This window comes from Yersinia mollaretii ATCC 43969, assembly GCF_013282725.1.
GTDB classification, from domain to species: domain Bacteria; phylum Pseudomonadota; class Gammaproteobacteria; order Enterobacterales; family Enterobacteriaceae; genus Yersinia; species Yersinia mollaretii.
In genome coordinates, this window is sequence record NZ_CP054043.1 from 1,845,488 (window position 1) to 1,903,158 (window position 57,671).

Genomic DNA, 57,671 nt, shown 5'->3' on the forward strand with positions numbered 1-57,671 from the left:
ATATGGCCCCACAGCAGGCGTAACCCCTTGATACCCATCATCTCTGCCGCCGCCAGATAGTCACTTTGGCGCAATAGTTGAATCTCGGCGCGCGCTTGACGGGCATAGGCTGGCCATGTGGTCAGTGCCAATGCCAATGCGCCATTAATTAAACCGGGGCCGAGCATCGCCACAAAAGCAAAGGCCAGAATCAGCCGTGGCATCGACATCACTACATCCGTGACGCGCATCAGAATACGTTCGAGCCAGCCGCCGTAATAGCCGGAAAGCACCCCAACCAGCAGCCCGAGCGGCAGTGTGATCACTGTGACCAACAGCACCAAACCCAGTGTTGGCCGGGTGCCATAAATCAGGCGCGACAGCATATCGCGGCCATAGCTGTCAGTCCCCAGCCAGTGCCCAGCGGCACCGGGCGGCAACAATCGGTCAGCGGCGTTTTGCCAGTTAGGATCTTGGGGGGCAAGCCACGGCGCGAAAATCGCAATAATCACCAGCAAGGAGAGAATAAATAGCCCAATGCTGGTGGAGGGGGAGCGCTTTAGCGCGTGGCGGATTTTTGTTAGAGGCATAATAAGTGTTATCGACATATCAGCGCGTTCTCGGGTCCAGCAAGCGGACCAGCAGATCCGTTACATTGTTAATCAAAATAAAGCACATGCCGAGCAGCAAGGTTCCCCCCATAATGGCGGTAGTGTCTCCGGCAAACAGGGCGCTGGTCAGGTAGCGGCCAATCCCCGGCCAGGCAAAGACTGTTTCGGTTAACACCGCGCCCTCTAACATGCTGGTGTAGGCCAGCGCAATCACAGTGAGCAGGGTGCCACGGATATTCGGCAGCACATGCATCAGTAGAATGCGCATCTCACCCGCACCTTTGGCTCTCGCCAGTGTGATGTACTCTTTATTCAGTTCACTCAAGCAGGCCGAACGGGTCAGGCGGGTGATGCTGGCTAGCGCATAGTAAGAGAGTAGGGCAACTGGCAAAATCAAGTGGGCGAGGGCATTGCCAAAAGCTCCGCTATCGCCAGAACGCCAAGTGTCGATCAGGGCAAAACCGGTTTTCGCTTCCACGGTATATTGATAAATATCATCGAGGCGACCGGGGCCGGGGCTCCATTGCAGCCGGGCATAAAACAGCAATAGCATCAGCAAGCCAAGCCAGAAGATAGGCACCGAGTTACCCAGCAAGGTGATAAAGCGAATCGTGGCATCCAGCTTGCTGCCTGCCCAGCGGGCGCACAATAAGCCGAGGATAACCCCGAGGGTGGCACCAATAATTAGCGATAGTGTCGCCAGTTCCAGTGTCGCGGGGAAAACGGTGAGCAAATCTTGCAGTACCGGCTGACCGCTGGCGCTGGCAAGCCCCAAATCGCCATGGGCTAACTGCACCAAATAGTGCCAGAACTGCACCGCTAATGGTTGATCCAGCCCGAGCTGGTGCTTTACCTGCTGATAAGTGGCTTCACTGGCGTGGTCGCCGACGATTTGCAGCACCCGATCCACGGGCGACATGGCCGACAGGAAGAAGGTGATCACCAGTAGACCGAATAGGGTTAGGGCCAGAGTCAATAATCCCTGTAAAAACCCCCAAAGACGACGCCGGGATAGGGTTCCCGGCGTTTGATTTAGTGCGACAGACATCGACTACCAACCTACTTATATTTCATAAAACTTTATTGATAAGTCAGCGAGGCTATATCCAAAGTTATTGGTGTTGCAGGTGCGCGTAACTCACACCCCTGCAACTTCAAGCACGCAGGGAATACCTTATTTACTGACACGGTCATAGTAGACCATATCTGCATTCAGCCCCTGTTGATAGCCCTTAACATTATCTCGCAGCACAACTTGTGCTTTGGCTTGATCAATAAAGATGTAAGGCGAGTTCTGTTGCAGCTCTTGTTGCAACTGGGTGTAGAGCGCGGTGCGCTTCGCCGGGTCCGCTTCCGCCACGGCGGCCAATGTCTGCTTATTCAGCTCAGGAATGACCCAGCCATTTAAGCCCGCCACGGTGCTGCTCTTACCATCATTATAGGCAAAGGCGCTGGCATTGGAGTGCGCATCAAAGTAATCCGGAATCCATAAGCGGATAGCGGACTGATGTTGTTTGGCACGGACTCGGCCATAGACCTGACTGCCCGCGGCAGGCAGTAACACCAGTTTCACGCCACCTTGGGCAAAGCTGGCCTGTAGTGATTGGGCGATGGTGATAAACGGCGGTTTGTTCTCAACATCCAGCGTCAAAGTCGCATCTTTAATGCCCGCTTTGGTCAGAATCTCTTTGGCTTTAGCGGGATCAAAGGTAAACGGATTGCTCTCTAGCGCGCCCGGTAAACCGACTGGCAGGAAGCTTTGATGCACGAAATATTGGCCTTTCAGCAGATCTTTGGTAATGCCCTGATAATCAACCAAATAGCGTGCAGCCTGCCAGAATTCGGGTTTGCTCAGCAGCGGGTTGGCTGGGTTTGCGGTGTTAAAGACCAAGTAGTTTTGCTCCGCAGAGGGGATCTCAACCACTTTGACGCCCGCTTCTGTTTTCAGCGCGGCAGTCTGGTCTGGCCCTAACTCACGGGCGATATCGGCATCACCTTGCTGGATCAGTAGGCGGCGAGCGCTTGGATCCGGCACGTTTTTGATAATGATATTTTTAATCAGCGGCTTATCACCCGGCGATGTTGGGTTGGCATCCAACACGATGGCCTGATGCGGCTGATAAACACGCATTTTAAATGGGCCGCTGCCCGCTGAATGCATTTTCAGCCAAGCATTGCCGTAATCGTTCTCTTTCACATTCGCGGTCACCGCTTTTTTATCCACAATGGAGGCGATTGGCGTTGATAAGATATTCAGGGCAACGGCGGGGCTGACATCGGCGCTCCAGCTCAGTTGCACGGTATTTTTGTCGATCTTTTTCAGGTGTTGATCGATATTGCTCGCATCCCAACCCAGCACGTTAAGAATAAAGGCCGGTGAGCGGTTCATTTTGATGGCGCGAGTGAAGGAGAAAATTACGTCATCGGCTTGTACCGGATTGCCGGATGAAAACACAGCGTCTGGGCGCAATTTCACGGTGAGGGTTTTGGCAGCGGCGTCGCCTTGCCAGCTCTCAGCCAGAATCGGCACAATTTTTTCCGGGTTATCACGATCGGCTTGTATCAGGCGTTGATAGAGACTTGGCACGGTCTGAATGCTAGACAGCTCATTACTTTCTGCTGGGTCCAGACTGACGATATCATCCAGGGATTGCACGACAACCAGCGTATCCGGCGGCGTTGCTGCTAGTGCGCTGCCAGATAGTGCTGTCAAAACCAATAATGACAGAATTTTAGCTTTCATTGAGACTCCCTGAAATGGATTCGGCCACCCATGCTTTTCGCATTGATGGCAAGTAGATACCGTTAACATTGCTAGGAAATTATTGTTTTTTCGACTATTTCATCGCAGTTTCTCACGATAGTGGCTTTGCTGTCTGTGGTCAAAGTCTCAACAGTTATTTGTTATAACAATAAGTGATAAAGAAGTATTACAGAAACGTAATAATTATGAGGGCATTTTGGATTGGGAGTCGAAACCGGCTATTTTTTTGGCGAAATCTTTCCACGCCTTGAACAGTGAAATGGTTATAATGGAACGTTATTTCATTTTACTGACACGAAAGGGAAAGCCATGATTACCGGAAATATTCATCATTTGGAATTGTTGCCTTATTTGCCTACGCAATTGAAAGACGCCATTGAATATGTGAAAAGCCATATCACCGCAGAAACCCCTTTGGGTAAGCATGATATTGATGGCAATAATCTGTTCGTGCTGATTTCCAATGACAGCACGGATTATCTGGAGAATCGTCGAGCGGAATATCATGCCAAGTATCTGGATATCCAGATTATTTTGGCTGGTATTGAGGGGATGACCTTCAGTAATCAGCCTGCGGGCAAGCCCGATACTGACTGGTTGGCGGACAAAGATATTGCTTTTTTACCAGCGGGTGTCGATGAGAAGCAAATTGTACTGCAAGCTGGTGATTTTGTGGTGTTCTATCCCGGTGAAGTGCATAAACCATTGTGTGCCGTTGGTGAGCCGGCACATGTGCGTAAGGCCGTCGTTAAGGTGTTTGTTAAATAGGCTATTTTACTTGCTATTTTGGACGCAAGCAGTGCTCGAAATACTCACGTACTACGTGTACGCTCCGTTTTCTCCGCGCTGGTTGCGTCCAAACTATCTGCGCCAATAACGCCTATCGATTGGGTGGGAAAGGATTAAGGGCCAATAATGAATCGGCCCTTGGGTCATGCAAAAAATCGCGTATTTTTATGCTTGGCTGAGGGTGGCAACCATTACCGCTTTGATGGTGTGTAGGCGGTTTTCGGCCTGATCAAACACGATGCTGTGAGCGGATTCAAACACTTCGTTGGTGACTTCCATCCCGTCCGGTAAGTTGTACTGCTCTGCCATCTGTTTACCCAGCAGAGTTTGGTCATCGTGGAATGCGGGCAGGCAGTGCAGGAACTTGACCTGCGGGTTGCCCGTTAGCTTCACCACATTCATATTGACCTGATAAGGTTTTAGCAGTGCCACGCGTTCGTGCCAGACGGTTTTTGGCTCCCCCATCGAGACCCAAACGTCGGTGTAGAGGAAATCAGCGCCTTTCACGCCTTCGGCAATATCTTCTGTCAGGGTGATTTTTCCGCCCGTTTTTTTCGCCTGCGCCTGACAATCTGCCACCAGTTGGGCCTCCGGCCAGCACGCTTTTGGTGCGACCAGACGTAAATCCATCCCCACCAGTGCGGCGGCTTCTAACATACTGTTACCCATGTTGTTGCGTGCATCGCCGAGATAGGCAAATTTCATTTCACTCAACGGCTTACTCGGCAGGTGCTCCTGCATGGTTAATAAATCCGCCAGTAGCTGAGTCGGGTGGAATTCATTGGTCAGTCCATTCCACACTGGCACCCCCGCATATTCAGCCAATGTTTCAACCACTTGCTGGCCGTGACCCCGATACTGGATACCGTCATACATGCGACCTAATACACGGGCGGTATCCTTAATTGACTCTTTATGCCCAATTTGGCTCCCTCCTGGGCCGAGGTAAGTCACGCGCGCACCTTGATCATATGCGGCAACTTCGAAAGAGCATCGAGTACGGGTCGAGTCTTTTTCGAAGATGAGCGCGATATTCTTACCTACCAGTTTTTGCTGCTCACAGCCGGATTTCTTGGCTTGCTTTAGCTCAGCCGCCAAATCCAGCAGGGCCGTAATCTCGGTGGGGGTAAAATCTAGTAACCTTAGAAAGTGACGTTTGTAGAACTGACTCATAGTGCTCATAGCTTGCATCCTGAATAGTCTAATTGAATTTAAATTCAATTTATACGTATAAATATGCAAACACAACCCCCATCAATAAATCTTTCTCGTTTATAGTGGAGGCAACCGCGTGGGTGTGGGAAAATAGCGCCATACTAAGCCCATTGACTGAGGATAAAGGCATGGCAAACCGCGAAATGCTAGACGAACAACGTGACGAGACCCGCCTAATCATCGAAGAACTGCTGGACGATGGTAGCGATCCCGATGCGCTGTACACGATTGAACACCACCTTTCTGCTGAAAAGTTCGAAGTGTTGGAAAAGGCCGCTGTTGAAGCCTTCAAGCTAGGTTACGAAGTGACCGATGCAGAAGAGCTGGAAGTGGAAGATGGCTCTCTGGTGATGTGCTGTGATGTGATCAGTGAAGTGGCTCTGAATGCTGAAATCATTGATGCGCAGGTTGAGCAGCTTATTGCACTGGCTGAAACCTGTGGCGTAAATTACGACGGCTGGGGTACTTACTACGAAGATCCTAACGCAGAAGATGATGAAGACGGCGAGTTCGACGACGAAGAGTTGGTTGATGAAGACGACGACGGTAAGCGCCACTAATATCCCCGTCGTCCTTGACGCTACAGCTGTGTTAGCGGCACTCGCTTACCCGAATCACTGACTTGAGTCAGCTCATCGGGATTTACTCGTTTGCTGCCTTGCTGTAACACCAATGACTTTGGGGAATTTATTAGGGAGTAATGCAGCTCAGACTGCTGACAAAACCCGAGAACTCGATCTGGAGTGAAGAGGATAGGCAGAAGAGTAAAGCGTCCGCGCCAAGGATGGCGCGGCTCGAGCCATCAGGGACGATTTTACGGCGTCTTTACGATCTGGCTGTTCTCTCCGCTATGGGCACATTGTCATTAACTTCAGGGTGCAGAGACTAAAGCGCTTTCAGCATCGTGACTTCACAATCCACATGACCGGTGTTGCCCATCGGCCCGTCGATATGCTCAAAACCCAATCTTTCATATAAGCCCACAGCGCTGGTTAGGCTGGCGGTGGTTTCCAGATAGCAGCGGCCAAAGCCCTGCTGGCGAGCAAACTCTAGCGCCTGTAATGCCAATTGCTTCGCTAAACCTTTACCGCGCAAGATTGGCAAGAAGTACATCTTTTGCAACTCACACAGATCGGTTTCACCACCCGATAAGGGGGCAACACCACCACCACCGGCAATATTACCGTCGATTTCAATCACCCAGTAAGCGCTACGCGGCTGGCTATACAGCTCATATAAGTGATCCAGATTCGGGTCAGACACGGTATAGCCCTTATCTGCGCTCAGGCCAAACTCAGCCGAGACGTCGCGGATAACATTGGCGATAGCGAGATTGTCTGCTGCGGTGATAGGGCGCACCAGCAGACGGATAGGTGTGGCTATAGTCATGCTCTATAAACCCAAAGGTAATATCTTAGTAATAATCTGTAATACCATCTATACCCGTCATACTTCAAGCTGTATGTGCGATGGTTGCACTCACTCGCCAGAATATGACACTGAATTAAGGCCATAAAAAACTGGGGGCCAGATTGTCATGGCCCCCAGTGAGTGCTTACTTCATGTCAGATTGAATTACAGTGCGGCGATAGTCGCTTGCTGCTCAATTAACTTCTGTTTGGCTTCAGCACAGGCGGCCATTCTCTCGCGCTCTTTGGCAACCACGGCTTCTGGCGCGCGCGCCACAAAACCTTCGTTACTCAATTTGCTTTCGATGCGCTCAATTTCCGCTTCCAGCTTCGCCACTTCTTTTGCCAGACGATCCAACTCGGTGGCTTTATCAATTAAGCCAGCCATTGGGATCAGCACCTCTGCACCTTCAACCAGCTTGGTCACTGAGACTGGGCCTTTATCACCTTCAGCTAACAGGCTGAGAGAGGACAAACGAGCCAGCGACTGAATGAAGCTCTGGTTTTCCAGCACACGGCGTTGAGCTTCAGCACTCGCGCCACGCAGCATCACATCCAGCGGTTTACCCGGCGCGATGTTCATTTCTGCGCGGATATTACGCACGGCAATAATCGTCTGCTTGATCCACTCCAGATCACTCAGGGCTTTTTCATCAACCTGACTGGCATCGTATTCAGGGAAAGGCTGCAACATAATGGTGTCTGCAGTAATGCCTTTCAGGGTCTTAACCCGCTGCCAGATAGTTTCAGTGATGTAAGGCATGATAGGGTGCGCCAGACGTAGCAGCGCTTCCAGTACCTCAATCAGCGTATGGCGAGTGCCGCGCAGTTCAGCTTCTGAACCACTGTTCATGACCGGTTTGGTCAGCTCCAGATACCAGTCACAGAACTGGTTCCAAGTGAACTCATACAGAATACCGGCCGCCAGATCGAAGCGGTAAGTGTCCATCGCTTCGCGGTAGGCTTTGATGGTCTGATTGAATTCAGCCAGAATCCAGCGATCAGCCAGTGACAGCACCATTTCGCCGCCATTCTGCCCACAATCTTGCCCTTCGGTGTTCATCAGCACGAAACGGCTGGCGTTCCACAGCTTGTTACAGAAGTTGCGATATCCTTCCAGACGCTTCATGTCCCAGTTGATATCGCGGCCGGTGGAGGCCAGCGCTGCCAGCGTGAAGCGCAGGGCATCAGTACCGTGTGGCTCAATGCCGTTCGGGAACTGCTTCTCGGTGCGCTTACGGATTTTCTCCGCCAACTGCGGCTGCATCATGTTACCAGTACGTTTCTCCAGCAACGCCTCCAGTGAGATACCGTCAACCATATCCAGTGGGTCGATGACGTTACCTTTAGACTTAGACATTTTCTGCCCTTCGTCATCGCGGATCAGGCCCGTCATGTACACGGTTTTGAATGGCACCTGCGGCTTACCATTTTCATCTTTCATAAAGTGCATGGTCATCATGATCATGCGGGCAATCCAGAAGAAAATAATGTCAAAACCACTGACCACGACACTGGTCGGATGGAAAGTTTTCAGCGCTTCGGTCTGCTCAGGCCAGCCCAAAGTGGAGAAGGTCCACAGGCCAGATGAGAACCAAGTATCCAGCACATCTTCGTCTTGGCGTAAGGCGACTTCAGGGCCGAGGTTGTTTTCACGGCGAACTTCAGCTTCATCGCGGCCAACGTACACTTTACCCTGCTCGTCATACCAAGCGGGGATACGGTGGCCCCACCACAACTGACGGGAGATACACCAGTCCTGAATGTCGCGCATCCATGAGTAATACATGTTTTCGTACTGCTTGGGCACGAATTGGATCTCGCCATTTTCCACTGCTTCAATCGCCACTTTCGCTAGCGGGGCAGTGCGGACATACCATTGGTCGGTCAGCATCGGCTCAATCACCACGCCACCACGGTCGCCATAAGGCACCGTCAGGTCGTGTGGTTTAACCTCTTCCAGTAGGCCGAGCTTATCGAATTCTGCCACCACCGCTTTACGGGCAGCAAAGCGCTCAAGGCCTTGGAACTGCTCTGGAATAGCACCACTGCATGCATCGGTTGCTTCGCCATTTGTATCAAACACTTCTGCTTCTGCGCGGATATCACCGTCGAAAGTCAGAATGTTAATCATCGGCAGGGCGTGGCGCTTACCAACTTCATAGTCATTAAAGTCGTGGGCTGGCGTAATTTTCACGCAGCCAGTGCCTTTTTCCATATCGGCGTGTTCGTCACCGAGGATCGGAATGCGGCGGCCAACCAGTGGCAGGATCACTTCTTTACCGATCAGATCCTTATAACGCGGATCTTCTGGATTCACGGCAACACCGGTGTCGCCCAGCACGGTCTCCGGACGGGTGGTAGCCACGACCAGATAATCTTTGCCTTCAGCGGTTTTGGCTCCATCGGCCAGCGGGTAACGCAGATGCCACATCGAGCCTTTGGATTCGCGGTTTTCTACTTCCAGATCAGAGATCGCCGTGCGCAGTTTCGGGTCCCAGTTCACCAGACGTTTGCCACGGTAAATCAGGTCCTCTTTATGTAGACGGACAAACACTTCTTTCACTGCATTGGACAGGCCATCATCCATGGTGAAACGTTCGCGTTCCCAATCCACGGAGTTGCCTAAACGGCGCATCTGACGAGTGATAGTGCCGCCCGATTCGCCTTTCCACTGCCAGATTTTATCGATAAAAGCTTCACGGCCATAATCGTGGCGAGTCTTGCCTTCTTCGGCAGCAATTTTGCGCTCAACGACCATTTGGGTTGCGATACCGGCGTGGTCAGTCCCCGCTTGCCATAGGGTATTTTTCCCCTGCATCCGCTGGTAGCGAATCAAGGTATCCATGATGGTCTGCTGGAAAGCATGGCCCATATGCAGGCTACCGGTCACATTCGGCGGCGGGATCATGATGCAGTAGCTTTCTTTGCTGGTATCGCCGTTCGGCTTGAAATAACCCTGTTTTTCCCAGTGTTCATACAGCGGCTGTTCAATCTCTTGCGGGCTGTATGTCTTATCGAGGGACGGCTCAGTTTTGTCGATGCTAGAAGGTGTGTTTTCCATTTTCTTTTTATTTCAATGAGTTGGCGGCGTTGCCGTGGTCAAGTGGAAGCCGACGCTGCGATAAGACTTATATCGGTCGCGCGCCAACTGTTTCAAATTTTCTTCGTAAGGCACGAAGTCTACCACTTCATGGAAAGCGGTGGCAAAACCTGCGAACTCTGGCAGCAGGCTGATAAGCAGGTCGCGAGGGGAATTCCCACGCCGTTCTGGCCAAGCCAATTCAACGGGTGCGCCATATTTTGGCCCTTCACCGGCCAGATTGTGCGGCACAAATTGGTCAGGTGTGCGCTGCCACAGGGCTTCATCAAGCCGCTGGGCCTGCTCCTCACTCTCACAGGCGATCAGCACCCGTTTTCCCGCCCGCCAACGTTCAGCCGCAACTTCGCAGGCCAAGGCTTCATGAGCGCGCAGCTCACCGGCAGGCGTGTCGTGTTCGAGCAAATAAAAAGTGGCGTTTTTCATAGGTTCTCTACGACGTAAAAGGGCACAAAAGTGTGCCCTTAGAATAGCATGATGTATATCAAACGATTAATCGTCGCCGTTTAGCCCTGCGCGGTTAAGCAGGAACTGAGACAACAATGCGACCGGACGGCCTGTTGCGCCTTTGTTCTTGCCTGAGCGCCACGCCGTCCCAGCGATATCCAAGTGCGCCCAGCTATATTTACGGGTAAAGCGCGACAAGAAACAGCCCGCAGTAATGGCCCCACCGGCACGGCCACCAATATTGGCCATATCAGCAAAATTGGAGTCCAGTTGCTCGGCGTATTCATCGCCTAATGGCAAGCGCCATGCACGGTCACCCGCCTGCTCTGATGCCCCAATCAGCTCGTGAGCCAATGGGTTATGGTTCGACATCAGCCCGGTGATGTGATGGCCTAACGCCACTACGCACGCGCCGGTCAGTGTCGCGATATCAATCACCAGTTCAGGGTCGAAGCGCTCAACGTAGGTCAGTGCGTCACACAGCACCAGACGGCCTTCCGCATCAGTATTCAGCACTTCCACGGTCTGGCCAGACATGGTGGTCAGAACATCACCCGGGCGATAAGCGCGGCCACCCGGCATGTTTTCACAGCCCGCCAGCACGCCAATCACATTCAATGGCAGTTGCAACTCAGCCACGACGCGCATCACGCCATAGACTGTCGCCGCACCGCACATATCATATTTCATCTCATCCATGCCTTCGGCAGGTTTGATGGAGATACCACCGGAGTCGAAGGTCAGCCCTTTGCCGACCAGCACAATTGGCTTAGCGTCAGGGTTCGGATTACCCTTATATTCTATCACCGACATCAATGATTCGTTCTGCGAACCATGGCCAACCGCCAGATAAGAGTGCATACCCAGCTCTTTCATCTGCTGTTCGCCAATGACGCGAGTGACGATATTGGTGCTGAACGCATCGGCCAGTTGACGCGCCTGTGACGCCAAATACGCGGCGTTACAGATATTGGGCGGCATATTGCCCAAGTCTTTGGCGGCTTTGATCCCGGATGCTACTGCCAGACCATGCTGGATGGCGCGCTCACCGCTGGTCAGTTCGCGGCGTGTTGGCACATTGAACACCATTTTACGCAGCGGACGGCGAGGTTCAGTTTTATTACTTTTAAGCTGATCGAAGGTGTAAAGCGTCTCTTTAGCGGTTTCTATCGCTTGACGTACCTTCCAGTAAGTATTGCGGCCTTTGACATGCAGCTCAGTCAAGAAGCAGACCGCTTCCATTGAGCCGGTATCATTAAGGGTATTGATGGTCTTCTGGATCACTTGCTTGTACTGGCGTTCATCAAGCTCGCGCTCTTTGCCACAGCCAATTAACAAGATGCGCTCGGAGAGAATATTCGGCACATGGTGCAGTAACAGCGTCTGCCCGACTTTGCCTTCAAGTTCACCACGGCGCAATAAAGCGCTGATGTAGCCATCACTAATTTTGTCGAGTTGTTCGGCAATGGGAGATAGACGACGTGGTTCGAAAACGCCGACTACAATACAGGCACTGCGCTGTTTTTCCGGGCTGCCGCTCTTTACACTGAACTCCATGTACTCTCCTGAATCTTAAAGACAAAGGCGGGTGCACTCGCTAGAATGTAGCGCTCCGCAACGATCTCTACTCCGTTGTGTTAACGACGTGTGTTAACCTTAACGGTATAAGTTGTTTTGTTTTGGCGACTATAAGCATGTTCCTATAGGACACCTAAACGCTAGATGCTGTAATACTATTTTAGCCGTGAAGGTTGCCATATGATGAGAATAAATGGCGGATTAACGATGAAACTATCGATTTTCCTGCAAAAAGACAAGTTTTCACAGGCGTATTAGCGTGATCATCATTAGATATCTGGTACGGGAAACACTTAAGAGCCAAATTGCGATTCTGTTCATCCTGCTATTAATCTTCTTTAGCCAGAAGTTAGTACGGATATTAGGCGCTGCGGTTGACGGTGAAATCCCAACAAATCTGGTTTTATCCCTTTTGGGGCTCGGTGTGCCGGAAATGGCACAACTTATCTTGCCATTAAGCCTATTCCTTGGCTTGTTGATGACTTTGGGCAAATTGTATACGGAGAGTGAAATCACCGTGATGCACGCCTGCGGCATGGGCAAAAAATCCCTGATTATGGCGGCCTTGATTCTGGCACTAGGGACCTCGGCACTGGCGGCGGTCAATACCATCTGGCTTGGTCCTTGGTCGTCCAAACATCAAGACGAAGTGCTGAATGACGCCAGAGCTAACCCTAGCCTCGCCGCATTGGCAGGCGGGCAGTTTAAATCCTCAACCGATGGCAATTCAGCCTTATTTATCGGTAATGTGACGGGCAAAGAGTTCAACCGCGTGTTTTTAGCACAATTGCGGCCAAACGGTAATCAACGCCCTTCCGTGGTCGTGGCCGACAGCGGCCACATGACCGAGCGGCCTGACGGTTCGCAAGTGGTTATCCTAAACAAAGGCACTCGCTATGAGGGTACCGCGCTGCTGCGCGATTTCCGCATCACCGATTTTGTCGACTATCAGGCCATTATTGGGCATCAGGAAGTGCAGCAAAACAGCAATGTGGCTGAGCAGATGACCATGAAACAACTGTGGCGCTCGAATGAAGCAGACGCCCGCGCAGAGTTTCACTGGCGTCTGACACTGATTGTGTCGGTGGTTATCATGGCGCTGCTGGTCGTGCCGCTAAGTGCGGTCAACCCGCGCCAAGGCCGCGTCCTGAGTATGCTGCCCGCGATGTTGCTCTATTTAATTTTCTTCCTATTGCAAAGCTCCCTGCGCTCAAATGCAGGTAACGGCAAGCTAGACCCGCTACTCTGGATGTGGACCGTGAACGGTACTTATTTGGCGATTGCGGTGATATTGAACCTGTGGGATGGCCTGCCGGCTCGTAAGTTACGTGCTCGATTGAGAGGTGCTGCCTGATGTTTGGTGTATTAGACCGTTATATCGGACGGACTATCCTCAATACCATCCTGATGACACTATTCATGCTGGTATCGTTGTCCGGCATCATCAAGTTTGTCGATCAGTTACGTAAAGTCGGGCAGGGCGATTACTCAGCGGCATCCGCTGGCATGTACACCTTGCTCAGTGTCCCTAAGGATATCGAGATATTCTTCCCGATGGCGGCGCTGTTAGGCGCATTGCTGGGTCTTGGTTCACTAGCGACGCGCAGTGAGCTGGTGGTCATGCAGGCATCAGGATTCACTCGTATGCAAATCGCTGCTTCAGTGATGAAAACCGCCATTCCATTGGTGTTGCTGACCATGGCAATTGGTGAGTGGGTAGCACCGCAAGGCGAGCAGATGGCACGTAACTTCCGCGCACAACAGATGTACGGGGGTTCATTGCTCTCGACGCAATCTGGCTTGTGGGCAAAAGATGGCTCTGATTTTATCTATATTCAGCGGGTGTCGGGTGACAACGAGCTGACGGGCGTCAATATCTATCACTTTGATAAACAAGATCGTCTGCTTTCGGTGCGGTATGCGGCGACGGCGACCTATGAAAAAGACAATAAAATCTGGCGCTTATCGCAGGTTGATGAATCTGATTTAAGCAACCCCATTCAGGTGACGGGTTCGCAGACGTTAACGGGTGAGTGGAAGACCAATCTGACGCCAGAGAAGCTGGGTGTGGTTGCCATGAATCCAGATTCACTCTCCATCAGCGGGCTGCATGATTACAGCAAATACCTGCGGCAAAGTGGTCAGGAGTCAAGCCGCTACGAACTGAACATGTGGGGTAAGATATTTGCACCATTCTCGGTGGCGGTGATGATGCTGATGGCGCTGTCATTTATTTTTGGCCCACTACGAAGTGTGGCGATGGGTGTCCGAGTCGTCACCGGCATCTTCTTTGGCTTCGTATTCTACGTTTTGGATCAAATTTTTGGCCCATTGAGCTTGGTCTACAACATCCCGCCCGTCATTGGTGCACTGTTGCCGAGTATACTTTTCCTCCTAATCAGTGTTTATTTGCTACTAAAACGGCGTTGATGGCGGTTTTTTCAACACTTAGACTAAACTTGATTGGATAACAGTTGCATGCGGATCATTGGTAGGTATAATTCACCTCGTTCTCCGCATACTACTTCAGTGCCGAAGTGGCGAAATCGGTAGACGCAGTTGATTCAAAATCAACCGCCGCGAGGCATGCCGGTTCGATTCCGGCCTTCGGCACCATTAGTATGAAAATTAAGTCACCGCAAGGTGGCTTTTTTTTTGCCTGTCGTTCAGTCAAGTCCATTATCTTCCGTAAAAATCCATATAAAACAGTATCTAACCTTCTGGTGATTTTTGCCACTTCTCCATTCTGGTATTTTTACGTCCACTGACAGCCAATACTCCTGGGGGTCAAATTGGGGGTCAGCTCGGTGTGGAAAAGTCGTGACCCCCAAATATGCGCTAAATGCAGGTGATATCTGCTTTCGCGAAGTTATTAGCAGAGTTAGGTTGTAGTATCGGGGGTTATCGCTGCACAAAGGACATTTTGGGGTGTCCTTTGTGCAGCGATAATTTGGCATTGGTGTTTACTGTAAAGTTACTGATTAACATCATAATATTGTGGGTGTTTTTGTTTAATCTCTCTCCTTATCATCCGTTGACAGCTATAACGCTCCAATAGCATAGTGAGCGCCTTCTGGGATCTATATGGATGTGACCCCCTATGGCGCTGACCGATATGGCAATTCGAAATGCCAAACCCCGTACCAAAGCTTATAAACTCACCGATGCTCAAGGACTCTATCTACAGATACAGCCCGGAGGTGGCAAGCTCTGGTATCTTAAATTTCGTGTTGATGGAAAAGAAAGTCGCATTGCTTTTGGTGGCTATCCTGCGGTTAGTTTAGGGCAGGCTCGTGCTGAGCGAGATAAAGCGAAAGCGCTTATTGCACAAGGGATCAGCCCAACAAATAGGCGCGAACAAGAAAAAGAAATTATACAAAACACGCATACCTTTGAGTTGGTTGCCCGCGACTGGCATGCCAGTAACAAAAAATGGTCTGTGCAACACTCTGAGCGTGTGCTGCGTTACTTCGAAATGTATTTGTTTCCGGCTATTGGTAAGCGAAATATCGATGAGCTGAAAATCCGCGACCTGCTTACTCCCTTAAGAGTGGTTGAGCAAACGGGAAAATTGGATGTGGCCGCACGGCTGCAACAACGAATTACCTGTGTGATGCGTTACGCGGTACAGAACGGTTTAATCGAATATAACCCCGCACAAGACCTTGCTGGCGCTTTAGTCACCCGCAAGGCAACTCATCGTGCGGCTCTCCCTCTAGAACGCCTCCCAGAGCTTTTACTGCGCATGGATGACTACTGTGGCAGACCATTGACTCGCATGGCGGTAAGGCTTTGTCTGCTGGTATTTATTCGCTCAAGTGAACTACGGTTTGCCAGATGGGATGAAATTGATTTGGATAGAGCCTTATGGACACTGCCGGCAGAGAGGGAAGTGATTGATAAGGTCAGGTATTCGCACCGAGGCTCGAAAATGAAAACCCCTCATCTGGTGCCATTATCCGGGCAAGCGATTACTGTGCTTGAGCAGATTAAAGCATTAACCCAAGATGATAATCTGGTTTTTCCAGGTGATCATCATCCCAACCGCCCGATGAGTGAAAATACGATTAATAATGCGTTACGCCGCATGGGATACGATACCAAAACAGAAATCTGTGGTCATGGTTTCAGAACAATGGCCTGTAGTGCTTTGGTTGAATCAGGTATGTGGTCGCGTGATGCAGTAGAACGGCAGATGAGCCATCAGGAACGCAACAATGTTCGTGCGGCCTATATTCATAAAGCCGAACATATGGATGAAAGAAGGCTCATGGTGCAATGGTGGGCTGATTATTTAGATAAGTGTCGGGATGGGTATGTGGTGCCTTATGGGTTTAAATAATAACATTACTTAATCTTATGACATTAATTGGTTGTGGCAGTACCATTTTAATTAATTATTATGATTAATACGGAGACTAATATGGGAAAAGTAAATGAGTTTGGGTCTATTGCAAATAACTTAAAAAAATATTTTTATTATGTATTAAAATTATCACCTTTGTGTGTTGTTTTTTCTGTTCTAGTTGTTTGGGGGTATTTAGGGCATTTTTCACGTCTAGACTTGTTAATGGGTTCTGTAGGTAATAATACGACTCTTCTTTCAATATTTTTTTCGTTTGTCTTTGTGTCGGTGTTTATTTCAATTATAATTATGCTCCCAAGCATTAACTTGATGTCACTTTCTTATTTTACTCATGAAAGCTATATAACTAGCACAAAAAGAATGCCACTAATCACATTGTTAACATCAATGTCAATGTTGGGTTTTATCTTTATTTTCTCTTCCGATTCATTCTCTTCTTTTTTAAGTAGACATAGTTATATAGACAGTGTTGTATCTTATATAGGAGAGCCGTTTCGCTCGTTGCTTTTGTCTTTCTTTGTTTCTGTGGTTATTACCTGTATTAGGTTGAAAGTAAAGAATAGCCATAATAACATACACACTGGTTTTATTAAAGTCGTAAAAGTAACAGGTTCCATTATTATTACCTCGTTTATATGTTTTGTTTCATCTCTCTCGATAATTATGTCTATATCTATTGTTATTATGAGTATTGATGGTCATACCCTTTCTTCTTTCATATATGCCTTTTTATTTCTATCTTTTTATTCATTACTTTCATTGTTTCCCGCTATGGTTTTTTATTCAAGAAATTACTCAACAAGTAGTAAGGGTCTTCTTGATGCTAAAAAATTAAAAGAATTTGTTTTTTCTGTTATGGTCTCACTGTTTTTTATTGTTTTAATTTGGCCTAATGGGTTTCTATTTATGGGTTCTAATGTTTTCAGTGCGATAGGGGTACTAGATAAAAGAGTCCATTATTATAATGTGACATCTGATAAGTATTATAAGGAGCTTTTTCCTCAATCAATATGGGATACCCGCTCTCTGAGTGGAAAGGAAGATTTTTTTATTAAGGCTGTTAATATGTTTTCACTTAATGGGGTAAATCTTATTTGCCCTACATATGTGGAAAATCTCAGAAAAAAAACATTAGTTTCAAGCTTTGATGAGTTCCCTCCAAAGCAGGATAAGTATCTTGTTGAGCATTTCAAATCTATGACTAAAGGTTGTGTAGTTCTCGGTAATGATGAATTCAAACAGTGGGATACAATTATGGATGCAAATGGTGATTTTAAAAGTAAATAATGCAGTGAGCCAGTTATAGTACCGGCTGATCCAAGCCCTTACACAAAAGGTAATCACTGCTCCCCCGAGAACAGGTCGCTAGCAGGACCTCAACTTTTTGCATCATGTCCGGCGAGCAGCAGAATCCCGTTTTTTCTCTGGCGGGAGCTGTTGGGGTTAAACCGATTAAGCGGGAAATCTCTCTGGCCGCCTGAATAATTCCGCATTGCCGTACACGGCTGACCAAATCCTCGTTGGCGGTGGTACTAAAAAAAGGGGGGACTACATGTCTGTTTGATTTTGCTACGTTGAATACGGGCTGAGTAAAAAATCCTATAAGGCACGTATCTTGCGCACCTTGTTTTTTAATATATTGTTTTAAAATGGGAATTATTCTTCCAGATATTAAAAATGCCATCATTATTAATGGTGGGAATCAAAGGGTGGATATACCAGCGGGATAATTTGTATGGTTCAGGTGCTGATGGATTGCTCATTTAAGAGAGATTATCCGTTATTTAATGCAAAAATTTTAACTGCGAGCTTGGTTCCAGTAATCAAGGGTTTTACACTGTGTCATCTTTAAAAAGCAGCAACCAAAAATTCATCCCCTAAGAAAGTAGGGTCCTTACTGTTATACCTAAGGCAGGAGCCATGACTAGTCGCCCGCAGATGATTATTAATGTTCTTCAGGCTAATCCTGATGAACAATTCACCGCTCGTCAGCTTGCTCAAAAGATCATAGATCACTATGGTGCAGAGCTTGCAGACAAGCGCCAAAACCCTCGTTTTGCCAGCGATGAAGATTTCTTGAGTCAAATAGCAGCTGAAGTCGGTGGGAGCAGAACTGTTCAGGCTAAAGCAATGTGTCTTCAGGTTATGACGCGTGACAAGCCTCGGCCTAGACTATTCTACTGGGGTAAGGAAATTGATGATGGTTTGCAACAAGAGTCATCTTTTGATATTGCACCGACTCCATCTGCTGAGACTGTAAGTTTTTCTGAGCATGCCCTTTACCCACTTTTGATTGATTACCTTTCTGAGGAAGAGGAATTGCTTTGCCGTCGTATCGATGAAAAGCGTTCAAGCAATAATAAAGGCCTTGGAGCAAACCACTGGCTTTAATGTCGCGAGAAAAGTCTTCACGAGAATCGATAAGATGTACCGTTAATCCTCGGGCGGTAAATTCATGATGTGCCTGTTGTAATAAATCCAGCCGATCGATAATAAAATAGAATTTGGGGATCACCTGTTTTTGTTGAAAATAATTCGTCAAGAAACTCACATTGTAATAGGCCAGTGCCGTTTTGCCGCTACCTTGAGTATGCCAAATGATCCCTTTTTTGATTCCTGCATCTAGTTTACGTGCTATTGCCTTTGTAGCAAACAACTGTGGGTAGCGCATGATGTGTTTTTCAAGCCCTAGAGACTCTGTAACATAAACCAGTGCATAACGCAGAATAAATGCCAAGCGGCCACGGCTCAGGAGTGAGGTACAAATACGATTAGTTGGTCGATTATGATCTTTGTTGGTCTGGAACTCAGGGCTGTTGCGAATCACTTCGAGGTTATTGTCTTTCAAAACAACCCGTTCAGTTTCTTCAGACAACGGATTTAACATTGCTGTCAGATCAAAAATCTCCTCTTCACGGAAATAGTTGAACATGGGCTTATGGTATGAACTGCTGGCGTAGAACGCTCCCTGAATCGGTTCCAGATCACTGTCGTCATACTCCATGTTGTTGGAGAAAATCATAAACTGGGTGATGTTGGCAAAACGCCTAAATTTCAGGTTTTGAAAACGTTCATTGATGCGATTTCGTTCATCAATAATGCCTTCCCGGTTATTTGGCTTTTTAACTTCGATGAAGACCAATGGCATGCCATTAATTAGCAAAGTGATATCAGGACGGAATTCTTCATCGCCATTGACACAAGTTAGCTCGGTAACAACATGGAAGCTATTATTATTGAAATTCTCAAAATCGATAAGTTTTATATTAGAACGGTCAGTGAGCTTTTCGAAAAATGCGCGTCCTAAATCTTCATTATCAAGTAAGAGTGTTATCTCTTTCAGAAAACGCTCGACATCATCTGGGGTTGTACTGGGATTGATCTTGGCAATAGCGGCTTTAAAGATTTCAGGGAAAATATTAGTTCCTTTGTCCCAATTTTGTCCTTTGAGTGATAGATAGGTATAACCCAATCTAATGAGGTGAAGAATCGTTGGAATCTTTACACGAGTATCTTCAGTAAATTTCCCTATTTTGTTAGTAGCTATCATTCCTCAGGTGTCCTCTCAAGCAATTTGCTTATGTCGTATTGGAAGAGAGCACAAAGTTTGTCTACCGCCTCCCAATCAACCTTCTGAACAGTTTCTTTGTATATCAGCGTTATTGCATTGCGGCTGATGCTAGTTTCTTTAACTACATTAGCGATGTGTATTTATGCTTACCCATTAGTCGGGCGAGATAGCCACGGATCATTATTGTCCTGCTATGCAAACGTGTTAATGGCTATCAGAACACTATACGGCTTTTTAGGCTTACCGAACATTTTTTCAGGTCAACTCAAAAATTTCGTGATTAGGTGAGTTTTTTAGTTCTCAAGGTAATAGTTAGCGTTCGTAACCTTGTGCCTAATGACTTGGTTTGCCAGCAATGAAGGCCATATTCAGGTGTTCAATGTTATTTCTCGCGCCATTGAGGATACTGTGCTGAGCCAGATAGAAAAGTAGATTCAGAAAGTTGATGAATCTCCAATATCTGAGTAATGGCATATTGCTTTATTGGGTATTTCCAGAAGGAGAATGACTGTAATTTTAATTGCTAACTCCGCTTGGTGTTTTTAACTCTTTTATGTGTTTTAATGTTTACTGTGAAAGCCATCAGGAGAACTGTGTCATGGTACAGAACAATATCAAGCAACTTCGCATACAGTTATCAATTACACAACGTGAACTAGCTGCAGCTGTGGGCACTAGCCAGCAACAAATTCAGCGTATCGAAACAGGGAAGGTTGCAGCAAGACTGGAAGTTGCGCAGGCGATCTGTTCAGTGTTAAAGAAACCTCTGAATGTTGTATTTCCCAATGGCGACCACATGCTGAGAAGGCTAAGTGATAAGCGAAGTAGCTGCGATGATGATCTTGGGGAAATGGCTAAGAATGGAATCGAAATGGATGGGTGTGCTTGGTCAGTAAAACTTTGGTTAAGAGGCCATCAGGACTACCTGTTACTCCCTATTTCACCAGCCGATCAAAGACGCTTTTATGCGTATTTTCAGGAAAAAGCTTCCCCAGATATTGAGCACTTCTTTGTCTTTGATTCAGATGAACACCGATATGCACTTAACTCACGTGAGGTTGCATTTCATCAATTCTTGTTTGAACCACTAGGACGCGTTTTTGTTGGCGAGAATCATAAGGAAGATGATGGTTTTACTGTCCATATTATACTTGAGAATGGTGGCCCAGCCATAGAACTGTGTTGTGAATCAGATGAACTGGAAGATGAAGAGTTCGGGGATATTGGTCAGTTAAATGGCTTTTTCGATATGCTTGAATCTGATCCAGAGACCACCGAACGCTACATGATAACGGACATGGATGGCGAGGATGCTTTTATTCGCATAGGCTCCATTGCGATGGTTCGAATCGCTCTCAATGTATTAGAGCCTGTCGAGGATGATGATCAGTGACAGGATTGCTATCTTGTCCAAGTTTTACTCGCGCAGGTTCGATGCCGGAAATAAATGAATTTATGTGTTGGTATAAATTGATTTTAAAATTTTAATCAATACAAATCATATTGTTAACCATGAAGAAAGTCCGGCCTTCGCACCATTAGCATGTAAAGAGACGTCTAAGGTCGTCTTTTTTATGCCTACAATCCAATCCCCGCAAGGCTTTTTCTCTCTTTTGAGTCAACCGACGTCAATCTGAGTTACCCCACTTCAAAACGCAAACAGTTACATTTGCTCCCCCAATTAAAAATTGAATAAATTTAATTAGTTACGGTGGTTCCTTCATCACTGTAGGAAGTGGCTGATTTATCCTTATAAAAAATGGGCTTACTCTCTTGCGCGAAATGGCAGTGACCCATTTGGGTTATTATTTGATAGGGATTTGAAATGAAAAGAAAATTATTACTGACAGCGATGTTGGCTGCCAGCTTTACTGCCAGTGCCGCAGAACATGCGCATTGGGGATATGAGGGACAGGAAGATCCGGCACATTGGGGCAAACTCTCGCCAGATTTCTCATTATGTGAAACCGGTAAAAATCAGTCTCCGGTCAATATTCAGGGCGCCCTGAAAACGCATCACGGGCAACTTGAGTTGGCCTTCCAGCCCGGTAAACAACAAATTGTGAATAATGGTCATACCATTCAGGTCAATGTCAGTGCGGGTAATACGCTGAAGTTGGATGACGATACCTTTACGTTGCAACAATTCCACTTCCACGCCCCAAGTGAAAATGAGATTGATGGCAAGCAGTTCCCGTTGGAAGCCCACTTTGTGTATAAAGATAAAGAGGGCGCGCTGGTCGTATTGGCGCTGATGTTCCAAGAAGGTAAAGCGGATGCTCAGTTGGCGAATGCTTGGCAGCAGATGCCCACTGCTGTTGATCAAATGGCGGTGTTGAATAAGCCGATTGACATTAAGGCATTGTTGCCAAAGCAGTTTAATTTTTACCGCTTCAGTGGCTCACTGACCACACCTCCTTGTTCTGAAGGGGTGAGCTGGTTGGTACTTGATCAACCGGTCAGTGCGTCCGCTGAACAAATCACTCAATTTCGTTCTGCTGTTCACCACACCAATAATCGCCCCGTGCAGCCACTCAATGGTCGCGTCATCGTTGATTGATAGGTGATTAGCGACTGCAATTACGAATCCAGTGAAGGTATTAACTGTAACCCTAAGCTGAATTATTCCGCTTCCTTATCACCTAGGGAAGCGGAATCCATCCACTCTAATTCACTTTGTCGGGCAATATTTTTTGTGGCTTTTGGGGTTTTAGATAGCGGGAAGGCCAGATCTCTGCGGGATCAAGTCCCAGCACTTCTGCAATCAATTTTTCACCTTTCGGCCAGTGGCGTTGCAGCGCGTTGGCTAGTGTTGAAGAAGCCAGCCCAGCCTTTCTGGAAACCGCCGACATGCTTGTGCCACGTTTTCTCAAGCCCGCCACAATGTCTGCCGGATGCCAATCGTGCTTATCCATACCCTTTACCTCTCCATGTGATGTATTCGTTTGATTATCCTATTTTGGGATAAAAAAGGAAATACCTGATATTCGATTTTAGGATATTAATCAAGGTTACTCAGATGGCTTCCATTTATTCCGAAGAATATCAGCAGGTGGTAAAAACACTTCGACAGGCCCGTATTGAGCAAGGAATCAGCCAGCAGCGCCTCGCCGAGGCACTAAATCGCCCTCAGTCATTTGTGGCTAAAGTCGAGAATGGCGAAAGGAGGTTAGATTTTGTGGAGCTTATTCATATTGCCCGCTTGCTCTCAATCGATGAGTCGCTATTAATTAGCAAAATTATTAGTTCAATAGTACCGATAAGGTAGGCAATATATGATTATCCTTTTTTGGGATAGTTGGAGTGGTGGCAGATATTCAATTCCAACGTTCTAAAAGGAATTGGACAGATGGTTTCTATTTATTCAGATGAATATCAATCGGTTATCAAAGCGTTACGCAAGCAGCGTATTGCTAAAGGTATCACTCAAGAGAGTCTCGCCACTGCGCTTGGTCGTCCCCAATCCTTTATTGCGAAAGTAGAAAATGGCGAAAGGCGCTTGGATGTTGTGGAGTTTGTGCATATAGCAAGATTATTGGGAGTTAGGCTGGAAGATGTCTTAGAGAAGATAGGCTAGGTTAATCATAACGATGCAGTGAGTTGAATGCGATATTGGCAACGGTTAATGCGGTGTCTGCATTGCTCCGACTTTCAAGATGCCACGCCGCTGACAGTCCCGCCCACGCGACGATCCACGAGATAAGGCGATGTCGGTCAAGGCCAGCAGATTCGGCAATGATATCTGCTTGTCGGGTCAGTCGCCCCGGTGATGTTGCTACAGTGAAATCAGGGTTACAAAAAATATTGGCAAAATCGAAGCCGCGTTCTCCTATCAGACCTTTTGGGTCAATGGCCAGCCAGTCTCCGGGGCCAGCATTAAGAATATTGCCATGATGAATATCACCATGGAGCAGAGTGATATCTTGTGGTTCGGCAAGTAATTTTGTTGCGATAGACGCGGCATCGACAAAAATTCCGCCATGCATTTTAGCGGCTAATTCAAGTGCGCCAAACTGGCTTGATAAGAGAGGGAGCTTGGGTGATTTTGGCTTGGAATGCCCATGAAGGCGGGCGACAACATGGCAAATTATCTGGCTGGCTTCGTCATCCTGACCATTGCGGGCCATCTCCGATAATGACTGTTGTCCCGCAATGCGTTCAAGCAGAATGGCATCTTCTTCCTGAGCTATCACTCGAGCCGCGCCATCGCCTTGCCACCACACCATCAGTTGTGCGCCCAGACACTCTTGGGCCGTCATCGCAATCTTTAGCATGGCGGGTTGCCCACGATGCTGTACGGGTTGCAGCCAACTTGATGCAGTATGAAATGCCGGGCCATCCCCAATGAGTTGCCAGCGTTCGAGATACAGATGCAGCTTCGCCAAACCTGCGATTATTGCCTGTTGCTGCATCGTCACGTCATGCTCCTTTTGAGTGGATATCTGTCTGAATTGGCTTATCTAATCTGCTACTTCAACAAGAATGACTGGCCCTGTTTTAGCACTAAGTCGCAGGCTTTGGTTTTGATTTTTTCGGTGATTTGCTCGCTACCCAAATCATTCAGGTTCAAGCTTTTGCCTTCGCCGGTTTTGAGCAAACCGCCCAATCCCTCTTGGTAATCCTGACTCTTGGCATTCTCGGTGCTGGTGATCCCCAATTTACTCATTAATTGGTCTTTCACGGCGGAGGTGCCATCGGCTGACAGCACATTATTTTGGACGCAATATTGCAGGATACCCGCCGCATTGGTCATGGTGCTAGCACTCAAACCTTTATCGCCTCCATTCAGTAAGCCAGTCAGCGACGACAATGAAGATGAGCTATCCCCTGATTTACTGTACTGGTCAGCGGCGCTTTTGACGGAGTCCAATAAGCTGTTCGCACTAGCCGCACCAGTCAGAAGTGGGGTGGAGAGAGCCAAAGCCAATACCAAGCGATGAGTGGTGTGCATAGAAACTCCTGTTTACAGTGTGGACACAGCAGATGAGGCGCGAGACGGCTAAAAGGCTGCCAATCATTTCTTCAGCGCTCATAATACCGCACTGTATACGTTTTGCTGATAGGTGTTGTCTGATTACGGAAGTTTTTATCGTCATAGGTCAGTTGGCATGAGATCTGAGTCGGTTCATTGTCATGGTTTCATATTATTGTTTTATTGGATTTATTTGAACGTACCGCTCTCGTGGATTTCACTAGTAAGTAAACAAAAGAATTTTTGTCGTGTCTCCGAATATAGAAAACAACTAAATATAACACTTAGTGCTATACTTTCGATGATAGGATATCAACCATAGTGAGAGCATTTAAAACTAAGTGGTTTAATAAGGCAGCAAAATCTCATGGTATTACGGATGCCGAGTTATGCTTGGCTATGCAGGCAGTAATGCAGGGGAAAGTAGAAGATCTCGGTGGTGGGGTTTACAAAAAACGGCTCAACCAAAATCGGGATCGCTCGATTATTCTAGCCAAAGGTGGAATGCGTTGGGTATATGCTTTCTTATTCGCTAAACAGGATATGAGCAATATTGATAGTTCTGAGTTAGCCAGTTTTAGGATATTGGCGAAATCTTACGGTGAGCTATCTGGGGTCACAGTGGCTGCTTTAATCGCAAGAAAAGAATTAATGGAGATATGTCATGACGGCAAAGAATAAATTTAAAAGTCCCGCTTTTGAAGCTATCCATAGTGCTGCATCGGGGCTATTTTCTGTCGGCGCAATCCCACAAGAGACAATGCGAAACTTTGACGAGCGCTGTGTTGCTAAAGTTCATCCATTTAAGCCGGGTGAAATAAAACAATTACGCGAGAGATTTAATATTAGCCAACCCATTTTTGCCCGCTATTTGAATACCAGTGTTTCCACTATTCAGAAATGGGAAAATGGTGCAAAGCACCCCAATGGCTTATCACTTAAACTGCTTTCAATTGTACAAAAATATGGAATTAACGTGCTGTTGTAGGAGAAACAGAACGGGCAGCGAGAGTGTTTCGGCTGCCCGTGTTGGCTAAGGCATCAGGCCGATAAAGACGGTTTTTTTACGCGGGCCGCTCATCAACCCCTCCAGTTGCTCGACACACGCGAGGTAGTGGGGGGTCTTTTTATGGGCGGCAACCGCCTCTTCATCGGTATAGGCTTCATAGATGTAGAAGCGCGTCGGCAGGTTTTCATCCCGCAAAACATCAAACCGTAAATTGCCCGCTTCGCGGATAGAACCGAGGTGATTGGCGCGAAAAACGTCAATAAATTGGTCCACTTTGTCATCTTTCACATTAATTTCGACCAGAGTCACATGCATAACTTCCTCCTTGTCACTGCTTAACCTTTTTCGTGTAGGAACAACTGGTAAGCCGCTTCTGCACTCTCATTTTGATGCACCACCGCATGAACTGCCTTCAACATGGCAATCGGCGCTTCGGACTGGAAGATATTGCGGCCCATGTCCACGCCCGATGCGCCCTGATCAATGGCTTGATAGCACATCTCTAGCGCCTCACGTTCCGGCAGTTTTTTACCACCGGCAATCACGATGGGCACTGGGCAACCGGCGGCAATGCGCTCAAAACCACTGTCTACATAATAGGTTTTGATCACCTGCGCGCCCATTTCGGCGGCGATTCGAGTGGCGAGAGAGAAGTAGCGCTGGTCGCGAACCATATCTTTGCCGACCCCAGTCACCGCCATGGTGGGCATACCGTAGCGCATCCCCTGATCGACCAATTGAATGATATTTTTAATCGATTGATGCTCATGCTCGGTACCGATATAGACCTGCGCGGCCACAGCGCATGAGTTAAGCCGTAAAGCATCTTCCATCGCCACGGCGACCGCCTCGTTGGAGAGATCAGTCAGGATCGAGTTGGCACCGGACGCCCGAAGTACTACTGGGCGATTGGCGGCAGCGGGAACCACACTGCGCAAAATGCCACGGGTGCACATTAAGACATCGGCGTACTCAAATAGGGGGGCGATATTGATATCAATGCGCTCCAGTCCGGTGGTCGGCCCCTGAAAATAGCCGTGGTCAAATGCCAGCATCACGGTGCGATTGGTTTTCGGATTGAAAATCCGCGCCAGACGAGATTGCATCCCCCAATCCAGTGAGCCGGAGCCTTTTAGTGTAAACGCCGGGTTTTGCTGGGGTACACCAATGCCGAAATCTTTACCGTCTTTGATATCGTCTAAATCAGCCATCTGTCATCACTCCATTTACTCTGGGTATGGCCCGCCGCTGGGACGGGCCGCTGAGATTAGAAATCGTATTTGTCGATATTCTCTTTGGTGAAAATGACCCGCTGTGGCAGTAACACAATGCCGCTGCCTTTCGCTTCATGGTCATAGCCTTGAACACGGTTCGGTGCCACTTCCACCACGCCAATGTTCGGGATTTCCAGCTTATCGCCGACGTTCAGATCGCCTTTTTTCAGCATTTCATTGGCGACATACACCGAGATTTTGCCTTGGTTAACCACATCCCACAGACCAAACTCCTTCACCGTGCCGCGCTCAACATAGGGGCGCATCACATTCGGAGTACTGAAACCGACGATCGCCACATTGTCGCGTTTCAGGTTTTCTGCAGCTTGTGCCGCAGCGGGCAGGGCATTGGCATCTGGCGCGATAATAGCGTCCAGATCGCCATAGGCTTTTAAGATGCCCTCGGCGGTTTGCAGTGATTTAGTGGCGTCGTTATAGCCGAATTGGGTGGTGACAATCTCCCAGCCGGGGTGCTCTTGCTGGATTTTTTTCTTCGCTTCATTCACCCACTGATTCTGGTCGGTCACTGTCGGGCTGGAGTAGAAGAAGGCTACCTTGGCTTTCTCTTTTTTCACCTGATTCGCCGCCATATCCACCAGCATTGAACCCAACTGATTCGGGGTGCCTTGGTTGATATAAATCGAGCGGCACTCCGGTTTGGTGTCAGAGTCCCACGTCAGGATTTTGACCCCCCGTTGCATGGCGCGTTTTAACGCCGGACAGAGGCCATCAGGCGAGACGGCGGAAACCACAATGGCGTTATAGCCTTGATTGACAAAGTTATTGATCAGTTGGACTTGGCCGGAAACACTCGGCTCTGTCGGGCCATCATAGGTGACATCCACCTCCAGCTCTTTGCCGGCATCGACGGCCCCTTTACCGCCACTGGTGAAGAAGCCTACCCCGACCAATTTCGGGATAAATGCGATGCGCTCCGCCGCTTGCGCGGCATGTATAGAGCCAATAGTGATACAGGCAAATCCGAGGGCACAAACCAGCGCCAGTTTTTTTAATCTTGGTGTTTTCATGGCTATCTCCGATATGGGTAGAGAGGTGTTGGCAATTTTTGATAAAAAGAGCAGGTTAAACCACGGTATTTCTACTGCGACGGCGTTGAAGCCATTCTTGAATCAAATGTCGATGGAGGCTGATGGAGCGCCCGACCACCACTAAAATCAGTAGCGCGCCGGAGAGCGCACTGGATATCTGGTTGGGGGTGCCGATCATTTGCAGTCCTTGCTGCAAGTAACCCACCAGTAAGACCGCTAGTGCCGTGCCGAGGATCGAACCGGAGCCGCCATAAATATTGGCCCCACCCAGCACCACGGCGGTGATGGCGGGCATCAAGAATGAGGCTCCCAAATCAGAACGCGCAGAGCCGAAGTAAGAGACCAGCAGCACGGCGGCAATGGCGGAGGCCATGCCCGTCAAGGCATAGAGCAGGCACAAGGTGCGGGCGACGGGCAGGGCGCTGTAGCGGGCGACGCGGCTGTTTTGCCCAATCAGAAAAACATGACGGCCACTGTGGGTGCGGTGCATCAAGAGCCAGAACAGCAGCACGCACACCATAAAGATCACCAGCGGGATAGGCAGGCCGAACAATGTTTGGTTGGCAAAATCGGTAAACGCGGTGGGGAAGCCGCCAATCCCTTCGTAGCCGGTCGCCCCCGAGATACCCGACAGCAACAGGGCGCTGCCGCCGAACAGGTACATGGTGCCCAAGGTGATGACCAGCGGGTTGACGCCGGTATAGAGAATCAATCCAGCATTGATCAAGCCGCACAGCGCCCCGACCATCAGGGTCAGCGGGATCGCCACACTCATCGGCACGCCCGCCTGAAACATCACACCAAGGAATATGGCGCACAATCCGATAGTGGAGCCAAATGAGATGTCGATGCCACCACTGACGATCACCATGGTCAGCGGTAGGGCGACGATGCCGATACAGATAAAATCACTGGTGCTGAACAGCAGCACATTGATGTCCAACATGCGCGAGTTTGATAAGCCAAACAGCAGGATCTCCAGCACCAACAGGGCTGCCAGAGTCAGTTCCCATCCATAACGGCGATAAATATTATTCATCACGCCACCTTTTTCATATTTTTATCGGTCACTGCCGGTCGGGCAGTAAAGCGGGCATATTTTTGCTGACGGATATTGCGCTCGACGGCGCAGCGCAAGCGGCCATCGAACACCAGCACCCCCAGCAACACCAATCCGGCGATAAAGTCATTCCACCAGGCGGGCAGGCGCAGCAGCACGAGCACGCTATCAATTTGGGTCAACAGATAAGCGCCGAGAATGGCACCGATGATGGTGCCCGTGCCGCCCAGTAGGCTGATCCCGCCGAGCACACAGGCGGCAATGGCTTTCATCTCTAGCCCGCTGCCCGTTTGATTGGGGATGAAACCAATTTGTGAGGCGAAGACGATCCCCGCCAGTGCCGCCATCACGCCATTCATTGAGAAGGCAAAAATGCGAATGCTGTCGGTGCGGATACCCAGTTGGCGCGCGCCCTGCAAGTTATCGCCAGTGGCGTAGAAGCTGCGGCCAAAGGCGGTTTTACCCAGCAGCCCGGCCATGGCGAGGATCAACAACATAATCAGCCAGCCAATGGGTGAGATAGAAAACAGAATCGGCGTTGATAAGCTTTTCAGATCTGCCGGTAACCCTTCGATCCATTTACCGCCCGTCAACAACAGCATCAGGCCGCGATATAGCCCCAAAGTCCCCAGGGTGGCGACAATCGCCGGAATGCGCAGCCAAGTGACCAGAATGCCGTTAAAGCAGCCCGCCACCATGCCGACCAATAGGGCGAATAGGCAGGAGAGTGCCAGCCCAAAACCGGCATTGAGCGCCATGCCGACAGTCACCGCACAGAGGCCAGTAATCGAGCCGACGGAGACATCAATATTGCGGGTGAGCATCACCATCGTCGCGCCGATCGCCAGCAGGATCAGGATCTGCGCACTGCTGAAAATCATGGTGAAGGTTTGCATACTGAAGTAGTTGCGGTCGATCACCCCGAGTAGGGCAAACAGGGCGAGGATCGCCAGCAGCGCGGTGCCTTCGCGATTGTTCTGAATAAATTTCAACATGATGCGCCCTCATTTTCGGTGGATGGAGGGGCGTTGGCATAATGATGCTCGCCGAAGGCCAGATGCATAATGGTATCGACATTCATCGCGCTGCCACTTAGCTCGCCACTGACCTCCCCCTGATGCATGACCAAGACGCGATCCACCATCTGCACCACCTCTTCCAGATCCGAAGAGATAAAAATGATCGCCACATGCTGCGCCGCAATGCTGCGGATCAATTGGTAGATATCACTGCGGGCCGCGACATCCACACCACGGGTCGGCTCATCAATAATCAGTAGCAATGGGTTGGCTTCCAGACATTTGGCAATCAGCAGCTTTTGCTGATTACCGCCGGAGAGGGTGCGCACCGGTTGTTCCTGATGGCTGAATTTAATGTTCAGGGCGCGGCGATAGCGCTCCAAAATTGCTGCCTCCTGTGCCGGATGGGTCCAAATCCCCTGACTGCCTTGCGTCAGCGAGCAGACATTCCAGCTCAATGGAGCATCCAGATAGAGGCCGGAGGCTTGGCGGTCTTCCGGCAGATAAACCAGCCCCGACGCTAAGCGGTGCACGGTTTTCATCGCGGTGATGTCGTGCTCTTCTAGCCAGACACTGCCGCCGCTGGCAGGGCGCAAGCCATACAGGGTTTCGGCCAGCTCGGTTCGGCCTGCACCCACCACCCCCGCCAGCCCGAGAATTTCACCCGCGTGCACCTCAAAAGAGAGGTGGGCAAAACCTTCGCCGCTCAGGTCGCTGACTTGAATCACCGGTTGATTCGATTGAGCGCGGGCTTGAGAGCGGCGGTTACCGGGCAGCTCCAACCAGAGTTTCTGGGTATCGGATAATGTGCTGTTTTTGGCTTGCGGCGTAATCGCCTGAATAATGGCCTCGGTCGAGAAATCGGCGGTGGCACCGCTCAGGGCAATGCCGCCATCGCGCATCACGCTGACCCAATCCGCCAGTTGGCGAATTTCCGGCAGTTTGTGGGAGATAAACACCACGCCAACCCCTTGCTGCAATAACATTTTGATTTGGCTGAATAAGCGGTGGGTTTCTGCGGGTGTGAGCGAGGCGGTGGGTTCATCCAGAATCAAAATTCGGGAGTCACGCATCAAGCCGCGCATGATCTCAACAAGCTGCTGATCGGCCACATCCAGCGAGCCAGCACTGACCGACAGGTCCAAGTGGCAGCCCAAATCGTTGAGCAACTGCGCCATCTTCTTTTTGTCGGCCTGATGCTTGGGCAGGCGAAACAGAATATTTTCTTGCACCGAGAGATTGGCAAACAGCATGGGTTCTTGTGGCACCAGATAAATGCCTAATTGATGGGCTTTTGCCGGAGTGAGATTGAGGCAGGGCTGCCCATGGATCTCGATGGTGCCGCTATCGGGTGGCAGAACCCCGGCGATGATTTTCATCAGTGTCGATTTGCCCGCCCCATTGCCCCCCAGCAGGGCGTGGACCTGACCGGGTTGCAGAGTAAAGTCGATACTTTTCAATACCACGACGCCGGAAAACTGCTTGCTGATGCCACGGACTTGGAGCAGTGGTGGCGGGGGGGTAACAGTGTGCGGCATCAGTAGCTCCCAATGTGAACAAAAATAATTTAAAATTAAAAGTGTTCAAAAAAGATAGCTGCATATTCCCATTTGTGGCGTAACGAAGATCACATTTTCGTGAATAAAAAAATTTAAATTAAAATGTGTTCAAATGTATTGGCTAAGCTGTTAGCGTAGTTATCAATCAAGATCTCACATTCATGACGTAGACATTTGAGTCGATAAGTTGTTTAAGTCGATCAGCAGTAAGAAGAGAACAGCCAGCAATGATGAAAGAAAAATCAGTCACAAAAGAGAAACCTTTGTCGTCCAATGATGAATACAAATATCCGGGTAATAGCATGAGTGAAGAGGAACTGCTCGCTCGCATTGCGTGGTTTTATTATCACGATGGCTTAACACAAGGGGATATTGGCGAACTGCTGGGGCTGACCCGATTGAAGGTCTCCAGATTGCTGGAGAAAGGCCGTCAGTCAGGGGTCATCCGGGTACAGATCAATTCGCGTTATGAAGGGTGTCTGGAACTGGAAAATCAGCTACAACAGCATTTTGGCCTCAAGCATATCCGCATTCTGCCTTCGCTGGCGGATCTTAGCATCAGTAGCCGATTGGGGATTGGTGCGGCACATTTATTGATGGCGCTGATACAACCGCAGCAACTCTTGGCGGTGGGGTTTGGTGAAACCACCATGTGTGCATTGCAGCATTTGAGTGGCTTTATTGCTTCACAGCAGATTCGGCTGGTGACACTCTCCGGCGGCGTTGGCTCTTATATGACCGGCATTGGTCAGTTGGATGCGGCGTGTCAGGTCAGCATTATTCCTGCGCCATTGCGCGCGTCTAGCGCCAAGGTGGCCGACACTTTCCGGCAGGAGAACAGTGTCCGCGATGTGATGCTGGCAGCCTGTGCCGCTGATGTGGCGGTGGTGGGTATTGGCTCGGTGAATCAGCAACGAGAAGCCACCATTTTGCGCTCCGGCTATATCAGTGAAGGCGAGCAGTTGATGTTTAGCCGCAAAGGGGCGGTTGGCGATATCCTCGGCTACTTTATGCAGGCGGATGGGGCGCTGGCCGCCGATATGCAGATTCATCAGGAGTTGATCGGTATTTCACTGGCGGAGCTGACCCAGATCCCGACGGTCATTGGTGTCGCGGGCGGGGTTGAGAAATCAGAAGCGATAGTGGCCGCATTGAAAGGAAAGTATGTGAATGCATTAGTGACCGATGAGTTGACCGCCAGATCAATCATCAAACTGATTTAATTGGCTATTTTACTTGTCAGCTTGAGATTGGACAGTGCTCGTGACCGTCACATACTACGTGTATGCTCCGGCCCCCTGCGCGCTGGCCGCACTCAATCTGACTGCGACAATAACGCCAATGGTTTTTATTTTTTCGAGAAAAAGGCAGTAGAGGGCAGGTTTATACATTAATTCATATAAAACAGAGGATAGCGTAATGAATCAATTCTCTACGACTTCCCCATTGGGTGATTATCTGATGGCTTTGGATGCGGGCACGGGCAGTGTTCGGGCGGTCATCTTTGACCTTCATGGCAATCAGATTGCCGCTGGGCAGGCGGAGTGGCTGCATCTGCCCGTGCCGGATGTGCCGGGGTCGATGGAGTTTGATTTAACCACCAACTGGAAGCTAACCTGTCAGTGTATCCGTCAGGCACTGCATCTGGCAGGATTGCCCGCCAGCGCTATCCGCGCAGTGGCCGCGTGCTCAATGCGCGAGGGGATTGTGCTCTATGACCGCAGCGGCAAACCCATCTGGGCCTGCGCCAATGTGGATGCACGCGCCAGCCGCGAAGTCAGCGAGTTGAAAGAGCTGCATGATAACGGCTTTGAATTTGAGGTTTATCAGTGCTCTGGCCAGACACTGGCGCTGAGCGCCATGCCACGGCTATTGTGGTTGGCTCATTATCGGCCCGATATCTATCGTCAGGCGGGGACACTGACCATGATTAGCGACTGGCTGGCCAATATGCTCAGTGGCGAACTGGCGGTTGATCCCTCCAATGCGGGTACCACGGGCATGCTGGATTTAGTTACCCGCAACTGGCAGCCTAACTTGCTGGAGATGGCGGGATTACGTGCCGATATCTTATCGCCGGTCAAAGAGACGGGGACGTTGCTCGGCCATGTCACGGCGCAAGCCGCCGAAGAGTGTGGTTTGCGGGTGGGAACACCAGTGGTGATGGGCGGCGGTGATGTACAACTCGGCTGCTTAGGGTTAGGGGTGGTGAAACCGGGGCAGACGGCAGTGTTGGGCGGCACTTTTTGGCAGCAGGTGGTGAACTTGCCTCAGCCGATGACTGACCCCAATATGAACACGCGGATTAACCCTCATGTCATTCCCGGCATGGTGCAAGCCGAATCCATCAGCTTCTTTACCGGCCTGACCATGCGCTGGTTCCGTGATGCTTTTTGCGCGGAAGAGAAGTTGCTGGCGCAGCGGCTGGGCATTGATACCTACAGTTTGCTGGAAGATATGGCGGCCAGAGTTCCTGCGGGCGCTTATGGCGTCATGCCAATTTTCTCTGATGTGATGCGCTTTAAATCTTGGTATCACGCCGCGCCCTCCTTTATTAACCTCTCACTCGACCCTGAAAAGTGTAACAAAGCCACCCTGTTCCGCGCATTAGAGGAGAATGCGGCGATAGTCTCGGCCTGCAATTTGGCGCAAATTGCTGAATTCTCTGGGGTCAAAGCCTCCTCGGTGGTGTTTGCGGGCGGTGGCTCAAAAGGCAAACTGTGGAGCCAGATTTTGGCTGATGTGACGGGTATTCCCGTCCGCGTGCCAGTGGTGAAAGAGGCCACTGCCTTGGGCTGTGCGATTGCGGCAGGGGTGGGGGTCGGGCTGTATGAGGCGCTGGATACGACCGGTGAGCGGCTGGTGCGCTGGGAGCGGGAGTATACGCCCAACACCGAACATCGAGCGCTCTATCAGGCGGCCAAAACCAATTGGCAAGCGGTGTATACCGACCAGTTGACGCTGGTGGACAGCGGGTTAACGACGTCGCTATGGAAGGCTCCGGGGGTTAAATAAAGCATTGCTATGCAACAAACCCTTGTATAGCATTATTACCCCTTTATCGTTGCCGATGATGGCGCATCTATGATGAATACATCAAATAAGACAGAATCGCCTGCCGGGCAACTTTCGGCTCCTGCTCACTCCGGTATCCACTTACCCGAGATATTGCGGGAGAAAGAGAATGTTAAGCGCATTTTAGTGATTAAATTACGCCATTTCGGCGATGTTCTCTTAATGACGCCTCTCCTGAGCACACTAAAAGCCAACTACCCACAGGCAAAAATTGATGTTCTGCTGTATGGCGGTACGCAGGAGATGCTGCGGGAGAATAGCGCCGTCAATCATGCGTTTATAGTTGATCGTGGCCTCAAACATGCGGGCTTTACCGCACAAATCAGCGGCGAAAAAGCCCTGTTTACCGCATTGAAAGCGCACCATTATGATCTCATTCTCAATTTATCTGATCAGTGGCGCGCCGCCGCCTATTGCCGCTTACTCAAACCGGGCTTCAGTATCGGTTTTCACTACCCAAAGCGGGACACTTGGCTATGGCGCTACTGCCACTCCACCTTAGTTGAGATCCCCCATGCTGCCGAACGGCACACGGTGCTCAATAATCTCGATATCCTCGCGCCACTGCAACTGACTGACATCATCACGGATGTCACCATGTCCTATGGCCCACAGGATATTGAGCGGGTAAAACAGCTATGCCTACAGCGCAATATCCACGATTATCTCTTGATTCAGCCCTCTGCCCGCTGGAAGTTCAAAACGTGGGCCAGTGAGTCATTCAGTCAACTGATCAACCATCTCACTGAACAAGGTGAAACGGTATTGCTGACGGGGGGTAAAGATCAGACTGAACTGGACTATATCGCCGAGATTATTGCTGGATGCGCGCAACCCGAAAAAGTGATCAATTTGGCGGGCCTGTTGGCGCTGCCAGAACTGGCGGTATTGATTGATAACGCTAAGCTATTTATTGGTGTCGATTCAGTCGCAATGCATATGGCCGCGGCCTTACAAACCCCCGCCGTGGTGCTCTTTGGCCCCAGTAACCTTAACCAGTGGCATCCGTGGCAGGCCCCGCACACCCTGTTATGGGCTGGGCACTACCGAACTTTGCCACACCCCAATGAGATAGACACCGATACCACCGATCGTTATCTGAACGCCATTCCGGTGAATGAGGTGATAGAAGCAGTGGATGCCTGGCGAGTCGCCAAAGGCCATTGATGTATCAGTCGTTTTGTTTTCCCCTAACCAGCCTGAGCTGAGAGAATTATGACAACTTTATCACCGGCACATCCGGTCAATCATCGCAGTGAGATGCTGAGTCGTTTCGCGGCACTCCTGTTGGGTATTGGTTTAGCAACAAATAATCAGCTGATGAATATTTCATTGGTGCTGATTGTTATCAGCCTGATTATTAATAGAAAAACACTGGATATTAAATCATTCCTCACCAGTCCACTGGTCTATCTACCGGCGGTGATGTTTGCCCTGCTGGCGCTCTCGTTGCTGTATCAGCACAACAGCTATGGCCCTGATATGGTAGGGAAATATAAAAAACTGCTCTATGTGCTGCCATTGGCTCTGTTCTTTGTGCACCAGCCACAGTTGATTAAACGGTTTTGTGCCGGTTTTCTGGTCGCCAATGCGGTGATATTGGCCGGAACATTAATGGTTGGGGTGTTGCATATTCCGCTGAGCGGCGTCGATCCGACCAATCCCACCATCTTTAAACTGCAAATTACCCAAAACTTCTTTATGGCACTGGCGGCTTTACTTTGGTTGGCGCTAGCGTTCAACAGTCAGGGCTGGAAGCGCTGGGGTTATGGCCTACTGGTGGTCGCGGCCAGTTACAGCATTCTGTTCTTGATACTGGGCAGAACCGGTTATGTGGCGCTGGTAGTAGGGTTAGGTGTGTGGCTCTTCTTCTCGCTGGGCAATCGGCAGCGGTTGACCTTAGTGGTGCTCGGTATCGTGGCTTTCACCGCCTTGGTCTTTATCCCCAATAAAGCAACTGACCGTATCGTGCAGGGCGTGAATGAAATAAAAGTCTGTGTTGCCGCGTCATCAGGTGATGCCTATGAGGCTTGCAGCTCCTCAATGGGGCAGCGTTCCGCTTTTGCCATTGAGGCCAGCCGGTTAATTAAGGAAGCCCCTATTTTAGGTCATGGTGCGGGGGGATTTTATTATGGAAACCCGGAAACTGGCTATTCAGTGAATAACCCACATAATGAATATCTTATCGAAACAATTCATTCAGGAGTCATTGGTCTGTTGATATTCCTGGCGTGGATTGTTTGTTGCTATCGCGTCATTTGGCAACAAACCCCGCTGTTACGTAATGTGCTACTGGCGGTATTGACCAGCTATATGGCGTGTAACTTCTTCAACTCATTCCTGCTGGATTCATCTGAAGGCCATCTGTTTATGATTTTCGTGGCGATTCTGGCGGGTTATTCCGTCGCGGGTTCTCAGCCAGTATCGGATAAGCGGCTGACGAAATAGCGCATACTTCTCGCGAAATATAATATGCTAAATAACGGCTCTCTTAATGGGAGCCGTTTTTCGTTGGATTCTTTTTTATGTCATGAGTATTAAGCCGGCTAAGATAATTCACACATAAATCCCAACATTAAATTCCTACATCTTGTCAGATATTTCAACATGCAATATCAATATCTCTAATGTCACAATTATCAGAGGACATATTACTCCATTTTATAAAAAGAAAAATGCAGAGGGTAAATGCTGTCATGATCTGATTATGGCGAACGAGAAATGGCTAAATGAAGACCCATCAATGTGAGCTAATAGAGAGTTTTAATAAGATATGGCCTATTTTTCGATAAGGCTGATTGCTTTTTAATTAATTGAAAATAATAGATATTTTATTTTTGATTGTTAAGGCTTAACTGTTAAGCCTAGACCAAGAATTTATGGAGGGCAAGTGAGTTTCACTCTGACGGACTTAGCTATTATTGACCAAATCGGCAGGCAAGAATGTTCTCAAATAACAATTTGCATTAAAACAGAATTCTATGCTAACGGAGTGCCACTAGCGCAGTGAATTAAGCCAATGAACTGTTTTATGAATAGATAAAATCATGATTTCGATCACTATTAAGAAATTCTGATGTATGTAATAATTTTTTCAATAATTTACAGATTTTAATCTTTGGTCTACTTTCTCGACATTATGCAATAATTTTAAAGGACGCTATGATAACTATGTATTTATATTGATAAGTGGGTGTGGGCGAATCTGTTTGTGGGATAAACAGAATTTACATTTAACGTAATTTATCCAACGTCACTGAGATCATCATGGCCAATTCATCTGCGAATAAATTATCTTTACCGGCCCTAACCTCATTAGTGGTTGGGTCAATGATCGGGGCGGGTATATTTTCATTACCCGCGACATTTGGACGAGCGACGGGGGGATTTGGCGCACTTATTGCCTGGTGTATCGCCGGCGGTGGGATGTTAATGCTGGCTTTTGTTTTTCAAACATTGGCGCAGCGCAAACCTAATCTTGATTCCGGTGTATTCATTTACGCCAAAGAGGGCTTCGGAGATTATCTTGGTTTTGCCTCGGCATTAGGTTTTTGGGCCGGGACCTGTATTGGTAACGTCTCTTACTTCGTGCTGATCAAATCAACGCTCGGGGCATTCTTCCCAATATTTGGTGATGGCAATACTATTCCCGCGGTATTAGTCGCCTCCGTTATTTTATGGGGATTCCATATCCTGATATTGCGGGGGGTTAAAGAAGCCGCTGCCATTAATACCATTGCCACCTTCGCAAAAATAATTCCCATCTTCATTTTCGTCATCGTGCTGATCTTTGCCTTTAAAGGCGATGTGTTCGCACTGAACTTCTGGGGTACACCTGATGTGGTGAAGAGTGTTGATCTCTCACACCTAAATGATTACGGCTATGTTGGTCATGCGGCGGCAGTCATGCCGGTGGTAGCTGAACCTGAGTCTCTCTTCTCCCAAGTCCGTAGCACTATGCTGGTCACCGTCTTTGTCTTCTTAGGCATCGAAGGGGCGAGTGTCTATTCACGTTATGCCAAAGAGCGCAGCCATGTGGGTATCGCTACCGTGCTGGGTTTCATCGGTGTGCTCTGTCTGTTGGTGCTGATTACCATGTTGTCTTACGGCGTGCTGCTGCGCCCTGATCTGGCGGCATTACGTCAGCCATCCATGGCGGGTGTACTGGAAGCTATCGTCGGCCGCTGGGGGGCGATCTTCATCAGTATTGGCCTGATTATCTCGGTATTGGGGGCTTATTTATCCTGGTCACTGTTGGCTGCGGAAGTGTTGTTCTCTGCCGCCAAGAGTAAAAGCATGCCCAAAGTCTTCGGCACGGAAAACAGCAATGCTGTCCCTTCTGCGGCGGTTTGGCTGACCAATATCTTTATTCAAGTGTTCTTAATTCTGACACTGTTTACTGATTATGCTTTCCAATTGGCCTTGGAGTTAACCAGCTCACTCACCTTGATTCCTTATTTGTTGGTGGGGGCTTACGGGTTAAAACTGGCATGGACCGGTGAAACTTACGAAACCAACAAACAAGGTCACAGAAAAGATCTCATTTTTGCCCTGATTGCGACTTTCTACTCTGCACTGATGATCTACGCCGGTGGCATGAAATACCTGTTGCTGTCGGCCATTATTTACGGCCCAGGCACAATTTTGTATCTCATTGCCAAACGTGAACAGCATCAAAAAGCCTTTAATAGCTACGAAAGAATACTGTTTATTGTTCTGATTGTTGCTGCGGTTGCTGCGATATATAGCATCGCCACTGGAATTATCACCATATAATTTATTGGAGTTCTTATGTCAGATAAAGCTAAGAAAACTCACGCCAAGACCAAGTTTGGCGTTCACTCTGAAGTCGGGCAACTGCATAAAGTGATGGTTTGCGCCCCCGGTCGCGCCCATAACCGCCTGACTCCCAGTAATTGCGATGAATTATTATTTGATGACGTGCTGTGGGTAGAAAGAGCCAAGCGAGACCACTTCGATTTTATGACTAAAATGCGCGAACGTGGTGTCGACGTGGTTGAGATGCACAATCTGCTGGCCGAAACAGTCGCCATTCCCGCCGCGAAAAAATGGATTCTGGATCAGCAAATTGTGCCCAATGAGGTGTCACTGGGCATCCTGCATGAAACGCGCAGCTATCTGGAAAGTCTGGAACCGCGCGTGTTAGCTGAAGTGCTGATTGGCGGCTTATCGACTACTGAACTGCATAATGACGGCAAATGCGACAAAGAAGAACTTAAGCTGATTCGCGAAGCCGTTGGCATCACTGAATATCTGTTGCCGCCGCTGCCCAATACCCTCTACACCCGCGACACCACCTGCTGGATCTACGGCGGCGTCACACTGAACCCACTGTATTGGCCGGCGCGTCATGAAGAGACCATCCTGACCACGGCTATCTACAAATTCCACCCTGACTTTGGCGACGCCAATGTGAAGGTGTGGTGGGGTGACCCGACACAGCATCATGGTTCCGCGACACTGGAAGGCGGCGATGTGATGCCGATTGGCAACAAAACGGTGTTGATCGGCATGAGTGAGCGCACCTCGCATCAGGCGATCACCCAGTTGGCCCAATCGCTGTTTAAACAGAGTGAAGGGCAGGTGGAGCGCGTCATGATTGCCGCCATGCCTAAACTGCGTGCTGCCATGCATTTGGATACGGTGTTCACTTTCTGCGACCGCGATGTGGTGACACTGTATCCGGCGATTGTGAACCAGATTCAAACCTTCTCACTGCGCCCAGATAATGGCCCGACCGGCATTAAATTAAGCCGCGATAAAGGCACCTTTGTTGAGGCGGTTGCTGGGGCATTGAACCTGAAAAAACTGCGTGTGGTGGAGACGGAAGGTAACGACTACGACACCGAACGTCAGCAGTGGGACAGTGGTAACAATATGGTTGCACTCTCTCCGGGTGTGGTGCTGGCCTATGACCGCAATACCAAAACTAACACCCAGTTACGTAAAGAAGGGGTGGAAGTGATTGAGATTGTGGGCAGTGAATTAGGCCGTGGGCGCGGGGGCGGTCACTGTATGACTTGTCCTATTATTCGGGATGCCGTCGACTACTAATGCCTTTGCCCTTGACGCTGCAGGGGTGTTAGCTGCGCTCACTTACCCGAATCACTTACTTGAGTCAGCTCATCGGGGTGCGTTTGCTGGCTGCCTACCTGCAACGCCAATGGCTTCGGCCTTGCCCTTTGCCCTTGACGCTGCAGGGTTGTTAGCTGCGCGCACTTACCCGAATCACTGACTTGAGTCAGCTCATCGGGATGCGTTTGCTGGCTGCCTACCTGCAACATCAATGGCTTTGGGCATCGATTGGATTGATTAACATAACTGCTCTTAAAAAAATTGCCGATAGTGAGTAGCCGCTGCGTAGCGCTATCTTGCTATCGGCGTTTTAATGCTGAAATGTGATGGACTGAAACGAAAAGGATTATCGAGTGAAATATGTTTATGGTGTGTGTTTTTTGCTGATCGTGACATTGACGACACTCTTTGCCTTCCAAAATAGCGGTGCGGTGAACTTATCTTTACTTTTCACGCAAATAACACTACCCATTTCGGTGCTAATTGTGCTGATCTACTTTTTGGGAATGTTTACTGGGGGATTATTAATCACACTAATAAGAGCGCTGGTGCGCAATCTGGCGCAGAAAACAGATAAAAAAAGTGTGAGATAACTAATCTACAATAATTATTAAAATCTGACTCAATGAGATCTTATAGTGAAGATAAAAACAATAGTCACTCTGCTAGTCACGTTTCTACTCGCAGCCTGCGACAGAACTCCCCCTGAAGTCGTAGAAAGTGTACGTCCGGTAAAAATATTTATCGTCGAAGACAGCGGGCAAAATGGGACGCGTTATTTCCCCGCGCGCTTACAAGCTGGCGATGAAACCCAACTCTCCTTTAAGCGCAGTGGGCAACTGCAACAGTTGTTGGTGCGTGAAGGCGAGCAGGTGAAAAAAGGCCAGACTATCGCCAAGCTCAACGACACTGATCTGAACTTACGTGTTCGCGATCGCCAATCAACCTTTAATCTGGCCCGCGATCAATTCAACCGATTCAATACGTTGCAAGGCCAACGTGCGGTCTCCCGTGCCGAATTAGATGTTCGCCGCGCTGAGATGGAGTCCGCCCGTGCGGGTCTGGAAATTGCGCAAAAAGAGCTCAGTGATGCGACCATCACCGCCCCCTTTGATGGCATCATCGCCAATGTGAGTGCGCGTAACCATCAAGTCATGGCCCCCGGTCAGGCGGTGGCGACATTAAGTGCGCTGGATACCTTAGATGTGGTGTTCAGTGTGCCAGAGCGCCTGTTTACCACACTGGACATCAGCAATCGCAACTACAAGCCAACGGTGCTACTCAACCACCTGCCGGGGCGCGAATTTATTGCTGAATATAAAGAACATACCACCTCGACCAGCTCTGCTTCGCAGACTTTCCAAGTCACTCTGACCATGAAGCGCCCGGCGGATATGCCCCTGCTTTCGGGTATCAGTGGTCGGGTAAGAATCAACTCCGGCAACCTGTCTGGCACTGACCACCCGACCATTGTGGTGCCGGTGGAAGCGGTGTTTAACCCTGACAATACCCAGTTAAATGATGCGCGGGTATGGGTTATCAAAAATGATGACGGCCAGATGCACGTTGAAGAGCGCAAAGTGCAGGTGGGCCAACTGACAGAGAACGGCATTCAAGTGACCTCCGGCTTAGTTGATGGCGAACAAATCGTCGCCGCAGGCACCGGTGAGCTTCGTCCAAATCAAGTGGTTCGGGCTTGGGTTCGTGAGCGAGGTCTCTGATGAAAGCGCTTGATAATTTTATCAGCAATAGCACCCGTATCTGGCTAACGATTCTGTTGCTGGGTATTGGCGGTGTTATTGCCTATCTCAATATCGGTAGGCTAGAAGACCCGGCTTTTACCATCAAAACGGCGGTAGTTGTCACCCGCTATGATGGTGCCTCAGCGCAACAGGTCGAGGAAGAGGTCACACTGCCGCTGGAGAATGCCATTCAGGAACTCTCCTATGTGGATGATGTGACGTCAATTTCCAGTGCGGGCTTATCGCAAATCACCATCAATATTCGCGCACAATACGGCGCGAATGAGTTACCGCAAATCTGGGATGAATTGCGGCGAAAAATTAATGATAACAGTGTGCGTTTACCCCCCGGAGCCAGTGCTCCGATGGTCAACGACGACTTCGGCGATGTCTACGGCTTTTTCTTCTCGCTCACGGGCGATGGTTACAGCAATCAGGATCTGCGCAACTTTGCTGAACAACTGCGCCGTGAACTGGTTCTGGTGCCGGGTGTCGGTAAAGTGGGCATCGTGGGGATTCTGCCGGAAGAGGTGCAGGTGGAGATCTCCCGCGCTCAGATGACCGCCGCGGGTATCACGCCACAGCAACTATCCGATCTACTGGCTCGCCAGAACGTGGTATCCGATGCAGGCCAGCTACAGGTCGGCAGTGAGTCGATTCGTTTGCATCCGACAGGTGAATTCCAAAGCGTACAAGAGCTGGGGAATCTATTAGTCAGCCAGCCGGGTAGCCCGAAAAGTGTCTATCTGCGCGATATCGCGACGGTGACGCAGGGCTTTGGTCATTCGCCGACCAATATCTATCGCGCTAATGGTAAGCCCGCGCTGGCCTTGGGGATCTCATTTGCCCCGAACGTCAACGTGGTGAATGTGGGTAACGCCATCAAGGCACGACTGGCGCAGCTTGAAGGTGAGCGCCCGTCAGGTATGCACATCAATGTCTTCTACGACCAGTCTCATGAAGTGGAAGGGGCGGTTAATGGCTTTATCCTTAACTTCCTGCTGGCGCTGCTGATTGTCATCGTCACCCTGCTGATCTTCATGGGGGTGCGCAGTGGGGTGGTGATTGCTATCTCGCTGGCGCTGAATGTGCTCGGCACCTTGCTCATTATGTGGCTGTTCAATATCGAGCTACAGCGGGTGTCACTAGGGGCGCTGATCATCGCGCTTAGTATGTTGGTGGATAATGCCATTGTGGTGGTGGAAGGTGTGGTGGTGGGCCGCCAGCGAGGTGAAAGCCTCTCGACAGCCATCGGCAATGTGGTGAAGCGCTCGATGATGCCGCTGTTAGGCGCGACCGTCATCGCGATTCTGGCCTTTGCGCCTATTGGCCTGTCGAATGATGCGACTGGCGAATATTGTAAATCGCTATTCCAAGTGCTGTTGATCTCGCTGATGCTGAGTTGGATTACTGCGCTGACACTGACGCCTGTCTTCTCCAAATGGGCATTTCAGGGCCAGAAGCCAGCGAAAGAGGAGGCCGACAAACCCGCCAAGCAACCTTATGATGGTTGGTTATTCCGCTACTACCGCGTCATCCTGAATAAATTACTGCAACATCGCAGCATCACCCTAGTCCTGCTGGCGGCGCTATTGGTGGCCTCGGTGGTCGGTTTTGGTAATGTTCGCCAAAGCTTCTTCCCGCCATCGAACACACCTATCTTCTTCGTGGATATCTGGCTGCCTTACGGCACCGATATCGGCTATACCGAAGATGTTGCGGCGAAAGTTGAGCAATACATCAAGCAGCAAAAAGGTGTTGAGGACACCATGGCGACCATTGGTCAGGGTGCGATGCGCTTTATGCTGACCTACAACGCCCAGCGCCACTACCCTAACTACGCGCAGGTGATGGTTCGTGCCGAGCAGTTGGACCAAATACCGGGCTTGGTGAGTGAAATCGAGTCCTACATGCATGACGAATACCCGCAGGTTGACGCGCAGATCAAGCGCATCATGTTCGGGCCGTCAAACAACAGCTCCATCGAAGCGCGCTTTATTGGACCGGACCCTGATGTGCTGCGCGGTCTGGCAGCCCAAGCGGAGAAAGCGATCATTGCTGATCCGATGGCGGATGGGGCACGGCATGACTGGCAAGATCGTAGCAAAATGATCCGGCCACAATTCTCCGATTATCTGGGCCGCGAGCTGGGTGTGGATAAACGTGAGGTCGATGGCACACTGCGCATGAGTTTTGGTGGCTTACCGGTCGGATTGTACCGTGATGGTACGCGCTTGATGCCGATTGTGCTGCGCACGCCAGATTCAGAGCGGCTCAATGCTGAACGGCTCAACGACGTGATGGTGTGGAGTCAGGCGCGACAAGCCTTTATCCCGATCGACAATGTGGTCACCAGCTTTGAAACCGAGTGGGAAGATCCGCTGATTATGCGTCTGGATCGTAAGCGCACACTGACGGTTCAGACTGACCCGACTCAACAGGGCGGCGAAACCTCTTCCGAATTGTTGCAGCGCATCAAACCGGGAGTTGACGCCATTCAACTGCCACGCGGCTATGAACTCGAATGGGGCGGTGACTACGAGAGTACCAAGGAAGCACAGCGGGGTATTTTTATCAGTTTACCGATAGCTTTCCTGATTATGTTTGTGGTGACGGTGCTGATGTTTAGCTCAGTGCGAAACGCGCTGGCTATCTGGCTGACGGTGCCGCTGGCATTAATTGGCGTGACTTTTGGCTTCTTGCTCACCGGTATTCCGTTTGGCTTTATGGCCCTGCTGGGGCTGCTCAGTCTGAGTGGGATGTTGATACGTAACGGCATTGTACTGGTGGAAGAGATTGGCTTACAGCGGCAGGAAAAACCGCTACGTGAGGCGATTATTGATGCTTCTACCGCCCGTCTGCGACCCATCATGCTGACCGCATTTACCACGGTACTGGGGCTGGCCCCGCTGCTGAGCGATGCCTTCTTCCAAAGTATGGCAGTGGTCATTATGTTCGGTCTGGGCTTCGCGACGGTGCTGACATTACTGGTGCTGCCAGTGATTTACAGCTCGATGAACCCAGAACCTAAAGCAAAAACGCATGATGAGCCGGTTAGCGAATAACGGCTAGCATCGCGTTAGCACCAGCAAAAGCTGTTCTTCGGGGCCGCTAATGAGAGGGTCACTCCCACCCTGTGAGCGGTAAGTTTACAGGGTGTTTTTTATGCGCGCCGGGCATGGTGATACATCTTGGCGGCATTTGTTAGGAGTGTTGATGGTTTGGCATTAAGTCACCGCAAGTTTAAAGGCTTCAGTCATATACTCTTGTTCCCGCAGAGGAAGCCCCAGCCCATTCGCAATGGTTCTCCATTGGCTAACGATCCCAATAAAGTTTTCAATGATTTCATCCGCCTCTGACAGGCTCAGACGAAAGTATTCAGCGACTTCTCGTGCCAGTTCGAGATCCAGTGCATTATCCGCCTCGGTGATATTAAGTTTCAGGCCGTCAGACCAAGGAGTAGGATTCATATCGTAGGCTTCAGAAAGCCGCCAACCCTTACCGGGGACCAAAATAAATCCGTGATTGCGTAAGTGATCATCGGTGTTGGACACGAGAATATTGAACACGATTCTGGACCAGAGTTCCCGCAGGTCAGCATTGGTTTGCGCACCGTGCCTTATTAGCACCTCGGCAAGTTCCAGATAGCTAACACCTGACGAGGCATCATCACCATCCTGATGTCTGGTCATTGTCATGGCGGAGGCAAAATGGAGACGCTTTCCAGATTCTGTCCGGTCAAACCGACGAACCATAAAACAGTGATAATGACTGGCAAATTTGTGCGCTTCGGCTGTCGCGACATTCAGTCCACAGCCAACAGCAAGCGCATTGACGACCAGCTCCCAACCGCCAACATCGTAATCGTCCTTGGTACTTGGAAATTTTGCTATGTAGAGATGACCATGCTCATTCGCAACACTGGCTTTTGGCCTTGCGCCACCGAGTGAACCCCCTGGAGCAATGAGCATACGTAACCACTCTTGGCCTTGCTGGGATGTATTGTCTGGGTCCTCTTCCAGTGCGTAGCTTGCTCTTTCTAAAGCATGAATTTCGGTAAAAGGCGGAGCCGCCACATCAGCTCGGTTATCGAGGAATTCACCATCATCTTCAAGTTTATAACGTAGAGCACCTACCCGATAAAGGTCATGCACACCCAATAGATAATCTAACTCATATAGTCTGGTGCCCTCAGCCTTAATACCTGAGCGAATATCCCGTTCAAGGCGGCGTTTCATCAGCAACCGACCCCAGCGGTCAGGGCTTGAGTCGCCGAACACCCCGAACTTATCCCGTGGATGAGTTGGATACTGAGCACCTTCGAACAACAGAATCTCCGGATCTAGCTGCAAACGATTGAGATCGGGATCGATTAACGCCAGTGGGTCATACTCAAACTCGAATAGCTCTCGTGTACGAGTTTGTCTGCTATGCAAGAAGCCAACTCGTTTTGGTCCGGGCATTCCATCCCAGTCTGCGTACACACCGATCATTGCCATTGTTAGCTACCTTTTGTTGGTTTCTTCAACGGTTTCAGCAGGGAAGCCAGATCCGCCGAGGAGGTTCCTGTCACTTTTCGGTGGGGGTTGTTTGAGGGGAGGGGGGCTTTTTCAGTTGTTGTTATCCGTTTGCCGGACACTTCATGTATGACGATGGCCCCTGCGCGTGAGTTTTCAGCCACAGGGGTTTTACGAGGCGATGTAACCTTAGAAGGAAAAATGTTTTCGTTCTTTATCAGGCGATAATCCTGAAGCTGGCGTCCCAGCTCATCTTCGGCGGCTAACTTATTGAGATCGTTTTCAAGCCCTAACACCTGCATGACAGACAGGTAAGCGCCTATCGTGACTCCCGCCCCCCCAGCTTCAAGTGAGCGCAACGTCATTGGCGTCATACCCGCTCGCTCTGCAACCTGTTTCGCCGTCAATTTACGCCGTAAACGAGCCAGCTTCAGCCTCTCACCAAAATCAGCAAGCAACTGGTTTGTGTTAGGAAGTAAAGGTGCTGTTTTCTTCGCCATAGTGTCAATATTTTATCTTTTAATATCTTGGAAAGCCATAATATTAGCATACTATCACAGATGGTAGGGGGGAGGATCATCATACGAAAATTAGTGCTAATATTATTTATATAAACACTCTAAAATGACAAAATATTAGCACTTTATCTCCATGTTCAAGAACTCAATGGGGATGGTTCTCAAGGTGTCACGTACGACGATAATCAGTGGCTGACATCTTTTTTAAGGACTGAAATCCTGCCCTGCAAACTTAAGCAAGTCACCCCTATTAGATAGATACCCATCATTTTCAATAAGCACATTCTTCATTCTGTGCACCACTTCTCTTCCTGCCCCTTCGCGGCACTCCTAACGTTCCAATCTGAAACGTCAAACTGACAACGGCGTTCCATAATGGAACGTTTTTACTAACGATTCTCAGCCTATTTTTTACGCTTATAGTAATGATAGCTTCATTAATTAGTCTAAAAATAATTCATTATTGCCTTAACTCTTACGCTACAGGAGCAAGATATGCTGAAAGTCATTCAATCTCCGTCTAAATATATCCAAGGTGCCAATGCGCTACAGTCCATTGGTGAGTTCGCTAAGTTACTGGCTAATAACTATTTTATTATCGCTGACGATTTTGTCATGAAGTTGACGGCGGATACGGTCAGCTCTAGTCTGCATGGCAGTGAGCTGGAAAATCACTTTAGCCGCTTTAACGGCGAGTGCTCTCGTCAGGAAATCGAACGCCTGACGGTTGAGCTGAAAAAACACCACTGTAATGGGGTGATTGGTATTGGCGGCGGTAAAACCCTCGATACGGCTAAAGCGATTGCTCACTATCAGCATATCCCCGTGATTGTGGTGCCAACCATTGCTTCTACTGATGCGCCAACCAGTGCGCTGTCAGTAATTTATACCGAGCAGGGTGAGTTTGCCGAGTACCTAATTTACCCGAAAAACCCGGATATCGTGCTGATGGATTCAGCCATTATCGCCAAAGCCCCCGTGCGTTTGTTGGTTTCAGGGATGGGGGATGCCCTATCCACTTACTTCGAAGCGCAAGCTTGTTTTGATGCCAAAGCCATTAGCATGGCGGGGGGCGCGTCCACCTTGGCAGCGGTCACCTTGGCCCGTTTATGCTATGAAACCCTGCTGGCAGAAGGCTACAAAGCCAAACTGGCAGTAGAAGCGGGTGTCGTCACTGAAGCGGTAGAACGCATCATTGAAGCCAATACTTATCTAAGTGGTATTGGTTTTGAAAGTAGCGGTCTGGCAGCGGCTCACGCCATTCACAACGGTTTCACGGTGTTGGAGGAGTGCCACCATCTGTACCACGGTGAAAAAGTGGCTTTCGGTACACTGACACAATTGGTGTTACAAAACAGCAGCATGGAAGAGATCGAAACCGTGCTCTCATTCTGCCAGCAACTGGGTCTGCCAATTACATTGGCTGAAATGGGGGTGACACAGGATATCGAGCGCAAAATTCGTGCAGTAGCACAGGCGAGTTGCGCTGAAGGTGAAACCATCCACAACATGCCGTTTGCCGTGACACCCGACAGTGTTTATGCCGCGATCATCGTGGCTGACAGTTTGGGCGAGGCGTTTCTTAACTAAAGGGTTCGACGAGCAGTTGATCGACAGACAAGCTAACTGACTGAGTTTGCCGATGGCCCTCATCATCGGCAGCTCAGTTCTCCAGCATTCCCGTTCGCGGAGCATAAGATGAAAAAATTAATTAACAGCGTAGAGAGTGTGTTACAGGAGCAAATTCAAGGGCTGGTTGAGGCCCATCCTGAGCTGAAATTACATCAGGAACCGCTTTTTATTACCCGTGCCGATGCACCCGTTATGGGCAAAGTGGCCTTGATGTCCGGCGGTGGCAGTGGTCACGAGCCGATGCATTGCGGTTTTATTGGCGAAGGTATGCTGGATGGTGCCTGCCCCGGCGAGATTTTTACCTCGCCAACCCCAGATCAAATGTATGAATGCGGCCAAGCCATTGATGGCGGGCAGGGCGTGTTAATGCTGATTAAGAATTATACTGGCGACATTCTTAACTTTGAAACTGCCGCAGAATTGCTGCATGCCGATGGCACGGCGGTCGCGACCTTAGTGATTGACGATGATGTCGCGGTTAAAGATAGCCTCTATACCGCCGGGCGGCGTGGGGTGGCGAATACCGTCATTATCGAGAAGTTACTCGGTGCAGCGGCCGTTCGTGGGGATTCACTGGATGAATGCGCGGCACTCGGCCAGAAAATAAATAATCAGGGCCACTCTATCGGTATCGCACTTGGCGCTTGTACCGTGCCTGCGGCGGGTAAACCCTCATTTACGCTGGCTGAAAACGAGATGGAATTTGGTGTTGGGATTCATGGCGAACCCGGCATCGAACGGCGGCCATTTACCTCGTTGAATGACACCGTTGATGCCATGTTCCAGACCCTGATTGAGCACGGCAGCTACCAACGCACGTTACGCCATTGGGATCGAGAAGCTGGTGACTGGCGCGAAACCCGTCAAAGTAAGCAGCCACTCGCAAAAGGTGATCGGGTGATGGTGCTGGTGAATAATCTGGGAGCCACCCCTCTGTCAGAGCTTTATGGTGTTTGGCATCGACTGGCCGCCTGCTGCGCCGATTTTGGTTTGATCATTGAACGCAAGCTAATTGGCTCGTATTGCACGTCACTGGATATGCAGGGGATGTCGATTACAGTGCTGAAAGTGGATGATGAGTTGTTGTCGTTATGGGATGCGCCAGCAAATACTCCTGCCCTTCACTTATAAAACAACAATGTGCCTGGAGAAGACCATGGGACTCACCAAACAACAAATTGTCAGTTGGTTACAGCTTTGTGCTGAGGTTTTTAGTGAACAGCGCGATTTTTTGACGCAGTTGGATACCGAAATCGGCGACGGCGACCACGGCCTGAATATGAATCGCGGCTTTAATAAGGTGGTCGAAAAGTTACCCTCTTTTGCCGATAAAGACATTGGTTTCATTCTGAAAAATACCGGTATGACCCTGCTCTCCAGTGTCGGGGGGGCCAGTGGCCCGCTGTTTGGCACCTTCTTTATCCGCGCCGCGCAGAGCACCAATGCTAAGCAAAGCTTGGATCTGGCGGCAGTGTGCCAGATGTTCAAAGACGGAGTTGAAGGGGTGGTGATGCGCGGTAAAGCAGAGCCGGGTGATAAAACCATGTGTGATGTTTGGTGGGCGGTCGTGGCGCAACTTGAGCAGGCGAATCAGCAGGGGGTGCCACTGGTGGAGGCCTTGCAGCAGACGGTTGATCGCGCCCAACAAGCGCTGGCAGGGACGATCACCATGCAGGCCCGTAAGGGACGCGCCAGCTATCTTGGCGAACGCAGCATTGGCCATCAGGATCCCGGGGCGACATCCGCCATGCTAATGATGCAGGCGCTATGGCAGGTTGCCAGCCATTAATGTGGCTCAACCGACACCTTAATCAGGAGGAAAGATGGTCAATCTCGTTGTAGTTTCTCATAGCGCGCTGCTGGCTCAGGGTGTGGCCGAACTGGCACAGCAAATGACACAAGGGGGCTGCCAGTTAGCGGTTGCCGCCGGTGTAGACGACCTGGATCATCCGATCGGCACGGATGCCATTAAAGTGATGGAAGCTATTGAATCGGTGTATACCCCATCGGGTGTACTGGTATTGATGGATTTAGGCAGCGCTTTGCTCAGCGCGGAAACCGCCCTTGAGCTGTTGGATCCCGACATCGCTCAGCACGTGCAACTCTGCGCCGCGCCGCTGGTAGAAGGGACACTAGCGGCGGTGGTGGCGGCATCATCCGGCGCTTCATTGGTGGATGTTCGCGCTGAAGCCATGGGGGCGCTGGCTGCCAAAGCCGCTCAGCTAGGGGAAGATGTCGCGGAGTCGGTCAGTCGCGCGGTGACTCAATCAGCCCCTGATGCCCAGAGTGTCAGTTGGGTGGTGCGCAATCCCAACGGTTTGCATGTACGGCCGGCGGCTAAATTGGTCGAAGTCTTGGCCCCCTTCGCCGCCGATCTGTTGCTGGAAAAAAATGGGCAGTGCGTCAACCCACGTAGCCTGAATCAACTGGCGATTTTACAAGTGCGCAAGGGCGACACCATCCGTTTGCTCGCCAGTGGTCTGCAGGCCGGTGAAGCACTGGATGCCTTTATGCAACTGGCTCAACAGCACTTTGGTGAGTCGGTGACGACAACCGGTGACAGTGGATTCACTGGCGTAATGGTTCCTCGCGGAGCGATTCGCGCCCCCCTGTTGCAGTGGCAGCCCGCGATCCCGGTTTTTCTGCCGCGCACCATCAATGCCGAACAGATTGCCCGCGAACAGCAGCGGTTACATCTGGCACTGGCGCAAACAACAGCCGATTTACAGCAATTGAAGCAGCAAGCCGAACAGCAGATAAGCGCCGAGGCGGCGGCCATTTTCAGTGCTCACGAGATGTTGATTGATGATGAAGAGTTACATCAGGCGATGGAGGCACGAATCGCGGGGCAGCTCGTCTGTGCTGAATCTGCGGTGCAGGATGAACTGATGGCGATGGTGGCGGATTATCTCGCGCTGGATGATGAATATTTACGTGTCCGCGAACTGGATATCCGCGATATTCTGAATCGCACATTAGGCCATCTAACGGGGCTGCCCCCGGTTCCGCTTTCAGTTGACGGTGAAATCATATTATTAGCTGAAGAGCTGCTGCCGTCACAGATGGTTGGGTTGAATCACCAACAGGTTAAAGGCATCTGTTTAAGCCAAGGGCATATTATGTCTCATAGCGCTATTTTGGCGAAAGAGCTGGATATTCCCATGTTAGTCGGTGCTATGGGCTGCCTTGAGGCGAGCCGTAATGGGCAAACTGCTTTGTTAGATACGGCACTTGGGGTATTGAAACTCCAGTAACTCATTACCGCCAAAATTGTCACTTTAATAGGCAGCCCAGCATCAATCAAGGGCTGCTATTTGAGGAATCAGGCAGGCCAGTGGGGCCAAAATTTGTTTATCCCATTGATGATGTGTTTTTATTCGTGTTGCCCCTGCCCGCCGAATCTTATCTCTTTCCACTTCAGATAATGGGTAAACCTGACGTATCACTGCTGCCAGATTTTCTGCATCCCCGGCTCGATACCGGAACCCATCAATACCTTGCTCGACTTGCTCACTTAACCCCCCTGAGTCAGCGACGACTAATAACGCCCCCTGTCCTCTGGCTAACCAGCGCGCTTCCATGGGGATTAAGCCATTGGGTTCATTCTCAGCAGAAAGCACGCAAACCTGAGTATTGCGCCATTGAATAAGGCACGCCATGAGTTCTCGATCAAATGAATTTATTATTGAGGACTGTATCGGGAGCTGGCGGGCTAATGCCGATAATTCGGGCAAAATAGGATCACTGACGATAACTGGATGAATATCATTATCCAGATAACAGCTCGCTTTGAGTAATAAATCATGACGTTTGTAGCGCACCCCTCTACCGAGAGTGATTGCCAATGGGCGCTCCAGTGGTATTTCATATTGTGAAAGTGTGTCACTGATCTCCTGATCACTGCGAATCCGAAACCAAGGATCGTTGAAATTAATCCCTGCCGGTACAGGGACGAAAGAGGTTGGATCTGCGCCATACTCTTTTACTAAATGGGCCGCCATAAATTGGCTGATACTCCCCAATTTAATATTTGAATCAATCTTGGCCCAATGGATGGGTAATGATTCTGCCATCAGACGTTCAGGATTAGGCAATGGCATTTCATGATTAAATGCGGTGCCATGAGAGATATAGATAATCTTTAAATTAACCCCCTCCATCGCCGCATGGAGACGCGCAATTAAAGGGGTAAATGAGAAGGGCAGTTCATGACAAAAAGCCAAGGTGATATCATAATCTGCACTGATATCCATGATTTTTGCTGCCCCTGCGGCTGAAGAGACTTGCCAGTTTTGTATATTACCCAGAAAATTATCACCATAGGGCCATGAACACCCCGCACCTCTCCCTTGAGTCATATTGGGCACCGTTGAAAAAGTGCCCCCCATATGGTGAATTTGACTTATATAGTGGGTGCGGCACTCGTTATCATAGAAAGCATGGTACCTGCTGCATGCAATCTCAATAAAATGAGCCTCCAGAATAATATTGTTATCTGCTAACAGATTAATCACCTCAGGCAGTGCTTGGATCTGCCCTCGGATATAAGAACCCACGCCACCTACAAACAGTTGAATACCTTCCGTGGCTAAATGAATAACACCGACTTTCAGTTTTTTTTCTTCGTTATTCGGCGATCTGTTTTTCGACATAAAAACCTCATGTTTTTATAATGTCATAGGATGAATAATTTGATTTATCCCGCGCCACTAAACGGGTTTTTTCTTGGATACCCGGTAGTTATTGATAAACAATAAATCTAAACCGCAATTTAGGAATAAGTTAATGGCGTCACTGGGGGTTTCAACGATCGGCATTCCTTTGGTGTTCAACGAAGTATTTAGTAGAATGGGTATTCTAGTCTCCTCATAAAAAGAGGTTATCAATTTATGGAACTTTTTATTGATTTCCTTTTTAACGGTTTGTACTCGAGCACTCCCATCGACATGGACAATTGAGGGCAAATCAGATTGGTATTGCGCTTTGACATAGGCAATAAATAGCATGTAGTCACTGTCATGATTCAATTCGAAATAGTCATGCACTTTTTCGTGTAGCACCGCTGGCGCAAAAGGCCGAAAATCCTCTCGATACTTCACATTCGCATTAATATGATCTCTCATGTCAGAGTTGCGGGGATCGGCCAAAATACTTCTATTGCCTAAAGCACGAGGCCCAAATTCAGACGCGCCCTGAAACCAAGCTATCACATGGCCAGCCGCAATGGATTTTGCTGCCATAGTTTCAATGTCATCATAATAGCTGTACTCGAGGCTCTCGGTATGTTTCTCAAGTTCTTGCTCGACACTCATATCGCTGTAAGTTTTACCAAAATAGGTTGAACCCGAATGTTTTACTCGCTCTTTTTTCAGTACCTCTAACCAACCATAATAACAACAACCAATAGAAAGCCCATTGTCACCTGCCGCCGGTTGAATATAGAGATCGTCAAACTCGCACCCTTTAATCAGCTTTTCATTTGCCGTGGCATTTAAAGCCACGCCACCGGCATAAGCGAAGTACTTCATCGGATGAAGATGGTAATAATAATCAAACAGATAGAATAGTGCCTCCTCAAGTTTAGATTGCGCCCAATAAGCCAGATCTGAATAGTATTGGAAATTATCTTTAAAATGCGTCGGACGGGTATTGAGCAGGGGATCTATATTCGCCCACCAATCGTTACGGAGTGTAATTTTGCCAGCGTCGAAAAAGAAAGGCTCCCAATGAATCATATTGGGCCTACCGTAAGGGGCCAGTCCCATCAATTTACCGGCACAATCCAACTCGCCAAAAATATACAATGCAATTCCTTCGTAGAACTCGCCAATGGAATTCTCAATTTCCCATGTCGAAACAGGGTAGTCTCTGCGATTCTTTCGATTAACCCAGCGGGAAAAGTCTTTGAATACAGGCGTCATCTTGCCATCTTGATAAACGTAGTAGCTACAAGTCTCCCAATAGCGGTAGCGATTATTAACATGAATGTTGTTTACGCCGTAAATATGTTCAACAGCATCATTACAACTATCTAAACTGCCGCCATGTCCATCAATCACGACCACGCCCATATCATCAAAAGGTGATGTACCTACTGCGCTATAAGCATGGGCTAAGTGATGAGAAATTGTCACAATGGGAACCATTGATGGCAAAATCCTATTTTTACGCTCTTCTAATTGTTCGCTAAATAATGGGCTGTAAGAGTTTTGCTCTACTATCAGTGAGAGGTCATGATATTCAATACCTGCTGCATCTAAACAGTATTGGATAGTTTTATTATCATTAAAACCATCATGCTTTACTCTGGATAATCTCTCTTTCTCGATGGCAAATATAATTTCACCGTCTTTCATTAAGCAGGTAGAGCCATCATGAGATAAAGCCGTGCCGAGAATGTAAATAGGTTTGCACATAATTAATATCCTTATTTATTATCATATTAATCTAAAATATAAGCGAGCCGGCGTGATAGAGCGAGTGTCGTTAACGAGGGGTTCGCCGCGCCAGGACGGGGGAATGTACAGGGGCCGACGGCATATAACTTATTGATGTTTTTGAATTCACTCCTTTCGTTAAGTATTTCGCCAAGAGGAAGAGTGCTACTTTCATGGTTTTCTGTTCCAAGTGGGCTTATCCATGTTGCAGGAACATGATAATCAACCGCTCTTAATGGAGAGTGAAACTCATCATAGACATCGCCCATCGTTCTGGCATGGACACTAAAACCACCATCAAAGGCTAAAGGCGAAAAAGGTATTTTTATTTGTTGGCATATCTCATGCCAGAAAATATTTAATTCATCCTGTTCTTTATGAATTAATATATTATCCTCATTACTTAAATGAGATGATATCGATAATGGAATTGCTTCTTTATCATCTCTCTCTACCTTAATATACCCATCAATTGATGGAATCTGCTCGCCCATAGTCCATGCTTCTAATTCAACACCAAAGTCGGATTGACTGAGCGTAAAGAACAGGTTGAATCGTTCGCCTGATAGGCTGTGACTAAAAAAGATAGTGTCGGGATGAGTTTCAATTAATTCCCTGAACATCATAGGTGCTGCGTGATGCTCAAGCGTCACATTAAATCCTTGCACGATATGATCAACCAGACCGGTTATTTTCTTCTCAATCAAATGCCCGGAATCATAAAGTGCCTGTGCAGCTAAACGTGAGTTCTCAATGGTGCCCAAGGCGAGAACACACTTATCGGCTAATATGTGGTGTACCTCATTTGACTCAATATTTCGCAATTTCACCCCAATACAGTGGCCATTGCTAATCATAATCGCGATAGCTTCATAGCCAGAAATGATGGGCAGAATAGTTTCTGATTGGCCTGCTTCGCGCCAATAGGATAAGGGTGAGTAGGCTTCCCAGCGGTCTGATGAATCGATATTACGCGTGGCCTGCGGTGTGACTTTAAATTTAAAATCAGCAAGCTGGAATGAGTGGTCAGCGTCATAACTCTTCTCTGCCCATGCCAATATTTCAGACTCTACTTGGGTGTAAAGTGGTGGGCCACCTAACCACGTTTCAGTGAGGTCACTGACAATTTGTGGAGGCCAGAATTTGAGGGCATCGGCTTCTATTGGCAGAATAACGCCATGCCAATAGAGTGATCTGCCACCCACTCTTCGACGCAAGCAGCTCCCTTTCGAAAAGTGGGGTTCACTTAATGACCGCCAGGATCGGAAGGCGTATTTATCTGACTCTTCATTTTTCCAAAATTTATCAGCATGCTGATATTCGTCACCGGCATTGATATGGCAGCCATCGGCCATTGGCCCCACATCAATAACAACCACGTTTTTAACCGCTCGATGGTGTAAATGCTTGGCTAGCTCTAAACCTGACATTCCCGCCCCGAGGATCAAAATGTTTATTTCAGAGGGAATATGATTGCTATTCTTGAGAGTATTATCATCTACAATATTCATGCTATTTCCTTTATCGTCAGAGGCTTACCGAGAAAATTATTATTGATACTTAAGTGATACCGCGTTACAACAATTGATGTATAAACCTTTCCCACGGGCCTTGAGGGAATTTTTCTTGAACAAGCCGCTTATTACGGACTAATCGCATTTTCATTTTTTCTTCTCCGGCGGTATGCGGGTGCATCCACTCAAATAGCTGTTGTGCCGCATCTCGAGGGTGATTGGGAATCACTTTTATATGTTGATATTCAGCACCATAAAACTCGGTGAAAGCAGAATAGTGCGTCACTGCGCAGGGGAGTTCGGCAATAGCTGCAAGGGCTGGGCCTAAACCAACGCTTTCGACATTTTCGACATTCGGTGTAAATAAAA

50 protein-coding genes, 1 tRNA gene and 2 pseudogenes (2 of these 53 running past the window's edge) are annotated in these 57,671 nt (G+C 49.1%); 26 read left to right on the top strand and 27 right to left on the bottom strand.

Annotated elements, in window-relative coordinates; translation table 11 throughout:
• The 3 genes from HRD69_RS08235 to HRD69_RS08245 all read right to left on the bottom strand — a co-directional run.
• On the bottom strand, positions 1-569 hold the 5' portion of the coding sequence (locus HRD69_RS08235) for an ABC transporter permease (protein ID WP_004878098.1). The gene continues 268 nt to the left of window position 1, outside the view; only the first 569 of its 837 coding nucleotides appear in the window; it begins with the start codon at positions 567-569; its stop codon lies off the left edge, out of view.
• A gap of 19 nt (positions 570-588) precedes the next feature.
• Positions 589-1,638: an ABC transporter permease gene (locus HRD69_RS08240; RefSeq protein ID WP_004878096.1), complete on the bottom strand. Its 1,050-nt coding sequence runs from the start codon at positions 1,636-1,638 to the stop codon at positions 589-591.
• 126 nt (positions 1,639-1,764) lie between these two features.
• Positions 1,765-3,333, bottom strand: coding sequence for an ABC transporter substrate-binding protein (locus tag HRD69_RS08245; protein ID WP_004878094.1), 1,569 nt, complete (start codon positions 3,331-3,333; stop codon positions 1,765-1,767).
• A 330-nt stretch (positions 3,334-3,663) separates the two neighbouring features.
• Here HRD69_RS08245 and HRD69_RS08250 point away from each other — a divergent pair, with 330 nt between their 5' ends.
• Positions 3,664-4,122 carry a NanQ anomerase/TabA/YiaL family protein gene (locus HRD69_RS08250; RefSeq protein WP_004878093.1) on the top strand — a complete coding sequence of 153 codons (459 nt, stop codon included), beginning with the start codon at positions 3,664-3,666 and terminating at the stop codon, positions 4,120-4,122.
• 186 nt (positions 4,123-4,308) lie between these two features.
• Here the strand turns inward: HRD69_RS08250 and argF are convergent, their stop codons facing one another.
• Positions 4,309-5,316, bottom strand: coding sequence for an ornithine carbamoyltransferase (argF, locus tag HRD69_RS08255; RefSeq protein WP_032815615.1), 1,008 nt, complete (start codon positions 5,314-5,316; stop codon positions 4,309-4,311).
• 170 nt (positions 5,317-5,486) lie between these two features.
• Between argF and rraB the strand changes: the two genes are divergently transcribed.
• On the top strand, positions 5,487-5,918 hold the full coding sequence (gene rraB / locus HRD69_RS08260; RefSeq protein WP_032815611.1) for a ribonuclease E inhibitor RraB: 432 nt from the start codon (positions 5,487-5,489) through the stop codon (positions 5,916-5,918).
• 325 nt (positions 5,919-6,243) lie between these two features.
• Here the strand turns inward: rraB and HRD69_RS08265 are convergent, their stop codons facing one another.
• From HRD69_RS08265 to pepA, 4 genes are all read right to left on the bottom strand, one after another.
• On the bottom strand, positions 6,244-6,747 hold the full coding sequence (locus HRD69_RS08265) for a GNAT family N-acetyltransferase (RefSeq protein WP_004878252.1): 504 nt from the start codon (positions 6,745-6,747) through the stop codon (positions 6,244-6,246).
• Between the two features lie 186 nt (positions 6,748-6,933).
• Positions 6,934-9,831, bottom strand: coding sequence for a valine--tRNA ligase (locus HRD69_RS08270; RefSeq protein WP_172984611.1), 2,898 nt, complete (start codon positions 9,829-9,831; stop codon positions 6,934-6,936).
• 12 nt (positions 9,832-9,843) lie between these two features.
• On the bottom strand, positions 9,844-10,293 hold the full coding sequence (locus tag HRD69_RS08275) for a DNA polymerase III subunit chi (protein WP_004876875.1): 450 nt from the start codon (positions 10,291-10,293) through the stop codon (positions 9,844-9,846).
• A 66-nt stretch (positions 10,294-10,359) separates the two neighbouring features.
• Entirely contained in the window at positions 10,360-11,871 is a 1,512-nt protein-coding gene (pepA, locus tag HRD69_RS08280; RefSeq protein ID WP_004876874.1) for a leucyl aminopeptidase, read from the bottom strand.
• A gap of 280 nt (positions 11,872-12,151) precedes the next feature.
• Between pepA and lptF the strand changes: the two genes are divergently transcribed.
• From lptF to HRD69_RS08305, 5 genes are all read left to right on the top strand, one after another.
• Positions 12,152-13,246, top strand: a complete 1,095-nt coding sequence (gene lptF, locus HRD69_RS08285) for an LPS export ABC transporter permease LptF (protein WP_004876873.1) — start codon at positions 12,152-12,154, stop codon at positions 13,244-13,246.
• A complete protein-coding gene (lptG, locus tag HRD69_RS08290) occupies positions 13,246-14,322 on the top strand; it encodes an LPS export ABC transporter permease LptG (RefSeq protein WP_032815274.1) in 1,077 nt (358 codons plus the stop codon). Before lptF ends, lptG begins: the two co-directional genes overlap by 1 nt.
• 101 nt (positions 14,323-14,423) lie before the next feature.
• A tRNA-Leu gene (locus HRD69_RS08295) sits at positions 14,424-14,508 on the top strand.
• Between the two features lie 484 nt (positions 14,509-14,992).
• Positions 14,993-16,234, top strand: a complete 1,242-nt coding sequence (locus HRD69_RS08300) for a tyrosine-type recombinase/integrase (protein ID WP_004876872.1) — start codon at positions 14,993-14,995, stop codon at positions 16,232-16,234.
• Positions 16,235-16,315: 81 nt separating this feature from the next.
• Positions 16,316-17,545, top strand: a complete 1,230-nt coding sequence (locus tag HRD69_RS08305) for a hypothetical protein (protein WP_152412112.1) — start codon at positions 16,316-16,318, stop codon at positions 17,543-17,545.
• A gap of 19 nt (positions 17,546-17,564) precedes the next feature.
• On the opposite strand, the pseudogene HRD69_RS20775 reads toward HRD69_RS08305, so the two are convergent.
• The 3 genes and pseudogenes from HRD69_RS20775 to HRD69_RS08315 all read right to left on the bottom strand — a co-directional run.
• Positions 17,565-17,774, bottom strand: a pseudogene (locus HRD69_RS20775) (DNA primase); the annotation flags it as partial.
• An 804-nt stretch (positions 17,775-18,578) separates the two neighbouring features.
• Positions 18,579-19,808: pseudogene (locus HRD69_RS08310) on the bottom strand (type I restriction endonuclease); the annotation flags it as partial.
• Complete coding sequence (locus tag HRD69_RS08315) at positions 19,805-19,969, bottom strand: helix-turn-helix domain-containing protein (protein ID WP_425330491.1); 165 nt, start codon at positions 19,967-19,969, stop codon at positions 19,805-19,807. The gene HRD69_RS08315 and the pseudogene HRD69_RS08310, both read right to left, overlap by 4 nt.
• Before the next feature lie 458 nt (positions 19,970-20,427).
• Here HRD69_RS08315 and HRD69_RS08320 point away from each other — a divergent pair, with 458 nt between their 5' ends.
• Positions 20,428-21,222 (top strand): helix-turn-helix transcriptional regulator, encoded by a 795-nt coding sequence (locus HRD69_RS08320; RefSeq protein ID WP_032815273.1) that lies wholly within the window; start codon positions 20,428-20,430, stop codon positions 21,220-21,222.
• A 432-nt stretch (positions 21,223-21,654) separates the two neighbouring features.
• Positions 21,655-22,389, top strand: coding sequence for a carbonic anhydrase (locus HRD69_RS08325; RefSeq protein ID WP_004876865.1), 735 nt, complete (start codon positions 21,655-21,657; stop codon positions 22,387-22,389).
• Positions 22,390-22,495: 106 nt separating this feature from the next.
• Here the strand turns inward: HRD69_RS08325 and HRD69_RS08330 are convergent, their stop codons facing one another.
• Positions 22,496-22,744, bottom strand: coding sequence for a helix-turn-helix domain-containing protein (locus HRD69_RS08330; RefSeq protein ID WP_004876864.1), 249 nt, complete (start codon positions 22,742-22,744; stop codon positions 22,496-22,498).
• A gap of 104 nt (positions 22,745-22,848) precedes the next feature.
• On the opposite strand from HRD69_RS08330, the gene HRD69_RS08335 reads away from it, so the two are divergent.
• Positions 22,849-23,097 (top strand): helix-turn-helix domain-containing protein, encoded by a 249-nt coding sequence (locus HRD69_RS08335; protein ID WP_004876863.1) that lies wholly within the window; start codon positions 22,849-22,851, stop codon positions 23,095-23,097.
• 81 nt (positions 23,098-23,178) lie between these two features.
• Positions 23,179-23,406, top strand: a complete 228-nt coding sequence (locus HRD69_RS08340) for a helix-turn-helix domain-containing protein (protein WP_004876862.1) — start codon at positions 23,179-23,181, stop codon at positions 23,404-23,406.
• Position 23,407: 1 nt separating this feature from the next.
• On the opposite strand, the gene HRD69_RS08345 is transcribed toward HRD69_RS08340, so the two are convergent.
• Positions 23,408-24,241, bottom strand: a complete 834-nt coding sequence (locus tag HRD69_RS08345; RefSeq protein ID WP_004876861.1) for an aminoglycoside phosphotransferase family protein — start codon at positions 24,239-24,241, stop codon at positions 23,408-23,410.
• A gap of 56 nt (positions 24,242-24,297) precedes the next feature.
• Positions 24,298-24,780 (bottom strand): YjjA family protein, encoded by a 483-nt coding sequence (locus HRD69_RS08350; RefSeq protein ID WP_004876860.1) that lies wholly within the window; start codon positions 24,778-24,780, stop codon positions 24,298-24,300.
• A gap of 342 nt (positions 24,781-25,122) precedes the next feature.
• On the opposite strand from HRD69_RS08350, the gene HRD69_RS08355 reads away from it, so the two are divergent.
• Both HRD69_RS08355 and HRD69_RS08360 read left to right on the top strand, forming a co-directional pair.
• Positions 25,123-25,482, top strand: a complete 360-nt coding sequence (locus HRD69_RS08355; protein ID WP_032815271.1) for a type II toxin-antitoxin system RelE/ParE family toxin — start codon at positions 25,123-25,125, stop codon at positions 25,480-25,482.
• On the top strand, positions 25,466-25,789 hold the full coding sequence (locus HRD69_RS08360) for a helix-turn-helix domain-containing protein (protein WP_032815270.1): 324 nt from the start codon (positions 25,466-25,468) through the stop codon (positions 25,787-25,789). The genes HRD69_RS08355 and HRD69_RS08360 overlap by 17 nt, the downstream gene beginning before the upstream one ends.
• 45 nt (positions 25,790-25,834) lie before the next feature.
• Here HRD69_RS08360 and lsrG read toward each other — a convergent pair whose 3' ends face one another.
• The 6 genes from lsrG to lsrA are packed head-to-tail and all read right to left on the bottom strand — an operon-like array spanning position 25,835 to position 31,750.
• Positions 25,835-26,125 (bottom strand): (4S)-4-hydroxy-5-phosphonooxypentane-2,3-dione isomerase, encoded by a 291-nt coding sequence (gene lsrG, locus HRD69_RS08365; protein WP_004876857.1) that lies wholly within the window; start codon positions 26,123-26,125, stop codon positions 25,835-25,837.
• 20 nt (positions 26,126-26,145) lie between these two features.
• Positions 26,146-27,021, bottom strand: coding sequence for a 3-hydroxy-5-phosphonooxypentane-2,4-dione thiolase (gene lsrF / locus HRD69_RS08370; protein WP_004876856.1), 876 nt, complete (start codon positions 27,019-27,021; stop codon positions 26,146-26,148).
• Between the two features lie 56 nt (positions 27,022-27,077).
• A complete protein-coding gene (gene lsrB / locus HRD69_RS08375) occupies positions 27,078-28,112 on the bottom strand; it encodes an autoinducer 2 ABC transporter substrate-binding protein LsrB (RefSeq protein WP_004876855.1) in 1,035 nt (344 codons plus the stop codon).
• Positions 28,113-28,167: 55 nt separating this feature from the next.
• Positions 28,168-29,172 (bottom strand): autoinducer 2 ABC transporter permease LsrD, encoded by a 1,005-nt coding sequence (lsrD, locus tag HRD69_RS08380; RefSeq protein ID WP_004876854.1) that lies wholly within the window; start codon positions 29,170-29,172, stop codon positions 28,168-28,170.
• Entirely contained in the window at positions 29,172-30,188 is a 1,017-nt protein-coding gene (gene lsrC / locus HRD69_RS08385; protein ID WP_050413219.1) for an autoinducer 2 ABC transporter permease LsrC, read from the bottom strand. The genes lsrD and lsrC overlap by 1 nt, the downstream gene beginning before the upstream one ends.
• Entirely contained in the window at positions 30,182-31,750 is a 1,569-nt protein-coding gene (lsrA, locus tag HRD69_RS08390) for an autoinducer 2 ABC transporter ATP-binding protein LsrA (RefSeq protein ID WP_004876853.1), read from the bottom strand. The genes lsrC and lsrA overlap by 7 nt, the downstream gene beginning before the upstream one ends.
• 251 nt (positions 31,751-32,001) lie before the next feature.
• On the opposite strand from lsrA, the gene lsrR reads away from it, so the two are divergent.
• The 6 genes from lsrR to arcA all read left to right on the top strand — a co-directional run bounded on the left by lsrR (position 32,002) and on the right by arcA (position 40,921).
• On the top strand, positions 32,002-32,994 hold the full coding sequence (gene lsrR / locus HRD69_RS08395; protein ID WP_072079665.1) for a transcriptional regulator LsrR: 993 nt from the start codon (positions 32,002-32,004) through the stop codon (positions 32,992-32,994).
• A gap of 196 nt (positions 32,995-33,190) precedes the next feature.
• Positions 33,191-34,786: an autoinducer-2 kinase gene (gene lsrK / locus HRD69_RS08400; protein WP_004876850.1), complete on the top strand. Its 1,596-nt coding sequence runs from the start codon at positions 33,191-33,193 to the stop codon at positions 34,784-34,786.
• A 69-nt stretch (positions 34,787-34,855) separates the two neighbouring features.
• Positions 34,856-36,013, top strand: a complete 1,158-nt coding sequence (rfaQ, locus tag HRD69_RS08405) for a putative lipopolysaccharide heptosyltransferase III (protein WP_004876849.1) — start codon at positions 34,856-34,858, stop codon at positions 36,011-36,013.
• Between the two features lie 48 nt (positions 36,014-36,061).
• Positions 36,062-37,294: an O-antigen ligase family protein gene (locus tag HRD69_RS08410; protein ID WP_004876848.1), complete on the top strand. Its 1,233-nt coding sequence runs from the start codon at positions 36,062-36,064 to the stop codon at positions 37,292-37,294.
• 819 nt (positions 37,295-38,113) lie between these two features.
• A complete protein-coding gene (locus HRD69_RS08415) occupies positions 38,114-39,622 on the top strand; it encodes an amino acid permease (RefSeq protein ID WP_004876847.1) in 1,509 nt (502 codons plus the stop codon).
• A 15-nt stretch (positions 39,623-39,637) separates the two neighbouring features.
• The gene (gene arcA, locus HRD69_RS08420) at positions 39,638-40,921 is read left to right on the top strand and encodes an arginine deiminase (RefSeq protein WP_004876846.1); all 1,284 of its coding nucleotides are present in this window, start codon (positions 39,638-39,640) and stop codon (positions 40,919-40,921) included.
• A gap of 38 nt (positions 40,922-40,959) precedes the next feature.
• On the opposite strand, the gene HRD69_RS08425 is transcribed toward arcA, so the two are convergent.
• Positions 40,960-41,151, bottom strand: a complete 192-nt coding sequence (locus HRD69_RS08425) for a hypothetical protein (RefSeq protein WP_172984579.1) — start codon at positions 41,149-41,151, stop codon at positions 40,960-40,962.
• A 144-nt stretch (positions 41,152-41,295) separates the two neighbouring features.
• Between HRD69_RS08425 and HRD69_RS08430 the strand changes: the two genes are divergently transcribed.
• Genes HRD69_RS08430 through HRD69_RS08440 form a run of 3 tightly spaced genes read left to right on the top strand, consistent with a single transcriptional unit; the run spans position 41,296 to position 45,749 of the window.
• On the top strand, positions 41,296-41,535 hold the full coding sequence (locus HRD69_RS08430) for a lipopolysaccharide assembly protein LapA domain-containing protein (RefSeq protein ID WP_004876107.1): 240 nt from the start codon (positions 41,296-41,298) through the stop codon (positions 41,533-41,535).
• A gap of 45 nt (positions 41,536-41,580) precedes the next feature.
• Positions 41,581-42,663: an efflux RND transporter periplasmic adaptor subunit gene (locus tag HRD69_RS08435; RefSeq protein WP_032815036.1), complete on the top strand. Its 1,083-nt coding sequence runs from the start codon at positions 41,581-41,583 to the stop codon at positions 42,661-42,663.
• Positions 42,663-45,749 (top strand): efflux RND transporter permease subunit, encoded by a 3,087-nt coding sequence (locus tag HRD69_RS08440; protein WP_004876106.1) that lies wholly within the window; start codon positions 42,663-42,665, stop codon positions 45,747-45,749. Before HRD69_RS08435 ends, HRD69_RS08440 begins: the two co-directional genes overlap by 1 nt.
• A 162-nt stretch (positions 45,750-45,911) precedes the next feature.
• Here HRD69_RS08440 and HRD69_RS08445 read toward each other — a convergent pair whose 3' ends face one another.
• Both HRD69_RS08445 and HRD69_RS08450 read right to left on the bottom strand, forming a co-directional pair.
• Positions 45,912-47,183: a type II toxin-antitoxin system HipA family toxin gene (locus HRD69_RS08445; protein WP_032815035.1), complete on the bottom strand. Its 1,272-nt coding sequence runs from the start codon at positions 47,181-47,183 to the stop codon at positions 45,912-45,914.
• A 2-nt stretch (positions 47,184-47,185) separates the two neighbouring features.
• The gene (locus tag HRD69_RS08450) at positions 47,186-47,701 is read right to left on the bottom strand and encodes a helix-turn-helix domain-containing protein (protein ID WP_004876104.1); all 516 of its coding nucleotides are present in this window, start codon (positions 47,699-47,701) and stop codon (positions 47,186-47,188) included.
• Between the two features lie 513 nt (positions 47,702-48,214).
• On the opposite strand from HRD69_RS08450, the gene HRD69_RS08455 reads away from it, so the two are divergent.
• The 4 genes from HRD69_RS08455 to dhaM all read left to right on the top strand — a co-directional run bounded on the left by HRD69_RS08455 (position 48,215) and on the right by dhaM (position 52,605).
• Positions 48,215-49,309 (top strand): glycerol dehydrogenase, encoded by a 1,095-nt coding sequence (locus HRD69_RS08455; protein WP_004876103.1) that lies wholly within the window; start codon positions 48,215-48,217, stop codon positions 49,307-49,309.
• A gap of 108 nt (positions 49,310-49,417) precedes the next feature.
• A complete protein-coding gene (gene dhaK / locus HRD69_RS08460) occupies positions 49,418-50,482 on the top strand; it encodes a dihydroxyacetone kinase subunit DhaK (protein WP_004876102.1) in 1,065 nt (354 codons plus the stop codon).
• Between the two features lie 25 nt (positions 50,483-50,507).
• Positions 50,508-51,140 carry a dihydroxyacetone kinase subunit DhaL gene (gene dhaL / locus HRD69_RS08465; RefSeq protein WP_004876101.1) on the top strand — a complete coding sequence of 211 codons (633 nt, stop codon included), beginning with the start codon at positions 50,508-50,510 and terminating at the stop codon, positions 51,138-51,140.
• Positions 51,141-51,174: 34 nt separating this feature from the next.
• A complete protein-coding gene (gene dhaM, locus HRD69_RS08470) occupies positions 51,175-52,605 on the top strand; it encodes a dihydroxyacetone kinase phosphoryl donor subunit DhaM (protein ID WP_004876100.1) in 1,431 nt (476 codons plus the stop codon).
• A gap of 42 nt (positions 52,606-52,647) precedes the next feature.
• Here dhaM and HRD69_RS08475 read toward each other — a convergent pair whose 3' ends face one another.
• From HRD69_RS08475 to HRD69_RS08490, 4 genes are all read right to left on the bottom strand, one after another.
• A complete protein-coding gene (locus HRD69_RS08475) occupies positions 52,648-54,003 on the bottom strand; it encodes a glycosyltransferase family 4 protein (protein ID WP_004876099.1) in 1,356 nt (451 codons plus the stop codon).
• A 57-nt stretch (positions 54,004-54,060) separates the two neighbouring features.
• Positions 54,061-55,767 (bottom strand): carbamoyltransferase family protein, encoded by a 1,707-nt coding sequence (locus HRD69_RS08480; RefSeq protein ID WP_004876098.1) that lies wholly within the window; start codon positions 55,765-55,767, stop codon positions 54,061-54,063.
• 26 nt (positions 55,768-55,793) lie between these two features.
• Positions 55,794-57,299 carry a hypothetical protein gene (locus tag HRD69_RS08485; protein ID WP_004876097.1) on the bottom strand — a complete coding sequence of 502 codons (1,506 nt, stop codon included), beginning with the start codon at positions 57,297-57,299 and terminating at the stop codon, positions 55,794-55,796.
• 64 nt (positions 57,300-57,363) lie between these two features.
• Positions 57,364-57,671: the final stretch of a glycosyltransferase family protein gene (locus tag HRD69_RS08490; RefSeq protein WP_032815034.1), read on the bottom strand. 1,093 nt of this gene lie beyond the right edge of the window; 308 of the gene's 1,401 nt are visible here — the last part of the coding sequence; its start codon lies beyond the right edge, outside the window; it ends in the stop codon at positions 57,364-57,366.

Excerpts from the sequence above, each read along its gene's own strand:
- HRD69_RS08410 (WP_004876848.1), top strand. The coding sequence starts at position 36,062 with ATGACAACTTTATCACCGGCACATCCGGTCAATCATCGCAGTGAGATG.
- argF (WP_032815615.1), bottom strand. The coding sequence starts at position 5,316 with ATGAGTCAGTTCTACAAACGTCACTTTCTAAGGTTACTAGATTTTACC.
- HRD69_RS08270 (WP_172984611.1), bottom strand. The coding sequence starts at position 9,831 with ATGGAAAACACACCTTCTAGCATCGACAAAACTGAGCCGTCCCTCGAT.
- HRD69_RS08425 (WP_172984579.1), bottom strand. The coding sequence starts at position 41,151 with ATGTTGCAGGTAGGCAGCCAGCAAACGCATCCCGATGAGCTGACTCAA.
- HRD69_RS08300 (WP_004876872.1), top strand. The coding sequence starts at position 14,993 with ATGGCGCTGACCGATATGGCAATTCGAAATGCCAAACCCCGTACCAAA.
- lsrG (WP_004876857.1), bottom strand. The coding sequence starts at position 26,125 with ATGCATGTGACTCTGGTCGAAATTAATGTGAAAGATGACAAAGTGGAC.
- HRD69_RS08455 (WP_004876103.1), top strand. The coding sequence starts at position 48,215 with ATGCTGAAAGTCATTCAATCTCCGTCTAAATATATCCAAGGTGCCAAT.
- HRD69_RS08440 (WP_004876106.1), top strand. The coding sequence starts at position 42,663 with ATGAAAGCGCTTGATAATTTTATCAGCAATAGCACCCGTATCTGGCTA.
- HRD69_RS08445 (WP_032815035.1), bottom strand. The coding sequence starts at position 47,183 with ATGGCAATGATCGGTGTGTACGCAGACTGGGATGGAATGCCCGGACCA.
- HRD69_RS08415 (WP_004876847.1), top strand. The coding sequence starts at position 38,114 with ATGGCCAATTCATCTGCGAATAAATTATCTTTACCGGCCCTAACCTCA.
- dhaL (WP_004876101.1), top strand. The coding sequence starts at position 50,508 with ATGGGACTCACCAAACAACAAATTGTCAGTTGGTTACAGCTTTGTGCT.
- lsrF (WP_004876856.1), bottom strand. The coding sequence starts at position 27,021 with ATGGCTGATTTAGACGATATCAAAGACGGTAAAGATTTCGGCATTGGT.
- dhaM (WP_004876100.1), top strand. The coding sequence starts at position 51,175 with ATGGTCAATCTCGTTGTAGTTTCTCATAGCGCGCTGCTGGCTCAGGGT.
- HRD69_RS08325 (WP_004876865.1), top strand. The coding sequence starts at position 21,655 with ATGAAAAGAAAATTATTACTGACAGCGATGTTGGCTGCCAGCTTTACT.
- lsrK (WP_004876850.1), top strand. The coding sequence starts at position 33,191 with ATGAATCAATTCTCTACGACTTCCCCATTGGGTGATTATCTGATGGCT.
- dhaK (WP_004876102.1), top strand. The coding sequence starts at position 49,418 with ATGAAAAAATTAATTAACAGCGTAGAGAGTGTGTTACAGGAGCAAATT.
- arcA (WP_004876846.1), top strand. The coding sequence starts at position 39,638 with ATGTCAGATAAAGCTAAGAAAACTCACGCCAAGACCAAGTTTGGCGTT.
- lsrR (WP_072079665.1), top strand. The coding sequence starts at position 32,002 with ATGAAAGAAAAATCAGTCACAAAAGAGAAACCTTTGTCGTCCAATGAT.
- HRD69_RS08275 (WP_004876875.1), bottom strand. The coding sequence starts at position 10,293 with ATGAAAAACGCCACTTTTTATTTGCTCGAACACGACACGCCTGCCGGT.
- HRD69_RS08265 (WP_004878252.1), bottom strand. The coding sequence starts at position 6,747 with ATGACTATAGCCACACCTATCCGTCTGCTGGTGCGCCCTATCACCGCA.
- HRD69_RS08330 (WP_004876864.1), bottom strand. The coding sequence starts at position 22,744 with ATGGATAAGCACGATTGGCATCCGGCAGACATTGTGGCGGGCTTGAGA.
- HRD69_RS08335 (WP_004876863.1), top strand. The coding sequence starts at position 22,849 with ATGGCTTCCATTTATTCCGAAGAATATCAGCAGGTGGTAAAAACACTT.
- lsrA (WP_004876853.1), bottom strand. The coding sequence starts at position 31,750 with ATGCCGCACACTGTTACCCCCCCGCCACCACTGCTCCAAGTCCGTGGC.
- pepA (WP_004876874.1), bottom strand. The coding sequence starts at position 11,871 with ATGGAGTTCAGTGTAAAGAGCGGCAGCCCGGAAAAACAGCGCAGTGCC.
- HRD69_RS08360 (WP_032815270.1), top strand. The coding sequence starts at position 25,466 with ATGACGGCAAAGAATAAATTTAAAAGTCCCGCTTTTGAAGCTATCCAT.
- lsrC (WP_050413219.1), bottom strand. The coding sequence starts at position 30,188 with ATGTTGAAATTTATTCAGAACAATCGCGAAGGCACCGCGCTGCTGGCG.
- lsrD (WP_004876854.1), bottom strand. The coding sequence starts at position 29,172 with ATGAATAATATTTATCGCCGTTATGGATGGGAACTGACTCTGGCAGCC.
- HRD69_RS08240 (WP_004878096.1), bottom strand. The coding sequence starts at position 1,638 with ATGTCTGTCGCACTAAATCAAACGCCGGGAACCCTATCCCGGCGTCGT.
- HRD69_RS08450 (WP_004876104.1), bottom strand. The coding sequence starts at position 47,701 with ATGGCGAAGAAAACAGCACCTTTACTTCCTAACACAAACCAGTTGCTT.
- rraB (WP_032815611.1), top strand. The coding sequence starts at position 5,487 with ATGGCAAACCGCGAAATGCTAGACGAACAACGTGACGAGACCCGCCTA.
- HRD69_RS08345 (WP_004876861.1), bottom strand. The coding sequence starts at position 24,241 with ATGCAGCAACAGGCAATAATCGCAGGTTTGGCGAAGCTGCATCTGTAT.
- HRD69_RS08480 (WP_004876098.1), bottom strand. The coding sequence starts at position 55,767 with ATGTGCAAACCTATTTACATTCTCGGCACGGCTTTATCTCATGATGGC.
- HRD69_RS08320 (WP_032815273.1), top strand. The coding sequence starts at position 20,428 with ATGGTACAGAACAATATCAAGCAACTTCGCATACAGTTATCAATTACA.
- HRD69_RS08485 (WP_004876097.1), bottom strand. The coding sequence starts at position 57,299 with ATGAATATTGTAGATGATAATACTCTCAAGAATAGCAATCATATTCCC.
- HRD69_RS08250 (WP_004878093.1), top strand. The coding sequence starts at position 3,664 with ATGATTACCGGAAATATTCATCATTTGGAATTGTTGCCTTATTTGCCT.
- HRD69_RS08245 (WP_004878094.1), bottom strand. The coding sequence starts at position 3,333 with ATGAAAGCTAAAATTCTGTCATTATTGGTTTTGACAGCACTATCTGGC.
- lptG (WP_032815274.1), top strand. The coding sequence starts at position 13,246 with ATGTTTGGTGTATTAGACCGTTATATCGGACGGACTATCCTCAATACC.
- HRD69_RS08340 (WP_004876862.1), top strand. The coding sequence starts at position 23,179 with ATGGTTTCTATTTATTCAGATGAATATCAATCGGTTATCAAAGCGTTA.
- lsrB (WP_004876855.1), bottom strand. The coding sequence starts at position 28,112 with ATGAAAACACCAAGATTAAAAAAACTGGCGCTGGTTTGTGCCCTCGGA.
- HRD69_RS08305 (WP_152412112.1), top strand. The coding sequence starts at position 16,316 with ATGGGAAAAGTAAATGAGTTTGGGTCTATTGCAAATAACTTAAAAAAA.
- HRD69_RS08350 (WP_004876860.1), bottom strand. The coding sequence starts at position 24,780 with ATGCACACCACTCATCGCTTGGTATTGGCTTTGGCTCTCTCCACCCCA.
- HRD69_RS08475 (WP_004876099.1), bottom strand. The coding sequence starts at position 54,003 with ATGTCGAAAAACAGATCGCCGAATAACGAAGAAAAAAAACTGAAAGTC.
- rfaQ (WP_004876849.1), top strand. The coding sequence starts at position 34,856 with ATGATGAATACATCAAATAAGACAGAATCGCCTGCCGGGCAACTTTCG.